The sequence below is a fragment of the Zhihengliuella salsuginis genome (assembly GCF_014651715.1).
Classification (GTDB): Bacteria; Actinomycetota; Actinomycetes; order Actinomycetales; family Micrococcaceae; genus Zhihengliuella; species Zhihengliuella salsuginis.
In genome coordinates this window covers 1-56287 of the sequence record NZ_BMXK01000013.1, presented here as the reverse complement: position 1 = coordinate 56287, position 56287 = coordinate 1, and the positions used below count along the sequence as shown (strand labels likewise).

Below are 56287 nucleotides of genomic sequence, written 5' to 3'. Positions count from 1 at the left end.
CGATCTGCCCGTTGAGCGTGCCCGTCGCCTTCCACTGGTGCTTGAAGAGCTTCTGCGAACGCACGCCGATGATGCCGGCGGCGACCGCGGAGAGCGGCAGGGCGACCAGCGCGATGAGGGCGAGCTGCCACGACACCACGAACATCATGATGACGATGCCGATCACGGTCAGCGCGGACTGCACCAGCTGCGCGAAGGCCTGCTGCAGGGCGGTCTGGATGTTGTCGACGTCGTTCGTCACGCGGGAGAGCACGTCGCCGCGCTGGCGCGTGTCGAAGTAGTTCAGCGGGAGCCGGTTGAGCTTGTCCTCGACCGCCTTGCGCAGGTTGTAGACGACCCGCATGACGAGCTTGTTCAGCAGGTAGCCCTGCCCCCACATGAACGCGTTGGCGACGAAGTACATGGCGAGCACGATCGCGATGATCAGGCCGAGCTGCTGGAAGTCGACCCCGGCACCGGGGACGAGCTCCATGCCGGAGATCATCTCGGCGAGATCGTCCTGGCCGTCGGCCCGCAGGCCGGCGACCATCTGGTCCTGGGGGACCCCCTCGGGCATCTGTGCACCCACGAACCCGGCGAAGATGACGTCCATCGCCATGCCGAGGATCTTGGGCGCGATCACGTTCAGCACGACGGCGACCGCCACGAAGCCGAACACGACCGACAGCAGCACCTTCTCGGGCGCCAGCAGGGACAGCAGGCGCTTGGCCGAGGGCCAGAAGTGCTGGGCTTTGCGGGGCGGGGCCATGTCGCCGAAGCCGTCGTCCAGCTTCATGTTGAGCTCGTCCTCGGTCAGCTCGACCTCGGGCTCCTGCTCCTTCTTGGTCTTGAACGCCATCTAGGCCACCTCCTCCGCTGCCATCTGCGATTCCACGATCTGCTGGTAGGTCTCGTTGCCCTCGAGCAGCTGCTCATGGGTGCCGCGGCCGATGATCTCGCCGTCGTCGAGCACGAGGATCTGGTCGGCCTCCGTGATGGTGGCGACGCGCTGGGCGACCAGGATGATCGTCGCGTCGGCGATGTTCTCGGCCAGGGCCGTGCGCAGGTTGGCGTCGGTCGTGACGTCGAGCGCGGAGAACGAGTCGTCGAACAGGTAGACGGACGGACGGGCCACGAGCGCGCGGGCGATGCAGAGCCGCTGGCGCTGTCCGCCGGAGACGTTCGTGCCGCCCTGGGAGATGGGCATGTCGAGGGCGCCGTCCGTGTCGCGGACGAAGTCGGCGGCCTGGGCGATCGCGAGGGCGTCCCACAACTCCGCGTCGCTCGCCTCGTCCTTGCCGTAGCGGAGGTTCGAGGCGACCGTCCCGGAGAACAGGTAGGGCTTCTGGGGAACGGCGACCGCGGCCTTCGACAGGGTGTTCCGGTCGAGCGCCTGGACGTTCACGCCGTCGATCAGCACCTCGCCGCCGCCGGCGTCGTACAGGCGCGGGATGAGGTTCAGCAGGGTCGATTTGCCGGCGCCGGTGGAGCCGATGATGGCCGTCGTCTTGCCCGGCTCGGCCGTGAAGGAGAGTCCCTTGAGCACGGGCTCCTCGGCGCCCGGGTACCCGAAGGTGACGTTCTTGAACTCGACCTTCCCGCGGGGCGCACCGTCCTCGCCGGTGGGCAGCTCGGGGCCGGCCGCGGGTTCGTGCAGCGACGGTTCGACGTCGAGTACCTCGGAGATGCGGTCCGCGCACACCATGGCCCGCGGAACCATCATGGCCATGAACGTGCCCATCATGACGGCCATGAGGATCTGCAGCAGGTACTGCAGGAACGCGGTGAGCGCGCCCGGCTGCATCTCGCCGGCGTCGACGCGCTGGCCGCCGAACCACATCACGGCGGCCGTGGCCAGGTGCAGGATGAGGCCGATCACGGGGAACATGAGGACGAACAGCTGGCCGACCTTCACGCCCGTTTCCGTCAGCTTCTCGTTGGCCTCGCGGAAGCGCTCGGTCTCGTAGGGCTCGCGGACGAACGCCCGGATGACCCGGATGCCCGTGATCTGCTCGCGGAGCACCGAATTGATGCCGTCGATCCGGTCCTGCATGGTGCGGAAGAGCGGCATCAGCTTCACCACGAGGAAGCCGACGACGACGAGGAGGATCGGCACGGACACCCACACGAGCCAGGACAGCCCCGCGTCCTCCTGGAGCGCCATGATGACGCCGCCGACGCACATGATCGGGGCGGTCACCATGAAGTTCAGGCCCATCAGTGCGAGCATCTGGACCTGCTGGACGTCGTTGGTGCCGCGCGTGATCAGCGTCGGCGCACCGAACTGGTTGACCTCGCGGGCGGAGAAGCCGGCGACCGAATGGAAGACGGACCGGCGGATGTCGCGGCCGATCGCCATGGAGGTGCGGGCGCCGAAGTAGACGGCGCCGACGGCGGTGACCACCTGGATCAGGGCGACGGCGAGCATGACGCCGCCGGTGCTCCAGATGTAGTCGATGTCCCCGTTGACCACGCCCTCGTCGATGATGCTCGCATTGAGGCTGGGCAGGTACAGCGTGGCCATCGTGGTGGCGAGCTGGAGGAGGAGAACAGCGGCGATCCACCATTTGTACGGTTTGGAATACTGCGCGAACAGACGCAAGAGCATGGGGGCGGTGATCCTTTGCGGGGCACCCCGAACGCCGGCTGCGAACGAGGCAGAATGCACCCTACTCCCCGCCACCCGCAAATAGATCCGCCTCAGGGATGATTCCGACCCTGAAAGTCGTCATTCCGTGAATGGCATCAGGAGCCGCAGACGGGCGGGGCGACCGCGCGGACTAGAGCTCCCTCGCAGCGTCGATGACGTCCTGGGGCGCCGGGGTCCCCTCGGACTCGTGCGCGCGGAGGACGCGGACGGCGCGCTCGTGCTTGAGCTTTTCGATGGGGTTCAGGTGCGGCTGCACGTCCGCCGGCCCGAAGAACGTGTAGCCCACATATTTGGACCACCACCGGAATCGGTAGCCTGGACTCAGCCCGGTGGTGTCCCGGACGATGGGTCGTTTCTGGTCGTCGTTCATCGCACCCCCGTGATTCACGTCACACAAGGAGAACGGTCGCGTGGCCGTACTTATTCCGCGCAGGTCGGGTGCCGGCGGGCGGTGCCACTCTCAGCGCACCGCACGGGTGACCCGGGGCCGGGGCGGCAGCGGCGCGAATCGCCACTAGACTCGCCGCCTCCGTCCCGCCCCCGGGAATCTAGAGGGCCCTCAGGCCTCCCCGCGGCGGATGAGCTCCCCGCGAGGCGTCTCGAAGTCCACCGGCTCGCCGCGCACCCAGGCGCCGGCGACGACGCCGGTGAGCTCGCGCCCGTCGTAGGGGGTCACCGGGTTGCGGTGGTGCAGGTGTGCGGCGTCGACCCGCAGCGCGGTCTCCGGCTCGAAGACCGCGAAGTCGGCGTCGGCGCCGACGGCGATCCGCCCCTTGCGCTCCAGCCCCACGAGGCGCGACGTGTTGGTCGCCATCCAGTCGACGACACGCTCGAGCGCGATGCCGCGCCGCTTCGCCTCGTCCCAGATGAGCGAGAGCCCCAGTTGCAGGGAGGACACGCCGCCCCAGGCCTCGCCGAAGTCTCCGCCGCCGGCGAGCTTGAGCTCCACGGTCGACGGCGAGTGGTCGGAGACGATGCAGTCGATCGTCCCGTCGAGCAGCGCCTCCCAGAGCAGGTCGCGGTTGGCGCGCTCGCGGATCGGCGGGCAGCACTTGTAGGCGGTGGCGCCGTCCGGGATCGCCTCGGCCTCCAGCGTCAGGTAGTGCGGGCAGGTCTCCACGGTGATCCGGACGCCGTTGGCCTTCGCGGCGCGGATCGCGTCCAGGGCGTCCGACGACGACAGGTGCAGGATGTGCGCCCGCGCGCCGGTGCGCCGGGCGGCCTCGATGACGGCCTGGATGGCCGCGTTCTCCGCGGCCCGGGGGCGCGAGGCGAGGAATCCGGCGTAGCCGGGGCCGGCCGGGACGGGCGCCGACTCGATGGTCGTCGCGTCCTCGGCGTGCACGATCATGAGCGAGTCGAACTCCGCCAGCTCACCCATGTCCGCCTCCATCGCCTCCGGCGTCAGCGGCGCGAACTCGTCCACGCCCGAGTGCAGCAGAAAGCACTTGAAGCCGAACACGCCGGCGTCGTGCAGCGGCTTCAGGTCGGACTCGTTGCCGGGCACGGCCCCGCCCCAGAAGCCGACGTCGATGTGCGCCTTGGCGGCCGCGACGGCCTGCTTCTCCTCGAGCGCGGCGACGTCGACGGTCGGCGGGATGGAGTTCAGCGGCATGTCGATCAGGGTGGTCACGCCGCCGGCGGCGGCCGCGCGGGTCGCCGAGTCGAACCCCTCCCACTCGGTGCGTCCCGGCTCGTTCACGTGCACGTGCGTGTCGACCAGTCCCGGCAGCAGCACCTGCTGGTCGCCGAGCTCCACGGTCCGGGCGCCTTCCAGCGGCTCGTCGTAGGGCACGACGGCGGCCACACGGCCATCCCTGACGCCCACCTGGCGGGGGGCGGTGGTGCCGTCGACGAGGACGCGGGGCCCGCGCAGCACGAGGTCGTAGGCGACGGACTCCGCCGCGGTGGTGGTGCCGGGTGCGTTCTCGGCGCTGGTGGTGGTCATGGCGTGAGCTCCTTCGCTCGTCTCGGTGAGCCGATGGTACCGCCGCCTCCGGCGGGGCGCTCGGCGAGGTGCTGTGCGATCTCGCGCCCGGCACGCCGGGCGAGGCCGGCGGCGTCGCGCATGCAGACCGCCGGGTCGGGTTCGTAGTCGGTCAGGGCCACCACGGAGGCGAACCCGGCGGCGGCGCGGGCGCCGTCGTCCAGCAGGCTGCGCCCGCAGACCGCGTGGGCGGGCACGCCCGCGTCGGTTGCGGCGGCGGCCACCCCGGCCGGCGTCTTGCCGCCGAGCGTCTGCTCGTCGAGGCTGCCCTCCCCCGTGATGGCGGCGTCCGCACCGGCGAGCGCCGCGTCGAGGCCCACGAGCTCGGCCACGACCTGGAAGCCGCTGCGGCGGCGCGCCCCGAGCAGGGCGAGGGCCGCGAAGCCGACGCCGCCGGCCGCGCCGGCCCCGGGCTGACCGGCGAGGCCGGAGCAGTCGGCGCCGGCGACCCGGTCGAGGACCTCGACGAACCGCGCGAGGGCCGCGTCGAGCTGGGAGACCTGCGCCGGCGTCGCACCCTTCTGGGGCCCGAACACGGCGGCCGCCCCGCGGACGCCGAGCAGCGGGTTGTCGACGTCGGCGGCGAGGGTGAAGCGGGTGGTGACCAGGCGCGGGTCGAGTCCGGACAGGTCCACGCAGGCCAGCCGCGCCAGGGAGGCGCCGCCGTCGGGCAGCCCCGCCCCGGACTCGTCCAGCAGGCGGGCGCCGAGCCCGACCAGCAGGCCGGCGCCGCCGTCGGTCGAGGCGCTGCCGCCGAGCCCGAGCACGATCTCGCGCGCCCCGGCGTCGAGGGCGGCGCGGATCGCGTCGCCGGTGCCGCGGCTCGTCGCGCCCAGCGGGTCGGGACCGCCCGGCAGTGCGTCGAGTCCGGACGCGGAGGCCAGCTCGACCACGGCCGTGCTCCCCCGCAGCGCGAACGCCGCCTGGTGATCGGCGCCCGTGGGCCCGGCGACCGCGGCCGTGCGCAGCTCGAAGCCCGCCGCCACGGCCGCGGCGACCGTCCCCTCCCCGCCGTCGGCGACGGGGACTTCGACGATCTCGGCGTCGGCGAGGACGTCGCGCACGCCGGCGGCGATCGCGTCGGCCGCCTGGGCGCCCGTGAGCGAGCCCTTGAACTTGTCGGGTGCCACCACCACCTTCATGGCGGCCCTAGACTCCCGCGCCCGCCGGCTCCGCCGCGCGAGCGGTGGCCAGGGGGGTCAGCGCGGTCGGCGCGTCCTCGGGGGTCGCGGCCAGCTCCTCGAACTCGTTGACCGCGCCCAGCGAGGCGCCCATGGAGATGTTGGTGACGCGCTCCAGGATCACCTCGACCACCACGGGCACCTGGTGCTCGGCGGCCAGGCGGCCGGCCTCGGCGAACGCGTCGCCGAGGCGCTCCGGGTCCTCGACGCGGACGGCCTTGCAGCCCAGGCCCTCGGCGACCTTGACGTGGTCGACGCCGTAGCCGTTCGTCTCCGGGGAGTTGATGTTCTCGAAGCCCAGGGACACGTGGTAATCCATGTCGAACCCGCGCTGCGCCTGGCGAATCAGGCCCAGGTAGGAGTTGTTCACCACCACGTGGATGTACGGGAGCTTGAACTGCGCGCCGACGGCGAGCTCCTCGATCATGAACTGGAAGTCGTAGTCGCCGGAGAGGGCGACGACGCGCTCCCCCGGCTTGCCGCGGACGACGCCGAGCGCGGCCGGGCCGGTCCAGCCCAGGGGGCCGGCCTGACCGGCGTTGATCCACCGGCGCGGGCCGAAGACGTGCAGCATCTGCGCCCCGGCGATCTGCGAGAGGCCGATCGTGGAGACGTACGTGGTGTCCTGGCCGAACGCCGCGTTCATCTCCTGGTAGACGCGCTGCGGCTTGACCGGGATGTTGGCGAAGTTCGTCTTGCGGTGGCCGGTCCCCTTGCGGGCGGTGCACTCGTCCGCCCAGGCGGAGTAGTCGGGGAGCGTCGCGGCCGCCTTGCGGGCACGGGCCGCGGCGATCAGCTGCTCGAGGGCGGCGCCGGCGTCGGAGGTGATGCCCAGGTCCGGGCTGAACACGCGCCCGATCTGCGTCGCCTCGATGTCGATGTGGACGAACGTGCGCCCGTCCCGGTACGTGTCGAGGTCGCCGGTGTGGCGGTTGGCCCAGCGGTTGCCGAGCCCCAGGACGAAGTCGGAGGCCAGGAAGGTCTCGTTGCCGTACCGGGTGTGCGTCTGGATGCCGATCATGCCGGCCTGCAGGCGGTGGTCGTCGGGGATCGCGCCCCAGCCCATGAGCGTGGGCGAGACCGGGATGTTCAGCAGCTCGGCCAGCTCGACCAGCTGCTCGGAGGCCTCGGCGTTGATGACGCCGCCGCCGGCGATGATCAGCGGGTTCTCGGAGGCGACGAGCAGGTCCAGGACCTTCTCGGCCTGGGCGCGCGTGGCGGCCGGGCGGTCCGCGGGCAGCGGCTCGTAGGCGTCGATGTCGAACTCGATCTCGGCCATCTGCACGTTGATCGGCAGGTCCAGCAGCACGGGGCCCGGGCGGGCCGAGCGCATGATCTGGAAGGCCTTCGCGAACGTGCCCGGCACCTGGCCCGGCTCGAGGATCGTGGAGGCGAACTTGGTGACCGGCTTGGCGATCGACTCGATGTCGACGGCCTGGAAGTCCTCCTTGTGCAGCACGTGCGTCGGCGCCTGGCCGGTGATGCACAGCATCGGGATCGAGTCGGCGATCGCGGCGTAGAGGCCGGTGATCATGTCCGTGCCGGCCGGCCCGGAGGTGCCGATGCAGATGCCGATCCCGCCGGTCGCCCGGGAGTAGCCGTCGGCGGCGTGGGAGGCGCCCTCGACGTGGCGGTGCAGGGTGTGGCGGATGCCGCCGTGGGCCTTCATCGCCGAGTACAGGGGGTTGATGGCGGCGCCGGGCAGGCCGAAGGCCTCCGTGGCGCCTTCCTTCTCGAGGATCAACGCGATCGCGTCGACCGTGCGCATGCGGGTCATGATTGCTCCTTCGAAGTCATGGTGGGGCGGGGATCCGCCCGTGGCCGTCAGGCCGAGGTGGGTGCGGTGGACTCCGCGGCCTGCTCGGCGCCGCTGAGGCGCTCCACGCCGCGGAACAGGCCCGAGTGGTCCAGGCCGCCGTCGCCCGTGGCGACGGTCGAGGCGACGAGCTGCGCGACGAGCCCGCCGAGCGGGAGCACGACGCCGGCCTCGCGGGCCGCCGCGGTCACGATGCCCATGTCCTTGTGGTGCAGGGCCAGGCGGAAGCCGGGGGCGAAGTCGCGGTCCAGCATCTTCTGCCCCTTCTGGTCCAGCACCTTCGAGCCGGCGAGGCCGCCGCCGAGGACCTCCAGCGCGGCGGTGGTGTCGACGCCGTAGGCCTCGAGGAAGGACACGCCCTCGGCCAGGGCCTGGATGTTGGCGGCCACGATGAGCTGGTTGGCGGCCTTGACGGTCTGGCCGGATCCGGCCGGTCCGACGTGCACGATGGTCTTGCCGACGGCGGCGAAGACGTCCGCTGCGGCGTCGAAATCGGCGGCGTCGCCGCCGACCATGATCGACAGGGCGCCGGCGACCGCACCGGCCTCGCCGCCGGAGACCGGGGCGTCGAGGGCGCGCAGCCCCGCGGCCCGCGCCTCCTCGGCGAGGGTGACGGCGACGTCGGGACGGATCGTGGAGTTGTCGATCCAGAGCGCGCCCTCCTTCGCCTGGGCGAAGGCGCCGTTCTCCCCCGTCACGACGCCCTCGACGTCCGGGGAGTCGGGAACCATCGTGATGATGACGTCGGCGTCGGCCACGGCCTCGCCGATGGTGCCGGCCGCGGTGCCGCCGGCGGCGACGAGGTCCGCCGTCTTCTGCGGGCTGCGGTTGTAGCCGGCGACGGAGAATCCGGCGGAGACGAGGTTCTTGGCCATGGGAAGGCCCATGATGCCGAGTCCGATGAAGGCGATTTTCTGCTGTGCCATGGTGGGTTCTCCTCAGTGGGGTTTCGGTGGAGGTGCTCTACGTCGTCGGTTCAGGCGGGCTGGCGGATGAGCCACGCGAAGGCGTCGTCGCGGGCCGCCTTGTACTCGAGGCCGACGGGGCCCGTGTAGCCGAGCTCGCGGGACCGGGTGACCCACTCGCCGAGCGGCAGCCCGCCCGTGCCGGGTGCGCCGCGGCCGGGGTTGTCGGCGATCTGGATGTGGCCGAAGTTCGCGGCGTGCGCCTCGATGACGGCGGCGACGTCGTCCCCGTTGACCGCCAGGTGGTAGAAGTCGGCCAGGAGCTTCACGTTCCCGGCGCCGGCCGCCGCGACGCGGTCGATGACGCCGAGCGCGTCGGCGGCGGTCTTCAGCGGGTAGGCGGGAGTTCCGGAGACCGGCTCGAGGAGGACCGTCCCGTCGATCCGCTCGACGCCCTTCGCGGCGGCGACGAGGTTCTCCACGGCCAGCTCGTCCTGCGCGGCCGGGGTCGAGGACTCCAGCCGGTTGCCGTAGAGGGCGTTGAAGTGGCGGCAGCCCGTGGCCTGGCCGATTCCGGCGACGACATCGACGTTGTCGCGGAACTCGGCCTCGCGGCCGGTCCAGGAGACCAGGCCGCGGTCGCCGGCCGGCATGTCGCCGGCGAGGAAGTTCAGCCCGGTCAGGGCCACGCCGGCGTCGTCCAGGGCGGCGACGAAGCGGTCGACGTCGGCATCGGCCGGCACGGCCTCCGCGAACGGCCACCAGAACTCCACCTTGTCGAAGCCGGCGGCCTTGGCGGCGGCCGGGCGCTCGAGCAGCGGCAGTTCCGTCAGGAGAATCGAGCAGTTCACTGTGTAGGACATCGGGTCCTCCTCGTCGATAGTTTCCACAATCTGGAAGTTAACTCTTGCTTTATGAGAACACTAGGTGCGCCGGGTCACACCTGTCAAGACGCTTTTCCGTTTTTCGGACGACAACTACCGCGATGCGAGATAGCCTCTTGACAGACCAGATTGTGATGGGCATTACTTAAGCGGACTGCTATGGAATCAAACTTCCGCTAAGTGGAATTTGCAGCTCCCCTTTCCGAGGCCCCCGGGCCACGAACGAAAGACTCCCTCATGAGCACAACCCACGAAACGACTGCTCCGCCCGTGATCGCCGAGGCCCCCGAACCCGTCCGCGGCACCGACGCGAGCAATCCCTACGACCTGAGCCCGACCCTCTACAACCAGGATCTCGCCCCGACGAAGAGGTCGGGCCGGCCCTGGCGGGCCTACAGCATCTTCACCCTGTGGGCCAACGACGTCCACAGCCTCGGCAACTACGCCTTCGCCATCGGCCTCTTCGCACTCGGGCTCGGCGGCTGGCAGATCCTGCTGGCCCTGGGACTCGGCGGCGCCCTCCTGTTCCTGCTCCTGAACCTCTCCGGGTTCATGGGCGAGAAGACGGGCATCCCGTTCCCGGTGATGAGCCGCATCGCCTTCGGCATCCGCGGCGCCCAGATCCCGGCCATCGTGCGCGGCGTCGTCGCCATCGCCTGGTTCGGCATCCAGACTTACCTGGCCTCCGTGGTCTTCCGGATCATGATCGTCGCCGTGATCCCCCCGGCCGCAGCGCTCGACGCGAACTCCTTCCTGGGGCTGTCGACGCTGGGCTGGATCTCCTTCCTGCTGCTCTGGGCCCTGCAGCTCGTCATCGTCAGCTACGGCATGGAGATGATCCGCAAGTACGAGGCGTTCGCCGGCCCTGTCATCCTCGTGACCATGGCCGCGCTGGCCGTGTGGATGTTCATCGAAGCCGGCGGCGCCATCGCCTGGACCACCCCCGATTCGAAGACGGGCCTGGACATGTGGCTCGCGATCCTCGGCGGAGCAGGCCTCTGGGTCACGATCTACGGCACGTTCGTGTTGAACTTCTGCGACTTCACCCGCGGCGCCCACTCGAAGCGCTCGATCGTGCGGGGGAACTTCTACGGCATCCCGATCAACATGCTCCTCTTCGGCGCCATCGTGATCGTCCTCGCCGGCTCCCAGTTCAAGATCAACGGCACCGTCATCGAATCGCCGGCCGACATCGTCCAGACCGTGCCCAACACGTTCTTCCTGGTCATGGCCTGCCTCGCCCTGCTGGTGCTGACGATCGCCGTGAACCTCATGGCGAACTTCGTCGCCCCGATCTACACCCTGTCCAACCTCTTCCCGAAGATCCTGGACTTCAAGCGCGCGGGCATCGTCTCCGGAATCCTCGGCCTGCTGATCCTGCCGTGGAACCTCTACAACTCCCCGGTCGTCATCACGTACTTCCTCGGCGGCCTCGGCGCCCTGCTCGGTCCGCTTTTCGGCATCATCATGGCCGACTACTGGCTGATCCGCCGGACCCGCATCAACGTCCCGGACCTCTACCGCAACCGGCCGGAGACCGACTACTACTACCGGCGGGGCGTCAACACCCGCGCGGTCGCGGCGTTCGCGCCGTCCGCCGCCGTCGCCCTGCTGCTCGCCTTCATCCCGGTCTTCGCCTCCGTCGCAGCCCTCTCCTGGTTCCTCGGGGCGGGTCTCGGCGCGGGCCTCTACCTGCTCGTGGCGGACCGCCGTCCGCAGTTCACCGACGTCTCCGGCGAGCCCATCGCCGTCGCCAGCACCCACTAGGAGCACTCCATGCGCATCCTCGTCGTCAACGTCAACACCACCGAATCCATGACCGCGGCCATCGCGGCCTCGGCGCGCGCGGTCGCCGCACCGGGAACCGAGATCGTCGGACTCACCCCGCGCTTCGGCGCCGACTCCTGCGAGGGGAACTTCGAGTCCTACCTCGCCGCCCTGGGCGTCATGGACGCCGTCACCTCCTACCCGGAGCCCTTCGACGCCGTGATCCAGGCCGGATACGGCGAGCACGGGCGCGAGGGCCTGCAGGAACTGCTCGACGTCCCGGTCGTGGACATCACCGAGGCCGCCGCGTCGACCGCGATGTACCTGGGCCACAAGTACTCCGTCGTCACCACCCTGGACCGCACCGTCCCGCTGATCGAGGACCGGCTCAAGGTCGCCGGCCTGCTCGACCGCTGCGCGTCGGTGCGGGCCAGCGGGCTCGGGGTCCTCGAGCTCGAATCCGAACCGGAGCGCGCCGTGGAGGCGATCGTCACCCAGGCGAGGGCCGCCGTCGAGCAGGACAAGGCGGAGGTCATCTGCCTGGGCTGCGGCGGCATGGCCGAGCTCGAAGAGGCCGTCTCGGCCGCAACGGGGGTCCCGATCGTCGACGGCGTGCGCGCGGCGGTGGCGGTCGCGGAGGGGCTCGTGCGCCTCGGCCTGTCGACCTCCAAGGTCCGCACGTACGCCCCGCCCCGCCCCAAGCGGATCACCGGCTGGCCCCTCCCCGAGAGCGCCGCGGCTCTCTCCACGGTCGCGGACTGAATACTGGCAGACGGTGTTCACGAATATCACAGCGTCCTCCCAGATTTGATGTCTAGTGTTGAAAGCACCTCATGAAGGTGCGAGTGATGAGGCGAAGGCCCCCGGCCCACGGTCGGGGGTTTTCGTTTGCCCTGGAGCCGGCCCGCCACGGCTAGTGCCCCGCAGACGACTTGATGGGGATCTCCCGGCCGTCGCCGTCGATCAGCTTGCCGCCCTCGAAGTGGTCGCCCTCGGTCAGGCAGGCGATGTCCCGCCGGGTGACCGAGCGGTCCGTACCGGCGACGAACACCGACTGGTTCTCCGAATTGCCCTTCTTCACGTGGTTGAACAGGACGTTCAGCAGGATCGCCGCGACCGCCGCCGAGCTGATGCCCGAGTGGAAGATCGTGGAGAACCAGGACGGGAAGCGGTCGTAGAAGTCCGGCGCAGCGATCGGGATCATGCCGAACCCGAGGGACGCTGCCACGATGATCAGGTTCATGTTGTTGCGGTACTCGACCTTCGCCAGGGTGCGGATGCCGCTGGCCGCCACCGTGCCGAAGAGGACGACGCCGGCACCGCCGAGCACGGGCGTCGGCACCGCGGCGACCACCCGGCCGAGCACGGGCAGCAGCCCCAGCACCACCAGGATCACGCCGCCGGCGCTGACCACGAAGCGGCTCCTGATGCCCGTGATGGCGACCAGGCCGACGTTCTGGGCGAAGGCGCTCTGCGTGAAGGAGTTGAAGACCGGCGAGATCGCGCTCGAGAGCATGTCCGCGCGCAGGCCGTCTCCGATTCGCCTCGAGTCCACCTTGGACCCGGTGATCTCGCCGACAGCGATGATGTCGGCGGAGGTCTCCGTCAGCGTCACGAGGATGACGATCAGCATCGAGATGATGGCGGCGACCTCGAAGGTGGGTGCGCCGAACGCCAGGGGCGTCGGGAAGGCGACGATGTCGCCCTCGCCGACCGCGGAGAAGTCGGCCATCCCGGCGAAGACGGCGATGACGGTGCCGGCCACCATCGCGAGCAGGATCGACAGGCGCGAAATCGCCGAGCTGCCGACCTTGCTCAGCAGCAGGACCACCGCGGTGGTGGCGGCCGCCAGTCCGATGTTGGCCACGCTTCCGTAGTCCTCGGCCTGAGAATTGCCGCCCATGGCCCAGTTCGCCGCGACCGGCATGAGCGTCAGGCCGATGGTGGTGATGACGGTCCCGGTGACGACCGGCGGGAAGAATTTGATGATCCTCGAGAACAGGGGCGTGATGGCCAGCCCGATCAGGGACGCGACCATCACCGAGCCGAAGACCGACTGGATGCCCCCGCCTCCGTGGACGATCGCCACCATGGTGGACACCCCGGCGAAGGAGACTCCCTGGACCAGCGGCAGCTGCGACCCGAAGAACGGGACGCCGACGGTCTGCAGGATGGTCGCGAGCCCGCCGACGAAGAGGCAGGCGGCGATCAGCAGCCCGATCTCCTGGGCGCTCATCCCGGCCGCAGCGCCGATGATGAGCGGCGGGGCGATGATGCCCCCGTACATCGTGAGGACGTGCTGGAACCCGTAGGCGAAGGTGCTGCCGAGGGGCAGGCGCTCGTCCTCGGGGCGGGATGCCGCGGGACGGTTCTTCTTCTTGGTGAACATGGCAGTCTTCCTGGTTCGTGGCGACGTGCGTCGGACGGCACAAAAAATGAGCCGGCATCGATCGATGCCAGCTCATTACGACCCTGCCCGCTGCTCCCAGGTTGCGTGATCTGCATCACGCGGTGAGGTCCACGCTAGACCACGTCCGCGGCGAATGGAACTCTTTTCGAGAATTTATTTCCGCTTTTCGGAATCGACCAGCCTCCGGGCGGCCGCCGAGTGCCGCGCCGCCAGCGCGGGGACGTCGAGCCCCGGGATGGCGCCGTCGACGACGCGCCACACCCCGCCGACCATCACCCGGTCGGCGCGGTCCGCCGCGCAGAGCAGGAGCGCGGCGAGGGGGTCGTGGCTGCCGGAGAACCGCAGCTCGTCGAGGGTGAACATCGCCAGGTCCGCCTGCAGCCCCGGGGCCAGCTGGCCGATGTCGGAGCGGCCCAGCACCGCGGCGGAGCCCCGGGTCGCCCAGCCGAGCGCCCGCTCCACGGGGACGCCCGCCCCGTAGCGCAGCCGCTGCAGGTAGAGCGCCTGCCGGGCCTCGAGGATCATGTTCGAGGCGTCGTTCGAGGCCGAGCCGTCGACCCCCAGCCCCACGGGGACGCCGGCATCCTCCAGCTCCAGGACGCGCGCCGTCCCCGACGCGAGCCGCATGTTCGACGTCGGGCAGTGGGCCACCGCCGTCCCCGCGGCCCCCAGCCGGGCGATCTCGCCGTCGTCGAAGTGGATGCCGTGGCCGAGCCACGTGCGGTCGCCGAGCCAGCCGACGCTCTCCAGGTAGTCGACCGTGCGCAGCCCGAAGCGCTCCCGGCAGAACTCCTCCTCGTCCAGCGTCTCCGCGAGGTGGGTGTGGAGCCGGACGCCGTGCCGCTCGGCGAGCCCCGCGCTCTCCACCATGATCTCGCTGGTGACGGAGAACGGGGAGCAGGGGGCCAGGGCGATCTGGACGACGGCGCCGTCGCCGGGCTCGTGGTACTGGCGGATGAGCCGCTCGCTGTCGGCGAGGATCTCCTCTGCCCCCTGGACGGTCGAGCGCGGCGGGAGGCCGCCGTCGTCCTCGCCCAGCGACATGGATCCCCGGGTGAGCGTGGCGCGCATCCCCATCCGCTGCACGACGGCGGCCTCGATGTCGACGGCCTCCCGCAGGCCGTCCGGGAACAGGTAGTGGTGGTCGGCGGCCGTGGTGCAACCGGAGAGCAGGAGCTCGGCGAGCGCCACTTCGACGGCCGCCTCCAGGGCCTCGGGGGTCAGCCGGGCCCAGACCGGGTAGAGCTTCTGCAGCCAGGGGAACAGGGGTGCGTCGGCCACCGGCCCCCAGGCCCGGGTGAGCGTCTGGTAGAAGTGGTGGTGCGTGTTGACCAGGCCCGGCAGCAGGACGTGGCCGCCGGCGTCGTAGGTCGCGTCGCACGGCTCGGAGGGGCGCCCGCCGGTGGGGACGAGCTCGGCGATCCTGCCGCCGGCGACCACGAGGCCGCCTCCCGCGTCGAGGTCGTTGGCGGTGAAGACGGCGAGCGGGTTCTTGATCCAGAGCCTGGACGGGGCGGGGGTCATGCGGGCCTCCTGCGGCGGTTCGACGATCGACGATCCAGCTCAGTTAGACCCTGTCTGCTGATCCAGGGGGCACCTGTCGGGTGCGGGCCGGTCGCGCCTCGAGGGCGCCTCCGGTGGGCTCAGCCTAGGGTGCGGGACGGCGCGCTGCCAAGGGGTGGGGCGAGGGTGCCCGGTCCCCCGCCGCGAGCTCCGCGGAAAACCGCGAGTTTCACATCGCGAGAAGCGACTTCCAAAAAACTATGGCGCATCTCACATTCCGGTGCTAATCTCAAAAATGCCCACGGCGGGCTCCCGCATCGCGGGGCGCTATCTACCAGGCAACTCAACGTCCATCCCAAAAGCTGAAGCCTGGTAGCCGCAGCAGAGTTCCACTCCCGCGAACACCGTTCCGGCGGCCAGGGCTTCCTCAGCACTAAGGAAGTCGCACAATGAGTACCACCGTCACGGCAGAAACCTTCCTCACCACCGCCATCGAGCTGGCCACGGCCAACGTCCTGAAGCAGGGCGGCCCCTTCGGCGCCGTCGTCGTCACCGCCGACGGCCAGGCCTTCGAGGGCGTCAACCGGGTCACCGCGAACCACGACCCCACCGCCCACGCGGAGGTCACCGCCATCCGCACCGCCTGCGCCGCGCTGGGCACCTTCGACCTTTCCGGCGCGACCCTCTACACGAGCTGCGAGCCGTGCCCGATGTGCCTGGCCTCGGCCCTGTGGGCCCGCGTCGGCGACGTGGTGTTCGCCGCGGACCACCACGACGCCGCCTCGGTCGGCTTCGACGACGCCGTCTTCTACGACTACTTCGAGAACGCCGACCGCGACCGCCTCATGCCGGTCCGGAAGCTGGAGCGACCGGCGACCGGCACGCTGGACGTCCTCCAGCCCTTCAACACCTGGAACTCGCTCGAGACGCGGATCGACTACTAGGAACCGGTGGCCGACATGACTCTCCTCGACAAATCCTCGGGAAAGAAAGCTGACGGAGGGAGCGCGGCGGCCGGTACGAAGGCCGCCGCCACGACGGGTGGCAGTACCACGGCGCCTCCGCCTCCCGGCCCGCTGCGCGTCCTGGACTCCTTCTTCGAGATCAGCAGGCGCGGATCCACGCTGACCCGCGAATTCCGCGGCGGCACCGTCACGTTCTTCACCATGGCGTACATCGTCATCCTCAACCCGCTCATCATGGGCGGCTTCTCCGCGGAGAACGCGCCCCTCGACGTCGCGGGCGGCTGGCTGCCCGCCGCGCAGGTGGGCGCGGTGACCGGCCTGACCGCCGGCGTGATGACCATCGCCTTCGGCGTGGTCGCCAACCTGCCGTTCGGCCTCGCGGCCGGCCTCGGCATCAACTCGTTCCTGGCGGTCTCCGTCATCCAGGACGTCACGTGGCCCGAAGCCATGGGCCTGGTGGTCATCAACGGCCTCCTGATCGTCCTGTTCGGCGCCACCGGCGCCCGCACCGCGATCTTCCGGGCCGTCCCCAAGGAGCTGAAGGCGGCGATCACGGTCGGGATCGGGCTCTTCATAGCCTTCATCGGCTTCGTGGACTCCGGGTTCGTCACCGCCACCACCGCCGGCCCGCCGGTGGTGCTCGGCACCAACGGATCCATCACGGCCGTGCCCACCCTCGTCTTCGTCGCCGGCCTGCTCCTCATGGGCGTGCTCGTGGCCCGGAAGGTCCAGGGCGGCCTGCTGATCGGGATCGTCGCCACCACCCTCCTGGCCGTCATGGTGGAGGCCGTCCTGCGCCTGGGCCCGGGCGGGGCGGACAACCCGGGCGGCTGGCACCTGAACACGCCGGTGCTCTCCGGGCAGGCGGTGTCCCTGCCCGACCTGACGCTGGTGGGCGAGTTCGACCTCCTCGGGTCGTTCTCCCGGATCGGCGGGCTGGCCGCGGTGATGCTGGTGTTCACGCTCGTGTTCACCAACTTCTTCGATGCCATGGGCACCATGACCGGGCTCGCCAAGAGCTCCGGCCTCGCCCACAAGGACGGCACGTTCCCGCGCCTGAAGCCGGCATTCGTCATCGAGGGCCTGGGGGCCGTGGCGGGCGGCGCGACGTCGGGCTCGTCGAACACCGTCTACATCGACTCGGCGGCCGGGATCGGCGAGGGCGCCCGGACCGGGCTCGCGTCCGTGGTCACGGGCGTCCTCTTCCTCGGCTCGATGTTCTTCACGCCGCTGACCTCGGTGGTCCCGATCGAGGTGGCCGCCGCGGCCCTCGTGGTGGTGGGCGCGATGATGATGGCCCAGATCAAGGAGATCAGCTTCAAGAAGTTCTCCGTGGCCCTGCCGGCCTTCCTGACCATCATCACCATGCCGCTGAGCTACTCGATCGCCAACGGCATCGGCGTCGGCTTCATCTCCTTCGCCGTCATCAACGCCGCCTGCGGCCGGTCCCGCAAGGTCCACCCCCTGATGTGGGTGGTCGCCGCGGGCTTCGTGGTCTACTTCGCGCGCGGCCCGATCAACGCCCTGCTCGGCTCCTGAGCCCGCTCGGGAGAACACACAGGAGGTGTCTCCGATGCTCGACCTGTTGACCGCCCTCGGCGGCTGGCTTCCGGCACAGCGCGGACGGCGGTGCGCCGTCGCCACGATCGTCGCCTCCGGCGGCTCCGTGCCCCGGCCGCCGGGGACGTCCATGCTCGTCTCGGAGGACGGCGAGCTCCTCGGCAGCCTCTCCGGAGGCTGCGTCGAGGGCGCCGTCGTCGAGGCGGCCCTGGAGTCCCTGCACGACGGCGGCAGCCGCCTCGAGCACTTCGGCTACAGCGCCGACGACGCCTTCGCCGCGGGCCTGACCTGCGGCGGGGAGCTGGAGGTCCACATCGGGCCGGCCGCGGACGGCGAGCTCGCCGCCCTCGGCGGGCTCCCGGGGTCCGGGGACGCGGCGGCGCCGCTGGCCCTGATCCGCCGGCTCGACGCGCCCGGCGGGAGCGTCGTCGTGCGCGACCCGGCCGGGTTCCGCGCCGCCGGGTCGGCGGAGCTCGCCGGGCTCCTGGGCGGCGACGCGACCCTCGTGGACTCGGCCGCCGCGCAGCTCGAGTCGCTGCTGCGGGGCGGCCGGTCCGGCCTGCTCCGGCTCGCCTCCCCCGCCGGCTGCGCGGGTTCCGGGGCCGCGGAGCCGGCGGCCCTGTTCGTCGAGAGCCGGCTTCCGGCCCCGCGCCTGCTGGTCTTCGGCGCCAACGACTTCGGGGCCGCCCTGCTGCCGGCCGGGAAGCTGCTGGGGTACCACGTCACGCTCTGCGATGCCCGGGAGGCGTTCGCGGGGCAGGCCCGGTTCCGGGCGGCGGACCACGTGTCCACGGACTGGCCGCACCGCTACCTGGCCGCCGAGGCGGCCGCCGGGAGGATCGACCACCGGACCGCGGTCTGCGTGCTGGGCCACGACCCGAAATTCGACATCCCGCTGCTGCGCACCGCGCTGGCCCTGAAACTGGCCTACGTCGGGGCCATGGGCTCGCGGCGCAGCCACCGCCAGCGCATCGACGCGCTGCTGGCCGAGCAGACCGCTCCGGAATCCCTGCAGCGCCTGCACTCCCCGATCGGCCTGGACCTCGGCGCCGTCACCCCGGCCGAGGTGGCGGTCTCGATCGCGGCGGAGATCATCGCCGTCCGGACGGCCGCCCCGGCGACCGAGCTGCGGGCCGGTTCCGGGCCGATCCACGCGGGCGCCACCACCCCGGAAGCGCCCGGAACGCCGTCCCGGGCCCCGCTCCCGGCGGCGCCCGCTCCTCCGAACGCCCCCTCCACCCGCGGAGCCGACCGAGAGGCAGCACCATGGACCTGAACACGATCGAGGCGGTGGTCCCCACCGCGGATCCCGCGGACTTCCGCGACGGCGACGCCTGGCTCGCCGGCGGCACCGTCCTCTTCTCCTACGGCTCCTACGCCTTCGGGCCGCGCCCGCTCCGGCGCCTTCTGGACCTCTCCCGCGCCGGGTGGCCGGCGGTGACGGTGCACGACGACGGCCTCGAGCTGGCCGCGACCTGCACCATCGCCGAGCTCTACGCCCTGCCGGGCTCGCCGGCAGTCACGGGCCGCGGCTGGCCCGGGCTCGAGCTGATCCGGCCGTGCTGCGACTCGTTCGTCGCCTCGTTCAAGATCTGGAACGTGTCCACGGTGGGCGGGAACATCTGCACCTCGCTGCCGGCGGGCCCCATGACGTCGCTGTGCGCGGGGCTCGACGCCGTGGCCACCGTGATCGGCGCCGGCGGGGCCACGCGGACCGTGCCCGTCGCGGAGCTCGTCACCGGGGACGGAACCAACGCCCTGGCCCCGGGCGAGCTGCTGCGCAGCGTCCGGATCCCCGCGTCGGCACTCGCGTCGAGGGTCGCATTCCGGAGGCTCTCGCTGAGCAACCTGGGCCGCTCCGGCGTGCTCCTGATCGGCCGGCTCGATCCCCGGGACGGCCTGGCCCTCACGGTCACCGCGTCCACCAAGCGGCCGGTGCGGCTGAGCTTCCCCGCGGACTCCCCGCCCGACGCCGAGCGGCTCGCCGCCGCCGTCGGGCAGTCCATCCCCGCGGAGCTCTACCACGACGACCAGCACGGCCTGCCCGCGTGGCGGCGCGACATGACCGGCCGGCTCGCGGAGGAGATCCGCGCCGAGCTGCTCGGCGAGCGCCGCCCCGACGGGAGCGTGGCGGTCTCCGGCGACTTCTGGGACGGGGCGGGCCGCGGCCACGCGGTGTCCGCCCAGCCGAGCACCCAGCGCCCCGGCGCCTCCCGGGGCGCCGCCGATCCCTCCCAGCGGAAGGAGGCCTGACATGGCCATCGAGATCAACGGAACACCTGCCGCGGGAGAGCCCCGGCCGGGCCAGTGCCTGCGGACGTTCGTGCGCGAGCAGGGGAACTTCGGCGTCAAGAAGGGGTGCGACGCCGGCGACTGCGGCGCCTGCACCGTCCACGTCGACGGGACCCCGGTGCACAGCTGCCTCTTCCCTGCCGTCCGCGCCGACGGGACCGCCGTCACCACGATCGAGGGCCTGGGGGCCGCGACGGACAACGGCGACGGGCTCCACCCGGTGCAGGAGCAGTTCCTCGCCGAGCAGGGCTTCCAGTGCGGCTTCTGCACCGCCGGCATGATGATGACGGCGTCCGCGCTCGACGAGGAGCAGAAGGCCAACCTGCCGCGCAGCCTCAAGGGGAACCTCTGCCGCTGCACCGGCTACCGGTCCATCGCCGACGCCGTCGGGGCGGAGCCGCACGGCGCGGCGGACGAGGCCGCGGAATCCGTCCGGGACGGCTGCCCGGGCCGGCTGGGCGACGACGTCCCGGCGCCGGCCGGGAACGCCGTCGTTACGGGCGCCGCCCGCTACACCCTGGACGTCCCGCCCGAGGAGCTGCCCGGCCTCCTGCACCTGAAGGTGCTGCGCTCGGCGCACGCCCGCGCCCGGATCCGCTCGATCGACGCCTCGGCGGCCCTGGCGATCCCGGGCGTCGTGGCCGTTCTCACCCACGAGGACGCGCCGGCGCAGCTCTTCTCGACCGCCCAGCACGAGATCCACACCGACGACCCGGACGACACCCGGGTGCTGGACGACGTCGTGCGGTTCGCCGGCCAGCGGGTGGCCGCCGTCGTCGCCGAGTCCGTGGCCGCGGCGGAGGCCGGCGCGCGCGCCGTCGTCGTCGACTACGAACTGCTGGAGCCGGTCCTCACCCCCGGGGACGCGCTGCGCCCCGGCGCGCCCGCGATCCACGGGGACAAGGACGCGGAAGCCTCGCGCATCGCGCGGCCGGAGCGGAACGTGGTGGCCGAGGTGCACTCCGAGCTAGGTGACGTCGACGCGGGGCTCGCCGCAGCGGACGTGATCCACGAGAAGACCTACCGGACCCAGCGGGTCCAGCACGTGGCCCTGGAGACCCACGCCGCGATCGCCTGGCTCGAGCCCGCCTCCGGCGCAGGGCCCGACGGCGGCGACCGGCTGGTGGTGCGCAGCTCCACCCAGGTGCCCTTCCTGGCCAAACGCACCCTGGCCAGGATCTTCGGGCTGTCCGAGGAGCGCGTGCGCGTGCTCACCGGCCGCGTGGGCGGCGGGTTCGGCGGCAAGCAAGAGGTCCTGACGGAGGACCTCGTGGCCCTGGCCGCGCTCAAGCTGGGCCGCCCGGTGCAGCTGGAGCTGACCCGGACCGAGCAGTTCGCGGCCACCACCACGCGGCACCCTTTCGAGATCCGGCTCAAGGCCGGCGCGAGCCGCGACGGGTCGCTCACCGCGCTGCAGCTGGACGTCACCACGGACGCCGGCGCCTACGGCAACCACTCCCCCGGCGTCATGTTCCACGGCTGCGGGGAGTCGCTGGCCGTCTACAACTGCGCGAACAAGCGGGTTGACGCGCAGGCGGTCTACACGAACACCGTGCCGTCCGGCGCGTTCCGCGGGTACGGGCTGAGCCAGATGATCTTCGCGATCGAGTCGGCCGTCGACGAGCTCGCCGCCGGCATCGGCATGGACCCGCTGGAGTTCCGCGCCCGCAACATGGTCCGGCCCGGCGACGACATGCTCTCCACCCAGCCGGAGCCGGAGGAGGACGTCCGCTACGGCAGCTACGGCCTGGACCAGTGCATCTCCCTGGTCCGCGACGCGCTGGGCCGCGGCGCCGAGCGCCTCCGGGCCGCGGGGCTCGACGACCTCGGCCCCGAGTGGGTCGCCGGCACCGGCACGGCGCTGTCCATGATCGACACCGTCCCGCCGCGGGGGCACTACTCGCACACGCGGCTGCGGCTGCGGCCCGACGGCGGGTACGACGCCGCCGTCGGCACCGCCGAGTTCGGCAACGGCACCACCACGGTGCACGCCCAGCTCGCGGCGACGGCGCTCGGGACCGCCGCGTCGCGCGTCGCGGTGCGGCAGTCGGACACCGACCTGGTGGACCACGACACCGGCGCGTTCGGCTCCACCGGGACCGTCGTCGCGGGGCAGGCCACGCTGCTCGCCGCGCAGGAGCTGGCCCGCCGGATCCGTGCCGCGGCTGCCGCGGTGAACGGTGCCGCCGAGGAGGACTGCGTGCTCGAGGCCGACGCCGTCGTCTGCGCGGGGACCCGCCGCCTGCCGCTGGCCGAGGTGTACGACGCCGCCGCCCGGCTCGGCGTGGATCTCGCCGCCGAGGGGCGCTGGGGCGGGACGCCGCGCTCGGTCGCGTTCAACGTCCACGGCTTCCGGGTGGCCGTGAACACCGGGACCGGCGAGCTGCGCATCCTGCAGAGCGTGCAGGCCGCCGACGCCGGCGTGGTGGTGAACCCGCGCCAGTGCCGCGGCCAGATCGAGGGCGGGATCGCGCAGGCGCTCGGCGCCGCCCTCTACGAGGAGGTGCGGATCGACGACGCCGGGCGGGTCACCACGGACATCCTGCGGCAGTACCACGTCCCCTCCTTCGCGGACGTGCCGCGCAGCGAGGTGTGCTTCGCCGACACCAACGACGAGCTGGGTCCGCTGGGCGCCAAGTCCATGAGCGAGAGCCCGTTCAACCCGGTGGCCCCGGCGCTGGCCAACGCGATCCGCAACGCCACCGGCGTGCGGTTCGGCGAGCTGCCGATCGCCCGGGACCGGATCTACCTGGGCCTGAAGGAGAAGGCGGCCGCCGAAGCGCACGGGAACGCCGCAACGGAACCGGCACGGGCGGGTCAACCCAGCCGGTAGAGGTCGGCAGTGGTGAAGAGGCCGCCCTAGTCGGCCCTGAAGGCGCAGATGGCGGCACCGGTCAGCAGCGCGACGAACAGCACCAGAACCCAGGTCGTCCCGACCGCCCCCGCGAGTGCACCTCCAAGCAGGCTGCCCAAGAGAATCGAGGCCATGGTGACTGTTCGCCGCGTCGCAATGACGCGGCCAACGGCGGACTCGGGCACGGTCTCGACGACCAGAGCGGCCACCTGAACGTTGTTTGCGACGACGAAGACACCCCACAGGAAGAACTGCAGCGCCAGCACCGGCACGGCGACGCGGGGGTACATCAGAGGGACGAAGAGCAGTAGCGCGCACAGTATCGTGAAGATGAAGGTGACGCGGGTCAGTCGCAACCGTCCGAAGCGGCGGGCAAACGGGCCGGAAGCAACGCTGCCGATCAGGCCGCCGGCGGCACCTGCCGAGACGATCACGCCGAACTCGACGACGGCGACGCCGAGGTCTCGAAGAACATAGATCGCTTCGATCGCCGAGTATGCAGCGAGCCCGCCGCCGAGGAGAAACGAGGCCGCCGTCAGATATCGCAGGCGGCGGTTTTTCCAGATGACGGCAAACCCCTCTCCGGCCTCGCGAGCAAACGCCGCCACGCCGGTCATCGAGGGCTCGTCGACAGCCGCCTCCCCGCCGTGGGGCTTCGACTGCCAAGCGCGCGTCAACAGCGACAGTCCACCGACGAGCGCCAACGCTGCGGAGACAGCCAGCGCGGTCGGTGCACCCGCTTGCGTCAGCAGAATGCCCGCCCCCGCGGGAACGATGATGCCGGCAGCAGAGTCGCTGGCCTGAAGCACGCCGTAAGCCCCGCCAACATGACCGCGGGCAGACGCGCGCAAGACGGCTTTTGCCTGCCCCGCCTCCGCGAATGTCGCCAGCAGGCTCGACAGCAGAACGAACGCCGCAATCCACAACAGTGTGAGGGCATCAGCACTGGCGACGACTACCAGAACTGCGACGAGGATCGCCCTGAGCATCTGAGAACCGATGAGTGGACCGATTGTCGGTCGACGGTCGATCAGGACACCGATCGGCACCGCCAGCAACATCATGGGCAGCGTCTGCAGGATGTTCAGGGCACCCATCTGCATCGCAGTCGCCCCGAGTGCGGTGACTGCCACGACGTCGACGACGTAGTCAGCGAGCGACCTCCCGGCAATGTCCGCACCGTTGGAGAGGTAGAGACGCCTGCGAAGTGACGGGCCCGTTTGGCTGCCGGCCGCCGTATTCGCCGTGCTATCCAAGACGCACCGCCATCCTAGGTGGCGCAAGGAGCGAGGCCGCATAAGGGCGCGACAAACGAGCACTCTCCTGCTGATAGCCTCTGCGCACGACTTCGAACGCGATCTCGGCGAGGGCATCCAGTGCCCCGCTTCGGCCAGGACATGCCGACTCGCCGACACCAAAGGCCAAACCCCAATTCATCGGGAGTCTCCCCGACCCGTACTCGAAGGCTTTTGGGCTCGTGGGCACCACAAAGTCTGTCCCAGCAGGGAATACTTTGTTCGCGATAGTAGTTGTCGAAATACTGGTCCGGACTAAGCGCCAAGCTGTAGGATGTTCGCGAAGCGTCTCAGCTATGAGCCGCATCACGTCACCTTTCCCTCCACTCGGATAGCCATCGACCAATTTCCCCAGGGCCTCATGATGACAAATGAGAAGCCATTCGAGAGTAATTCCCGTAAATCCCACGAGAGATAGAATTAATCGAAGATAGAGTTCCCCGAGATCCTCTTCACTGACACACAAGCCACCCGTAGCTTGACAGACCAAATCAATAATATCTCGCGGAGATTCGGTCCACCCATCATCAAGAAGACGCAGAATTCTTCCCACTCGAGTTGCATAGTAGTTCATATTCAATTCGGCAGTCCGGAGCGGATATCTGCGGTTGACTGCATCCTCAATGACTACTACTCGAATGTACCCCCGCAGAAGTGCACGAAGGGCACCGACAGACGACTTCTCCTCACGCACTCCCGCACGCACCATTATTTCTGAAAAGTAACTTCCAACAACCTCAATCCCCCACCCTCTGGTTTCGGCCCTCATTGCGGAAAAGGACTCCAGCCACAAATCGGCGGGATCATACTTACGCAACAAAGAACGAATGCCCCCAGACAATTCCTCGCGCACGCCCTTGGGATACGGATTGAAATTTGCTGAACGGTAGAATCCAGATTGCTCTTCAATCGTCAATTCATTCTGGTTACGCAGGAATTTAACTGCCAAGTCAGCCGATCGAATCAGTATTACGTTGGGAGATATCTCGCGGAGGGGCTCACCCTTGGCATGTTCCCACTCTTGAATAACCCTATACAAATTTGGATGGAACCGCCTCAACGACTCACCTACTTCTAATACATGACAATGGGATCCGACACCAGTCGGACCCCATTGCGATTCTGAATGTCGCTACGCTGCGTACTGGTTCCTGTAGGCCCCGCGCGTCACATGCTTGTTCAACCTTGCAACGGTAAACTTGCGGATTAGTGACATTTGATTTCCTTCCGTTGGGGAAACTGGTGTTGTCACTCTACTGCGAAATACTTATTTCGCAAGTCTTGTTTTTCATTGCCTGGGATGGTAAAGACCTGCCCATCGACCTTGGCGGCGCTCCACACGGCCATCAGCGCACGAGACAGTAATTGAATGTCGCGCAGCGAAACGTCTAATGAGATCATGCAGCCGTGCAACCTGCAGGGATCGTTGGCTAATCCTTCAGTCCGGCATCGAAAGCGTTCGTTCCCCTTCCCACAGACAAAATAGGATTGTTCAACAGCTCGCCGTCACCGAGACGGTCAACGAAGGCAACTTTCAAGATGGCATCCACAGCTGCGTCTGTGTTGCTCTCAGGTCCAAAGTGGTCCATTTACAGCCGGTAGCACCCAGCGCCTGCCGAAGCGGCACCGACACATACGCACATACGTGGGAGGTGAAGTCCCACCGTGAACACAGGCACACTCGGATCAGAATCGCCGTCTTGGTCACCCAGCCGTTTCTCGCCTCTTGCCGTCGCTTCGCTGCTCACCGACCACAAGCCTCCGAGGCCATCTCTTCGAATCCACAGCCATCCCCGGAAGTACATAGGCAGACGTGGAACCGTTGCAACTTGCCACTGTTCGACACACAAGTCCGAGGTACTTCCTTCGCATCCTGACAATCGACATTCGGGTAACACGCGAGTCAGCGCGCCCGCCAGTGATCGACCCTGGTGTCGCGTCCGCCACCATCGCCCGCGAATCCAGCGCTACACCTGTCAGAGCGAGCTGGCACTAGACGAAACGGACAAGTCGATGACACGTTCGTGCCGTGCGGCGAAGATCCATGCGCCGGCAACGAACACGAAGCCTGCCAGTGGCAGAGCTGCCGCTCCCAGGTTGTCGAGGAGCGGTCCGCCGACGGCTGCGCCGATGCCCACGCCGCCGTAGAAGCCGCTGATGCCCAGGGCGGCCGAGAGCATGGCGCGCTTCGGGTCCACGGCGATGATGCTCGCCTGCATGGCCGGGCTCCGCGCCCAGGCGAACAGCGACCAGAGGCCGACCAAGAGGTAGAACCAGAGCCCGAGACCGCCGCCCGCCATGAGGTAGGCCCCGCCCACGAAGACGGCGGCGATGCCCATCACGCGGGACCAGATTTACCTGGCACTGCAGGCAGCGTCCTCGGACTAAATCAGTGCCGCTGGCTAAGAAGTTAGCCCAGGTCACGAGCCGTGCTTTAGCCTCGCCAAAGGTTCAGCTGAGACCAATTATCAGGACCGCCAATGGCTCGCTTGGACACGTACTCCGTTTCGGGAAAACACTCGACAAGCTCTACGACTCGCCTCTGCCACCCGCAATGAGGATCGATGGCCCGAATCAGATAGGCCATGACCGCCAGAGCGTTGTATAGACCGAACACTTCCTTCGCAGAATCCTCATCCCTTAGGTGATCAAGGAGCGGGACCTGTCCTTTGGGCGGGCGCTTGGGCGCGGTGACCAGTTTTCGGTTGAAAATTCGGGCATGGTGGGCGGCGACATTCCGGACGTAGTTAATGCTCGCAATCCAGCTGGTCATCAGACGTTTGGATGGAACTTCATAGGCATTCGCGATGTCGGTGGCGAGATTGTTGACTAGGCCGCCGTACAAGCGGTTGAGGTGTCCCAGCTCCATGATCTCCGTCAGCGCCCAGATCGGCATCTGGCCGTCATACTTGTCGCGGAAGTGAGCGACAAAGGCCTCATCCGAGCCGTCTTGGCGCTCACGGACCCGCGCAATCCATTGTTCGTGCTTGCTTGCCCTCGGCCCGCCCGAGTCGGGGTCGATTTGCGGATCGGTGAAGGTTTGAACGAAGGTGCCCGGATCGAGATGGGAATAGGCCGAACGGCGGCCCAGTAAGTAACCAACCTGCATGCGAAGCGAGATCTCAATCCGCTCGATTCCGTCAAGGATGAGCATCCTGAGTCGACGGTCGAACTCGATGAGCGCTCCAGCGTCACTTAGAGACGTACCACTGCGGTAGTCGCTGAGGACCCGCACTCGTACACGGCCGGAGTCGTCCTGGTAAGTCTCGGACTGACGGAAGGGATAAAGATATCCAGTCAAACGGTAGTACCCCACCGAACGAAGCAAACTGAGGGCGGCGCGCGAGTCAGCCACGTCGACACCCCGGGCTATGAGCTTGGCGAGCTGGTCGTCAACCGATAACCACTGCTTGGCGTACTCCGTCACGGGACCCCCAAGGGACTTAAAGAAAATCAGCCCGAGCCGTTAGGCGAGCGGGCTGATCGTGATACCCAAAATGTACCACGCCGAGCCAGCGGTATCCACTGCGCTGGCCGGAGGAGTCGGCTGAAGCGCGGCGGTAGGGCGATCGTTCATTCGAGCAGACGGAGGTCAGCGGCGGTGTCCACGTCGCCGCCGTCGCCCAGGTCGGAGCAGTCGACGAGGTCGATCAACTCCGGGTGGTCCCGCAGGAAGCCGCGCGCCCCGGCGTCGCCCGTCGCCGAATCGGCGGCCGCGCGCCGGAGGGCGGCGTCGATGATCAGCGGGTGTCCCCGGCGAGGCCCCGACGGTCCGGAGTATGCGGCCGCGGTGACCCGGCCGGCGCGGTGCTCGCGGATGAGACGGTCGACGACGTCGGCACTCATCCCGGGCTGGTCCACCAGGGCGACCATCACGTGGTGGCCCGCGAGAGCGGCGCCGAGTCCGGCCCGGAAGGAGCCCGCCATACCGTCCTGCCACTGCGGGTTCTCGACCACCGTGCACCCCGACAGTCCGGGCAGTGCGCGCGCGTCGTCCGCGCCGGCGCCGAGCACCACCGTCACCTCCGCGCAGCCGCCCGCCAGGAGCTCGCCGGCGAGGACCTCGACGAGCGTCCGGCCGCGGAACGGCAGGAGCGCCTTGGGCCCGCGCCCGAGCCGGGTGCCCGCGCCGGCGGAGAGCAGGACGGCGCTCGTCGGCGGCGGCGTCGTGGTGTTCATGCGCCCACCCTATCCGGGCCGGGACCGGGCGCCCGGGCCGGTTCGGACAGGAAACCGGCAGGGCGCGTCCAGCCCCGTCCCAGCCTCCATCGGTAGTGTCGTAGGCACCTCATCAAGGTGCGAGTGATCAGGCGGAGGCCCCCAGCCATTGGCTGGGGGCCTTCGTTCGCCTCTACCCATCTCCGACCAAGAGCCTGTCAGGCCCGCTGCCCTACCAGCCAGGGGACGATCACCGGATCCCAGATCAAGACCTGGATTCCCGTGGCGGTGAAGAAGACCACGGGCGGCACCACCATTCGGACAACCCAGTGGAGCGTCCCGGCACGCAACGCCACCACGATCATCGCCACGATCCCCGCCAGAACCGGCGAGACGTGGAGCAGCTGCTCCACAGCCAACGGCGTACAACTCTCCCCGCCGCAAGGGCTGCCCTCAGGGCTCCACCCCTCGACATTGACAGCCGACCAGAACCACAGGATGACCAGCAGGAACCCTGCTCCCGTCAACTGCCCCGCGCCGCGGAAGACCCTGTCATAAGCAGGGAGCACCGTCAACGCGAAAGCCAGCGGAACGATCAGAAGGTAGGGCCACCACTCCGGAGCATGGGCTGGGCTGAAACTGTCGAACCCTGCTGGCACGCCCTCCGGAATCGCCGCCGGCGGCGCACCGCCCAACCCTGCGCCGGCCCCTGCAACAAAAATCGCATAGCCTGCGGCCAGCGACTGGACGACCCACCACGTCTGCAGCAGCAGCCTCTTGGCGGTCTCCCGAGCCCGTTGCTCCTGCATGATCAGCCTCCCGCTGCGATCCTCTCCATCACGCTAGCAAGTGCCGGGCACCGCCTATCATGGGCATCAGCCTCCGTTCAGCCGAGGCCCGGTCTACTGGGCTTCCTCAGCAGCAAGGACGTCGCATCATGAATAGCGCCACCGCAGCCGCTTCGTTTCTCAGGACTGCCCTCGAACTGGCAACGTCCAACGTCTTGAATCACGGCGGCCCCTTCGGCGCCGTCGTCGTCACCGCGGACGGCCGGGTCTTCGAGGGCGTCAACCGGGTGACCGCCACCAACGACCCCACCGCCCATGCGGAAATCACCGCGATTCGGGCCGCCTGCGCGGCACGGGAGACGTTCCACCTCACCGGCGCCACGTTGTACACCAGTTGCGAGCCGTGTCCGATGTGCCTCGGCGCCGCCCTGTGGGCGCGCGTCGACCAGGTCTTCTACGCCGCGGACCGCCACGACGCCGCCTCGGTCGGCTTCGACGACGCCGCGTTCTACGAGTACTTCGAGAACCCGGGCCGCAACAGCGTCCTGCCCGCGCGGAAGCTGGCGCTTCCGCCGGCGGGCTCTCCGGATATCCTCCAGCCCTTCACCACGTGGAACGAACTGGAGACGCGGATCGACTACTAGCGACAGCGGACGCCGACAGGGAATCAGCAGGTGACGTTCACCGTGGTCCCAGCCTTCGTCTGTAGTGTCGTAGTCACCTCTTGAAGGTGCGAGTGATGAGGCGAAGGCCCCCAGCCAGTGGCTGGGGGCCTTCGTTTGTGCGGGTCTGCGGGGACCTACAGCGCGATCTGCCGGTTCACGTCCTTGTACAGCAGGTAGCGGAAGCGCGACGGGCCGCCGGCGTAGCAGGCCTGCGGGCAGAACGCCCTCAGCGCCATGTAGTCGCCGGCCTCGACCTCGACCCAGTCGTCGTTGAGGCGGTAGACCGCCTTGCCCTCGAGGACGTACAGGCCGTGCTCCATCACGTGCGTCTCGGCGAACGGGATCGACGCGCCGGGATCGAAGGTCACGACGTTCACGTGCATGTCGAACGCCAGGTCCTCCGGGTCCAGCATGCGCGTCGTGCGCCAGGCGCCGTCGGTCTCCGGCATCGGGGTCGGCTCGATGTCCCGTTCGTTGCCGACCACGACGCGCGGCGCGTGCCCGGCCAGCGGCGCGTAGCGCTTGCGCAGCCACTGGAACTGGGTCGGCTCGACCCCGTTGTTCGCGGCGCTCCAGTCGGTGCCCGCCGGCAGGAACGCGAACCCGCCCTCGGTGAGCACGTGCTCCGCGCCGTCGACCGTGACGCTGAGGGCGCCGGAGAGCACGAACACGAACCCCTCGACCTCGGCCTGCGGCTCAGGACGCTTGGCCCCTCCGCCCGGGGCGACCTCGACGATCGACTGGGCGAACGTCGTCGGACCACCGGAGACCGGACGGTTCAGCACCCAGGCGCGCGCGCCCTGCCACTCCGGGAAGACGGAGGTGACGATGTCCCGCAGCACACCGCGCGGGATGACGGTGTAGGCCTCGGTGACGACGGCGCGGTCGCTCAGCAGGTTCGACTGCGGCGGCAGGCCGCCGATCGCGCCCTGGTAGGCGGGCGCCGACGTGCGGGCGGTGGCTAGCTCAGACATGGGTACCTTCTTCTGCATTGATGGGTCGGTTGAGCGCGAGCGCGTCGAGGGTGGCCGCGTCGACGCCGGCGGCCTGCTCGATCTCGCCGGCCGTCAGCGCGCCGCACGTGCGGCCGCGGCGGATGAAGTCCGCCAGCGCGCGGGCCGTGGCCGGCTCGTCCATGACGGACGACTCGATCCGGTGCACGTAGTTCCGCAGCCGGGTCGCGGCGGCCGCGAACCCGTCCCGGTAGAACGCGTAGGTCGCGAGGAAGCGGGTGGGCAGCTGCGCCGCGTGCAGGTCCCACCCCTGGTAGATGCCGCGCTCCAGGTGCCGGCGGACCAGCCGCGCGTGCAGCCGCCAGGCCGCGTCGGCGTTCTCCGAGTCGCCCACGGGCAGGATGTTGGTCGAGCCGTCGGAGAGGTGCACCCCGGTGCCGGCCACGGCCACCTGCAGGACGTTCTTCGCGTGGTCGGCGGCCGGGTGCTCCATGGACTGGTACGCCGCGGCGATGCCGAGCGAGGCCGAGTAGTCGTACGTGCCGTAGTGCAGGCTCGTCACGCGGCCGCGGCCGGCGTGCAGCAGCCGGGCGCTCGGCACCGTGCCGTCGTCGGCCAGGATCAGCTGCGGGGTCTCCATCTGCACCTCGAAACCGAGGGTTCCCGGCGCCAGCGCGTGCGCCGTCTCGAGGCGTTCGACGACGTCGGCCATCGCCTCCACCTGGTCTACCGAGGTGACCTTGGGCAGCGTCAGCACCAGCTGCTGCGGCAGCGGACCGGACTCGAGCAGCGCGGCCAGGAACAGGTCCAGGGTGCGCAGCCCGCGGCGGCGGGTCGGCGCCTCGAGCGACTTGAAGCGGATCCCGATGAAGGGCGGCGCGGTGCCGGCGGCGACGTCGGCCGAGACGGCCTGCCCGGCGGCGACGGCCGCCGCGTCCTCGGCCTCGTCCCCGCGGTCCCCGAATCCGTCCTCGAAATCGATCCGGAGATCCTCGATCGGCTCGTCGCGCAGCTTCGCCTCGACCAGGCCGGCGAGCACCGCGGTGCGGGAGCCGCCGTCGTCGTGCTGGTCCCCGACGCCGATGCGGCGGGCCAGCGCCTCGAGCCCGCCCGCGGCGTCAGCGGCCTCGAGCGCGCTGCGGCCCCACTCGCCCGCGAGCGATGGGCGGTAGGCGTCCGCCGGCACGTAGACGGTGTGGACCGGCTGGCGGCGGCCGTCGTCGCCCGGGTAGCCGGCGGCCAGGAGCTCGTCGGCGGCGGCGAGCCGGCGGTCGCAGGCCGCGAGCGCGGCGGCGTCGAGGGCCGGCTGGACGGTCATGCCGTCACCGCCTCGCCGGTCAGCTGGCGGTAGGCCGGCAGCGTCAGGAAGTCCTCGAAGTCCTCGTCGCGCCCGGTGACCAGGCGGCCGATGAGCTCGGAGGCCGGCCGGTAGTAGGCCTCGAACCGCTCGTCGTCGGCGACCTCGCCACGCAGGCGCCCGGTCTCCTCGGCGAGGATCTCGGCCACCAGCTCGGCGGTGATCGTGTTGCCGGTGTCCGCGGCGACCACCCCCGTGCGGATCTGCTGCCAGACCTGCGAGCGGGAGATCTCCGCGGTGGCGGCGTCCTCCATGAGGTTGTGGATCGCCACCGCGCCGTTGCCCGAGAGCCACACGGCCGTGTAGGCGACGGCGACGTAGAGGTTCGCGTGCACGCCGGCCTCGGTCACGGACCCCGGCGCGGAGGCCACGTCGAGCAGCTGCGCGGGCGTCACGACGACGTCGTCGCGCCGGCGGTGGACCTGGTTCGGGTTCTCGCCGAGCGCGCCGTCGAAGACCTCGCGGCAGATGGGCACCAGGTCGGGGTGGGCCACCCAGGAGCCGTCGAAGCCGTCGCCGGCCTCGCGGGTCTTGTCGGCGCGGACCTTGTCGAACGCGGCCGCGGTGACGTCCGGCTCGCGCCGGTTCGGGATGACCGCGGCCATGCCGCCCATCGCGAACGCGCCGCGCCTGTGGCACGTGGCGACCAGCAGCTCCGTGTAGGCGCGCATCATCGGGGCGGTCATCGCGACGTCGGCGCGGTCCGGCATGACGAACGCCTCGCCGGCCGTGCGGAAGTACTTGATGATGCTGAACAGGTAGTCCCAGCGGCCCGCGTTGAGGCCGGAGGCGTGCTCGCGCAGCTCGTAGAGGATCTCGTCCATCTGGAACGCGGCCGGGATCGTCTCGATCAGCACGGTGGCGCGGACGGTGCCGTGCTCCAGGCCGAGCTCGGCCTCGGCGAACGTGAACACGTCGTTCCACAGGCGCGCCTCGAGGTAGGACTCGAGCTTCGGCAGGTAGTAGAACGGCCCCTGGCCGGTCTCGGCGAGGTGGCGGGCGTTGTGGAAGAAGTGCAGCCCGAAGTCCACGAGCGCGCCCACGGCGTCGGAACCGTCGACCTGCACGTGCGCCTCCGGCAGGTGCCAGCCGCGCGGGCGCATCACGACGACGGCCCGCTCGCCCTCGGGGGCGAGCGTGTACGTCTTGCCCCCGGGCGAGGTGAAGGACAGGGTGCCGCGGGCGGCGTCGGTGAGGTTCTTCAGGGCGTCGACCACGTTGTGCCACGTCGGCGTCGAGGCGTCCTCGAGGTCGGCGAGCCAGATCCTGGCCCCGGAGTTGAGGGCGTTGATGGCCATCTTGACGGGGCTGGCGGGGCCGGTGATCTCCACGCGGCGGTCGCGCAGGGCGGCGGGCGCCTCGGCGACCGTCCAGTCGCCGCTGCGGACGTCGGCCGTCTCGGCCGGGAAGTCGAGGGTTCCCGTCGCGGCCGCGGTGTCGCGGGCCGAGACGCGGGCGGCCAGCAGCTCGTCGCGGGTGCCGGCGAAGCGGGCGTGCAGCTTCTCGACGAACTCGAGGGCCTCCGGGGTGAGGATCTCCTCGGCACCGGGGACGGTGGGGGCGGGCTGGGCGGTGGTGGTCATGACGGGTGCTCCTTCGTCGACGGTGGGTTAGTTGGCTGGCGCGGTGACGGCGGCCGGAGCGACGGCGACGATCGCGGCGGCCACGTCGGCGGCGACCTTCGGGTCGAACACGCTCGGAATGATGAAGCCGGGGTTCAGTTCGGCGTCGCTGACGCGGGAGGCGATGGCCTCGGCGGCGGCGACCAGCATCTCGTCGGTGATGTCGGACGTCTGGGCGTCCAGCAGGCCGCGGAAGACGCCGGGGAACGCCAGGACGTTGTTGATCTGGTTCGGGAAGTCGGAGCGGCCCGTGGCGACGACCGCGGCGTGCCGGCCCGCGGCGACGGGGTCGACCTCCGGGTCCGGGTTCGCCATCGCGAAGACGATCGACTTCTCCGCCATGGAGGCCACGTGCTCCTCGCCCAGGATGTCAGGGCCGGAGACGCCGATGAAGACGTCCGCTCCGACCAGGGCCTCGTGCAGGCTGCCGGTGAAGCCGTCCGGGTTGGTGTTCTCGGCGATCCAGACGCGGTGCGCGTCGGTGTACTCCGTCCCGCGGGCGATCGCGCCGTTGCGGCCGCACGCGACGATGTTGGTTGCGCCGCTGGCCTGCAGCAGGCCGATGATGGCGTGGCCGGCTGCACCGACGCCGGAGACGACGATCTTCACGTCCTCGATCTTCTTCTCGACGACCTTGAGCGCGTTGACGAGGGCGGCGAGCGTGACGATCGCCGTGCCGTGCTGGTCGTCGTGGAATACGGGGATGTCGAGCTCGTCGCGGAGGCGGCGCTCGATCTCGAAGCAGCGCGGCGCGGCGATGTCCTCGAGGTTCACTCCCCCGTAGACGGGCGCGATCGCCTTGACGACGGCGATGATCTCCTCGGTGTCCTGGGTGTCGAGGCAGACGGGCCACGCGTCGACGTCGGCGAACTGCTTGAAGAGGGCGGCCTTGCCCTCCATGACCGGCAGCGAGGCCTCGGGGCCGATGTTGCCGAGCCCGAGCACGGCCGAGCCGTCGGAGACGACGGCGATGGTGTTGCGCTTGACGGTCAGGCGGCGCGCGTCGTCCTTGTTCGCGGCGATGGCCTGGCAGACGCGGGCGACGCCCGGCGTGTAGGCGCGGGAGAGGTCGTCGCGGTTGCGCAGCGCCACCTTGGGGTTGATCTCGAGCTTGCCGCCGAGGTGCATCAGGAAGGTGCGGTCGGAGACCTTGCGGACGGTGACGCCTTCGAGGTCGTCGAGGGCTCCGTGGATCTGCTCGGCATGGGAGGTGTCCGTGGTGTTGCAGCTGACGTCCACGACGACGTTCTCGTGGCCGGACTCGACGACGTCGAGGGCCGTGACCGAGCCGCCGGCGGCGCCGACTGCGGCCGCGAGCTCGCTCGTGGCGGTGATGGTGGCTGGGGCTTCGACGCGGATCGTCAGCGAGTAGCCGGGGCTGGGTGCTCCCATGTTCCGTACCTCCTTGTAGGCCTCGTCGTGCAAGGCGACGGGTGGCAATGCTTCGATTGCCGAGAAATTCTTTCCGTATAGTGGATACTATGATTTACATCATGGAAGTTCAAGGGCCTGCCCTCAATTTCCTGCGATTAAATTTCGTTGGGCGGAAAAACCGTTCGGCGATGCGATAGCCTGACGATGGGCCCACCGGCCCCGCGAGATCGAGAACGCCACCACCGCGCGAGGAGTGCACATGACCGCCAAGACCAGTTCCGGCGTCCAGTCCGTCGAGCGCGCCTTCGACCTGCTCGAGCTCATCGCGCGCGCCGGCGGCGAGTGCACGCTGAGCGAGCTGGCGGAGCAGACCCCGCTGCCGCTTCCGACGATCCACCGCCTGCTGCGCACGCTCGTCGGCATCGGCCACGTGCGCCAGCTGCCCAACCGCCGCTACGCGCTGGGCCCGCGGCTCATCCGCCTCGGCGAGGTCGCAAACCGCCAGCTCGGCGCCCTCGCGGGCCCCGTGCTGCGCTCGCTCGTCGAGGAGCTCGGGGAATCCGCGAACCTCGCGGTGCTCGACGGCGACATGGTCACCTACACGGGCCAGGTCCCCTCGCCGCACAGCATGCGCATGAACACGGAGGTCGGCCGCCGCGCCAACCTGCACGACTCCGGCGTCGGAAAGGCCATCCTCGCCGTCCTCGACGACGAGCGGATCACCCGCCTGGTCCTGCAGGCCGGGATGCCGGCCGCCACGGAGCACTCGATCGCCACGCTGCCCGACCTGATGGCGGAGGTGGAGCGCATCCGCGAGCAGGGCTACGCCGTGGACGAGGAGGAGCAGGAGATCGGCGTCCGCTGCTTCGCGATGTCGGTGCCCGGCGCCCCGACGCCCATGGCCCTCTCCATCTCCGGTCCGGTCTCCCGCGTCGGCGAGGACTTCGCCGTCCAGGCCGTCGCCGCGCTCAAGCGCGCCACGGGGACGATCTCCGAGGCCCTGACGGGCACTACCGCCTGACGCGTCCGGCTGCGCGCCGCCCGGCCCGCAGCGGACCGGCACCAGCCCGGCTGACGCACGGATGGCCCGGCCCTCCACGTGGAGGGCCGGGCCGTCCACCAACGGCACGGTCACCGTCTCAGCCGGTCACGCCCGCCGGCCGGGGGCCGGTCCGGCGTGGTCGTCGACTGCCTCGAGGACCTCGCGGCGGTCGACGCCCTCGGGCAGCTCCGGCTCGACCCCCGCCTTGTCGCAGGCCTTGAGGTGCTCGGCCAGCGCCACCGTGAACTGCTCGGCGGTTACCACCGGCACCTCGTCGCCCTTGGCGTCGATCAGCTTGCCGGCCTCGTAGTGGTCGCCCTCGCGCAGGCTGCGCACCTCCTCGGTCTTGACCATGCGCGGCGGTGCCGCGTGGAAAACCGATCCGCCCTTGGAGTTGCCGGCCTTGATCTCGTTGAAGACGATGTTCAGGGCCACGGCCATGACGGCCGCCGAACTGATGCCCGAGTGGAAGATCGTCCCGATCCACGCGGGGAAGTTCTCGTAGAAGCCCTCCGCCACCACGGGGATCATGCCGAAGGCGATGGACGCCGCGACGATGATCAGGTTCTGCCCGCTGTACTGGACCTTGGAGAGCGTCCGGATCCCGGAGGCGGCCACCGTGCCGAAGAGCACGATACCGGCACCGCCCAGGACGGGCAGCGGGATGGCCGCGACGACGCGGCCCAGGATCGGCAGCAGGCCGAGGACCAGCAGGATGCCGCCGCCGGCCGTGACCACGAACCGGCTCTTCACGCCCGTGATGGCCACGAGACCCACGTTCTGCGCGAACGCGCTCTGGGTGAACGTGTTGAAGACGGGCGCCGCGATCGAGGAGATCATGTCCGCGCGCAGGCCGTTGGCGATGCGCTTGGAGTCGACGCGGGTCTTGGCGATCTCGCCGACGGCCAGGATGTCCGCCGTCGTCTCCGTCAGGATGACCAGCACGACGATGACCATCGAGATGATCGCGCCGGCCTGGAAGGTCGGCGCCCCGAACGCGAACGGCTGCGGCAGGGCGAAGATCGCCCCGTCGCCCACCTGGGAGAAGTCCGCGATGCCGAGCGCCCACGCGACCAGCGTCCCGATGACGATCGCAAGCAGGATCGACAGGCGCGAGATCGCCGCGTTGCCGACCTTGCTCAGCGCGAGCACGATCACGAGCGTCATGGCGGCGAGCCCGATGTTCTCCAGGCTCGCGTAGTCCGCGGCCGACTCGTCGCCGCCCATGGACCAGTCCGCCGCCACGGGCGTCAGCGACAGGCCGATCATCGTGATCACCACGCCCGTCACGACGGGCGGGAAGAACCGGATGACGCGGGCGAAGAACGGGGCGATCAGGAAGCCGATGACGGCCGCCACCAGGACCGCGCCGAACACCGCCTGGATGCCCCCGCCGTCCTGGGAAATGGCCACGAGCGTGGCGACGGACGCGAAGGACGTTCCCTGCACGAGCGGCAGCTGGGCCCCGAAGAACGGGACGCCGACTGTCTGCAGGATCGTGGCCAGACCGCCGACGAACAGGCAGCAGGAGACCAGGACCGCCTGCTCGGCGACGCCCAGCCCGGCGGCCGCACCGATGATCAGCGGCGGCGCGATGATGCCGCCGTACATGGTGAGGACGTGCTGCAGCCCGTAGGCGAACGTCCGCCCGATCGGGAGGCGCTCGTCCTCCGGCCGCAGTGTTTTCGTGGTGCGTGGACCTGCCACAGCTGACCTCCTTGTCAGACTTTTTCCGGGGCGCATGCTCAGCAGAACCCGGACGAGTTCTCCCAGATCGGGTGCGTGTCCGGGACACCGTCCCGCTTGATGGCGGCCTCGATCAGCCCGTAGGGACGGTCGGCGGCGAAGAAGACCTCGTTGGGGTTGTCCTGCCCGAACGGCGCGAGGTCCACGAGGAAGTGGTGGTTGTTCGGCAGGCTCATGCGGATCTCGTCGATCTCCGGGTGGGCCTCGAGCACGGCCTGGCCCATCTGGAACATCGACTGCTGCAGCGCGAGCGAGTGGGTCGTCGCGAAGGCGCCGAGCAGCAGCCGCCGCGCCGAGGTGTAGACGGCGTCGAAGTCGATGCCCCCGGAGGCGATCGCGTCGGCGCTGTACCGCCAGCGGGCGGTGACGTCGGTGGCGAGGATCCGGTCGGTGGTCTCCTGCAGGGTGGTGTACTGATCGCGCGGAAAGCCGTGGAATTCGCTGCCCGTGGATTTGAGGACGGTGAGGCCCTCGATGCCGGCGACGATGCTCTTCTTCCCGTCGGCGATCTCCAGGATGGCCGTGCGGATCTCGGACTTGTTGGCCGAGAACGCGTGGTCGTGGTCCTCGATCCGGTCCCAGAAGTACTGCTGGCCGGCCCAGCGGCCGCCCGTGACCCAGTCGAAGTCGGAGGTGAAGTGGTCTCCGAGCCGGGCGAGGAAGCCCTCCAGGGTGCCGACGCCGTCGCGGGCGAACGAGTACACGGTGTTCTTCTGGGTGTCCGTGGCGACGACGGCGGCGTTGTCGCCGTCGGTGTGCGCGGCGGTGAAGTCGCCGTGCAGCTGCGAGGTGATGCTCAGGTCCTCGATCTGGTGGCGCGCGGTGTCGCGGGTGATCTTGACGAGGCGGACCTCGGCCTTGCCGTACTGGTTGCGGCCCAGCACGATCTTCGTGGCCTTGGCGGTCTCCGGTGCTGTCAGGGTCATGTCTAGCTCCCTCGGTAGGTTGAATAGGCGAATGGGCTGATGAGAAGGGGGACGTGGTAGTGGGATCCGGGGTCCGAGACGCGGAAGGCGATGACGACCTCCGGGAAGAAGGAGTCGCTCCCCTGCGCGGCGAAGTAGTCGCCGGTGGTGAAGGTGATGCGGTAGGTCCCGGGCTCCACGGCGGGCGGGCTCAGGTCGGAGATCCGGCCGTCGTCGTCGGTGGTGCCGGTGCCGATCTGCCGCCACCCGTCGGGCGCGTGCGCCTCGAGTGTCGCGGCGATCCCGGCGGCCGGCCGGCCGGCGGCGGTGTCGAGGACGTGGGTGGTGATGTGGCTGGTGTGTCCACTGGCGTTCATCGAATGTCTCCTCTGCGCTTCTGGTGGGGACCCCGTACTCGGGCGGGGGCTCTGGTGCGGGTACGACGACGGCGGCCGCCGCACCCGGTGCGGCCTGCGGTTCGTCAGGGGTGCTTGGCGGGGGCCGCGGCGGGCGCGGCGACGGCGTCGCGCAGGCGCAGCAGGGCGATCTGCCGGAGCTGGCCGGCGGTCTCGTCTGCCTCCCGGGCCGCGGTGTTCTCCAGGCGGCGGGTCGCCTCGGACAGGATCTCCTCGGCGCTGCGCCCGGCGGCGCGGATCAGGAAGACGCGCCCGAAGCGCTGCTCGTAGGCCCGGTTCGCGTCGACGAGCCGCGCGGCGGTGTCGGCGGCCGGGTCGAGGCCGGCCTGCTCGCCGCGGCTGAGTTCCGCTTCGGCTCCCGGCCCCTCGGCGCGTTCGCCGATCCTCGGATGGTGGGCCAGGGCGGCGGTGACCTCTGCGTTCGTGAAGGGGTTTGCGGCCGCCTCGGCGGCGGCGGTGAGCGCGGCCTGGTCGGCGTAGGGGCGGCCGGCCGTCAGGTCGTCGATCCAGCGGTCGATGTCGAGGCACGGGCGCAATGCCGTGCGTGCCTCGTCGGCCGGCAGCGAATTGAAGATGCTCAGATCCATCGGGGGTTCAGCTTCTTTCGTCGTCTAGACAACGTCCACCTCAGCGCTGAACACCCTTGACCATTGGCGGGGCCGGGACCCGGCGGGCGGACCCGCACCAACTTGATTCGATGTTTCTGTATGGTGGAACTTCTCTTCCGCCACTAATGTAACGCCGCTCACATCCGGCCTGTCAACCCCCTGGTGGAAATTCCGCGGAAGTCCTTCGATCCCACGCGACCCCTTGCCAGCATGGCCGCCGGGCCCGCATACTGTTTTCAAGATTCAGAAATCTAATTCCACATCATGGAATGCAGGAGCCGCTTTCGACCTCGAGGAGTCACCATGACCGCCAGCACCGGACCCCGCACCCCCGACCACTCCGCGCCCGGCACCGCGCACCCGGCGGCGAAGAGGGCGGGCGCCGGCGCGCCGACGTCGTTCTACGCGCCGGTGGGGCTGGACCCGGACTTCGTCCCGCGGGCGCACTCGGCCGGCGCGCCGCGCCGGTCGCTGTGGGGCCGTCTGACGGGCCTCCTCGCGCGCAGCTGACACCCTGCCGCACTACCGGCTGGTAACCCTTGCCACGCCCCAGCCGTGGTGCTGAACTGTGACCATGAGCACACCGGAAACGGCTACCGCCGACACCATGGTTCTGCTGGCGATCGGGACGAAGAAGGGCCTGTTCCTCGCGGCGAGCGAGGACCGCGTCAACTGGACCCTGTCCGATCCGCACTTCCTCATCCTCGAGGCCTCCTCCGTCGCGATCGACACCCGCAACGGCGCACCCCGCGTCCTCGCCGGCCTGCTGGACTGGCACTGGGGCCCGACCGTCGTGACGAGCGACGACCTCGGCGCCACCTGGTCCGACCCGGAGCAGGGCGCGATCAAGTTCCCGGAGGACACCGGCGCCGCGCTCGAGCGCGTCTGGCACCTGCGGCCCGACGCGGCCTCCCGGCCCGGCGTCGTGTGGGCGGGCGCCGAACCGCACTCGCTGTGGCGATCGGAGGACGGCGGCTCCACGTTCGAGCTCAACCGCGGCCTGTGGGACCACCCGCAGCGGAAGAGCTGGCAGCCCGGCGGCGGCGGGCCCTGCCTGCACACGGTCGACCCGGATCCGGACAGCGAGCAGATCCACATCGCCGCGTCCGCGGCGGGCGTCTACCGCTCCGACGACGGCGGCGCCACCTGGGAGGCCGCGAACCGCGGCATCTCGGCCGGCTTCCTGCCCGGCGAGGAGCCCGAGTACGGCCAGTGCGTGCACCGGATCGCCCGCGACGCGGAGCAGCCCGGACGCCTGTACGCGCAGAACCACGGGGGCGTGTACCGCTCGGACGACGCCGGCCGGAAGTGGGTCTCGATCGCCGACGGGCTGCCGGGCGACTTCGGCTTCACCTTCCTCACGCACCCGCGCATCGGCGGCACCGGCTGGGTCATCCCGATGATCGCCGACATCGAGCGCATCCCGTCCGGCGCGCGCGTCTCCGTCTACAAGACGGCCGACGGCGGCGACACCTGGACCGAGAACCACACCGGCCTGCCGGACCAGGACTTCAACACCATCCTGCGCGACGCCTCCGCGGTCGACGACCACCCGGACTCCACGGGCGTCTACTTCGGCACCCGCGCCGGCGAGGTCTACGCGAGCGCGGACGAGGGCGCGACCTTCACGCAGGTGGCGCAGCGGCTGCCGGACGTGCTGAGCGTACGCGCCGCCGTCGTGCCGAAGACGGACCTGCCGCAGGGCTCCGAGCAGTACGTCCCGCAGTTCCCCGAGGAGTAGGGCCGTGGCAGAGGTCCTCGTCGACATCCCGCAGGTGCTCGCGCCGTCCGTGGACGGTGCCCGCGAACTGCGCGTCGAGGTGCCCGGCGGGGGCGCCGCGGTGCGCGAGGTGCTCGACGTCCTCGCCCGGGACCACCCGCGGTTCGGCCGGAAGATCCGGAACGAGCTGGGCGAGGTGCGGCGGTACGCGAACGTGTTCGTCGGGCAGGACAACATCCGCGATCTGGCCGGCCAGGACACCCCGGTCCCCGACGGAGTGCGGGTCATGATCATGCAGTCGGTCGCCGGCGGCTGACACCCTCCTTGACACGCGCGCATGCCACGCCGCAGAGTTCAAGGTACGCAACGCCGCCACCTAGAGGCCGCGAGGGGCAGGAGGCCGCCGTGATCCATCCAGAACCGCATACCGAACCGGTGATCGTCCAGATCTCGGAGGCCCGCACGGCCGTCGTGCGGGGCCGGGACGTGCCGTTCGCCGACCTGTCCCCGTTCTACGACGCCGCCTTCGACGCCCTGTCCGAGGTTCTGGCGGACCAGAACCTGACGCCCGTCGGCCCGGCCTTCGGCCTGATGACGCGCCAGCCGACCGAGACCATGGACCTCGAGGTCGGGTTCGCGATCGACCACCCGCTGGACGGGAAGCGCACGGCGGGCTCCGGCGTCGTCGTCGAACCGTCCTCGCTGCCCGAGGGCACGACGGCGGCCGCCTCCCACCTGGGGGCCTACGACGCCCTCGGCGACGCGTGGGGAACATTCATGGCCTGGATCGAGTCGCAGGGCTACGCCCCGCAGCTGCCCTTCTGGGAGGTGTACGTGACCGAGCCCAGCCCTGACGCGGACCCGGACGCCATGCGGACGGACCTGTTCGTGCCCGTCGCCAAGAACGATCCGGCCGCATGAGCGCACTGCTGCGCCTGCTGCGCGAGGACCTGAAGGCGGCGCGCGCCCAGGACCCGGCCGCACGGAACGACCTCGAGGTGGCGCTGGCCTACTCGGGCGTGCACGCGATCTGGGCCTACCGGATCGCCCACGCGCTGTGGCAGCGGCCCCCGTTCCGGCCGGCCGCCCGCCTGCTCAGCCAGCTGGCCCGCTTCGTCACCGGGGTGGAGATCCACCCGGGTGCGAGGATCGGCCGGCGCCCGTTCATCGACCACGGCTCGGAGATCGTCATCGGCGAGACCACCGTGATGGGCGACGACATCATGATGTACCAGGGCACCACGGTCGGCGGGCGCACGCTGCAGGTCCCGTTCCACCGGGAGGAGCGGCGGCACGCGATCATCGGCGACCGGGTCATGCTCGGCGCCGGCTGCCGCATCATCGGGCCGCTGACGATCGGCGACGACACCGCGATCGGTGCGAACGCCGTCGTCGTGCGGGACGTGCCCGCGGACTCGATCGCGATCGGCATGCCCGCGGTCCACCGCCACAAGGACAGCGACTACCCGCTGGACCCGCGAACCGACCTGATCGACCCGGCCGTCCTGCTCTGAGCGGACCGGAGCGCCGGGCGCAGCTCGCGACTGAGCGCGGTCGGCGGCCGGTGCGCCGCGTCCTGCACGTCGACGCGGCGGGTCCCGCACTCGACGCAGACGACGTAGAGCACCCGTCCCGACGACGTCGCGTGGCTCGATTCGACGCGCCAGCCGTGCTCGTGCGCGGCAACGGCCGGGACTGGGGCTGGGGCTGGGGCTGGGGCTGGGGCTGGGGCTGGGGCTGGGCGGACGGTGCGCTGTTCTCTGGTTCTCATGCAACCACCATGATGTAATGCCCTTATGCATCTCAACCCTTACGGCGAGTACGCGGTACTGCTCGCGGCGTCGCTGGCGAACGACTGGCCCGCGGACCGGGCGGGCATCGAGGCGCGCGCCCGCGAGTTCGGGATGACCATGGAGTTCCCCGTCGGCGCCGACGACCATGCGCGCACTCTCGAGGTGATCGGCGCGTGGCTCGAGGTCGTCGACGCGCCGGACGACCCGACGCGGGCGCGGCTGCTCAACGCCCAGATGGCCGCCGCGACGGCGTACCCGCGGCTCACGGACCACGACGGCGAGGGCTGGCACCTGCACTACCGGGACGAGGAGCAGTCGCTGCCGCACGTGCTGCGCGCGGTGATCGGCGTCGGCACGGCCCTGCACCTGACGACGCGCGGGATGAACCGGCTCTCGCGCTGCGCGGCCGGCGAGACTCCGGGCGACGGGTGCGCGAACGTCGTCGTCGACGTCACCCGCAACGGCCGTCAGCGCTACTGCTCGGTGCGCTGCGCCAACCGGGCCGCGGTCCGCCGCCACCGGGCCCGCGGCGGGTAGCCGAGGCCTCCGGTCAGCCCAGCAGCCGCTCCAGCGTGCTGACCACGCCGTTCTCCGCGTTCGAGGGCGCCCAGTGCCGGGCGGCCGCCAGGATGTCCGGGTGGGCGTTGGCCATGGCGTAGGAGTGCTCCGCCCGGCTCATCATCTCGAGGTCGTTGAGGTAGTCGCCGAAGACCACGGTCTGGGCCGGCGTGACGCCGAGCGCGGCCTGCAGGTCGTCGAGAGCGAGACCCTTGTTCACGTCGGGCCGCATGATGTCGACCCACTGGGGACCGGAGACCACCACCCGGTTCCCGGGGGCGATCGCCTCCAGCGCGGGGGCCACGCGCTGGGCGTGACGCTTCAGGTCGAAGACGGCGATCTTCAGGATCTCGTCCTCGACCGCCAGCAGGTCGGGGACCTCGCTCAGCTGCGCGTAGTACGTGTTCGCCTGGTCGACGAAGACCGGCTCGATCCGCTCGATGTAGGCCGAGGACTTCCCGCACAGCACGATCCCGAGATCGTACTCCTCCGGCGGCAGGGCCCGGATCTGCCCGATGATGCCGCGGGCCGAGCCGGCGTCCAGCGTGCGGGAGGCGACCTCGACGCCGTCGCGCATGACCAGGCCCCCGTTCTCGGCGATGATCGCGAGCCCCTCGCCCGCGAAGTCGCGGGCCAGGGTCGCGTACTGGCGCCCCGAGGCCGGAACGAACGTCACGGAGGCGGCGCGCATCCGCTCCAGGACCGGCCAGAACGACGCCGGCACGGCGCCGTCCGCGTCCAGCAGCGTCCCATCCATGTCGGTGACGACGAGTCGGATGTCGCCCGCTCCCGGGGCGGGCACTACATCCCGCCTTCGGCGGCCATGTTCGAGAACCTCGAGTAGTGGCCCTGGAAGGCCACGGTGATGGTCTTGGTGGGACCGTTACGGTGTTTGGCGACGATGACGTCGGCCTCGCCGGCGCGCGGGGACTCCTTGTCGTAGATGTCCTCGCGGTGCAGGAGGATGACCATGTCGGCGTCCTGCTCGATCGAGCCGGACTCGCGGAGGTCCGAGACCATCGGCTTCTTGTCCGTGCGCTGCTCCGAGCCGCGGTTCAGCTGCGAGAGTGCGATCACGGGGACGTCGAGCTCCTTGGCGAGCAGCTTGAGGGCACGGGAGAACTCGGAGACCTCCTGCTGGCGGGACTCGACGCGCTTGCCGGAGCTCATCAGCTGCAGGTAGTCGAGGACCACCATCTTCAGGTCGTGCTTCTGCTTCAGGCGGCGGCACTTGGCGCGGATCTCCATGAGCGACATGTTCGGCGAATCGTCGATGTAGAGCGGCGCGTCGTTCAGGCGGCCCATCGTGGTGGCGATCTTTCCCCACTGGTCGTCCTTCACGGTTCCCTTGCGCAGGTCCTGCAGGCCGATCGACGCCTCGGCCGAGAGGAGGCGCATCGCGATCTCGTTGCGGCCCATTTCCAGGGAGAAGAAGACCGTGGTCATGTTGTTCGCGATCGCCGCTGACCGGGCGAAGTCCAGGGCGAACGTCGACTTGCCGACCGCGGGACGGGCGGCGATGACGACCATCTGGCCGCCGTGCAGGCCCTGCGTGAGCTCGTCGAACTCGTAGAAGCCGGTGGGGACGCCGATGATGCCCTCGCCGCGGCTGCCGGCCGACTCGATCTCGTCGACCGTGCCCTCGATGATGTCGCGCAGGGCCACGTAGTCCTCGCCGCCGCGGCGCTCGGCCACCGTCATGACCTCCGCCTGCGCGGTGTTGACGATGTCGTCGACCTCGCCGTCCTGCGAGTAGCCGAGCTGGACGATCTTGGTTCCGGCGTCCACGAGGCGGCGGAGCACGCCGCGCTCGCGCACGATCTCGGCGTAGAAGCCGGCGTTCGCGGCCGTCGGGACCGACTGGATCAGGGTGTGCAGGTAGGCGGGGCCGCCGACGCGGGAGATGTCGCCGCGCTTGGTCAGCAGGTCGGCCACCGTCACGGCGTCGGCGGGTTCGCCGCGGCCGTAGAGGTCGATGATCGCCTCGTAGACGAGCTCGTGCGACGGGCGGTAGAAGTCCGGACCGCGCAGGACCTCCACGCAGTCGGCGATGGCGTCCTTGGAGAGCATCATCCCGCCCAGGACGGACTGCTCGGCCACGACGTCCTGCGGCGGGGTGCGCCCCACGTCGGAGGAGCTGGACCGGTCGATATCCGAGTGAGTCAGAGTCACTGCATTCCTTTCGCCACCGAACGCCGTATGGCGCCGCCATCCACCCATGATCCGCCGTCGCACCCGCAGATTGGGCTTCGCGCGGCATGCGCGCGCGTACGGATCGCCACAGGGGGGATGTTGAAACCATAGACCCTGTTTATCCCCACTCCTATCAAGTTATCCACAGGTACTGTGGAGAAGTTGTGGGCGATTGTGCACATGCTGGGGACAGCGCTGTGGACGGGGGATTATTTTTGAGAGTTATTTGGCTCTGACTAGGAACGATATTGGTTCACGGGTGTGGACGAAAAGTTTTTTGCCCCCAACCTTCAACCACTCACTGCGGGTTCGGGGCAGCGGGCGCGGGGGTGAGGGGAAACTTATCCACAGGTTTGGGGCACTTACCCACAGACACGCCCGACATGGCCGGAGGACGCCTCCGCAAGGGGCGTCGCGACGTCCGAGGTCAGAGCCTGTCGAGACCACAGTTGAACTGTTAGAGTCCGCGTATGAATGCAGATAAGACGATTTGCGGACTGGACCCGTCGTCCGAGTTCGTCCACCTCGCCGCCGAGGTCTTCGGGATCCTCTCGGACCCGACGCGCATCCGGATCGTCCTGGCCCTGCGGGCCGCGTCCGAGCTCTCGGTCAACGCGATCGCGGACGCCGTGGGCAAGAGCCCGTCGGGGGTCTCCCAGCATCTGGCACGACTGCGCATGGCGCGCATGGTCACGACCCGCCAAGAGGGCACCCGGGTCCTCTACCGACTGGCCGACGAGCACGCGTCGGCCCTCGTTTCCGAGGCCATCAAGCAGGCCGAGCACTCGGTTGCCGGCGGGCAGACCCCTCGCCACCACCACGGGCCTCAAGGCTGACGCCATGCTCGCGGTCCTGGGCAACGGCGTCTACGCACGGCTCTTCGGCGCCCAGCTCATCGCGCTGCTCGGAACGGGCCTGCTGACGGTCGCCCTGGGCCTGCTGGCCTTCGACGTGGCCGGAGGGAGCGCCGGCGTCGTCCTGGGCACGGCCATGACGATCAAGATGGTCGCCTACGTCGCCGTCGCGCCCGTCATCGGCGCCCTGACCGCCCGGGTGGCCCGCAAACGCCTGCTGATCTGCGCCGACGTCGTCCGCGCGCTCATCGCGCTCTGCCTGCCGTTGGTGGGCGAGGCGTGGCAGATCTACGTCCTGATCTTCCTGCTGCAGTCGGCTTCGGCGACCTTCACCCCCGCGTTCCAGGCGGTCATCCCCTCCGTCCTGCCGGACGAACGCCACTACACGCGGGCGCTCTCGCTCTCCCGGCTCGCCTACGATCTGGAGTCCCTGCTCAGCCCCGTGATCGCAGCCCTCCTGTTGACGGTGACGAGCTACAACGACCTGTTCCTGGGCACCGTCGCGGGGTTCGCGGGCTCGGCCCTCCTTGTTGCGGCGACCCGGTTCCCGACTATCGCCCCGGCGGGCGGTTCGGGCTTCCTCGACCGCGTGAGCCGGGGTGCGCGCGAATTCGTCGCGCGCCGCGAGTTGCGGAGCCTCCTGGCCCTCGATCTGGTCGTCGCGAGCGGCACGGCCATGGTCGTGGTGAACACCGTGGTCCTCGTCCGGGGCGACCTCGACCGTTCACAACCCGACGTCGCGCTGCTGCTGGCCGCCACCGGAGCCGGGTCGATGGTCGTCGCCCTCGCCATGCCACGCCTGCTCGACTCCGTCCCGGACCGGTTCCCCATGCTCGCCGGTGCGACCGCCCTGCCGGTCGCACTCGCCGCCGCTGCGGCCGTCATCGCCTGGGGTTCCGGACCGGCTCAGTGGGCCGGGCTGCTGGGACTGTGGTTCGCCGCAGGCGCTGCAGCGTCGGCCGTCCTCACGCCGTCGGCCCGGCTACTGACGCGCAACAGCGGCCCGGACACGCGGGCGCCGGTCTTCGCCGCCCAGTTCTCCCTGTCCCACGCCTGCTTCCTGCTGACCTATCCGGCGGCCGGGGTGATCGGCGCAGTGCACGGCCTGGCGGCCGCCGCCGCGGCCCTGGCCGTGGTCGGGACCGTCGGCGCCGTGCTGGCGTTCGGGTCGTGGCGGATGCCGCTCCCGACAAAGCCCGCGTCCCGCCAACGTGATACCTCAGGCTGATGCGCCGGACCGTGTCCGGGACGTAGATTGGATGCACGGGCGCGGTGCGCGTCCGTGCACGGGCACGCGGAAGGGAACGGTTGGCATGTTCGGAATCACGGTCGTCGAAGCGATCATCTTCCTGGCCGTCGTCGGCATCGTCGTCGGCGTCCTCTGGGCCATCTTCGTCTCCCGCCCCAAGACGGCCGTCAGCGTCGAGGAGCAGTACATCGAGCGCCTCAACGCGCAGTGGGCGAAGCAGCGGCACGAGGAAACGCAGAAGGCCGAGCGGATCCGCCGCGAGACGGAGCAGCGCCTGCCCACGAGCGGCAGCACGCCGATCGCGACCGTCAGCGACCCCACGGCGTCCGCCGGCCCGTCGATGATGAACCCGTCCGGAACGGCGCGGGGCGCCGCGGAGGCCGATCCCGACTACCAGGCGGTCCTCGCCCTGGTGCAGCAGGGAAAGGTCGTCCAAGCGGTCCGGAAGGTCCGCCAGGACACGGGCATCGGGCTCGCCGACGCGAAGAAGTTCATCGACCAGATGGCCGGCCGGCGCTAGACGAGCTCCGGCGCCGAGAGCGTCGCGAACGTGGAGTTGTGGAAGACGAGCGGGTCGTTGGCCCCGCCGTGCGTCGCATGCGCGTGAACGCGCAGCAGCACCACGTAGTGGTCGCCGGCCTCGACCTCGTTCTCGACACTGGTCTCCAGCCACAGGGCGGCGTCCTGGAGGAACAGGGCCCCCGCATCGGTCGAGTCCAGGCGCAGCCCCGCGAAGCGGTCCCCGTCGCGCGAGGCGATCTGCCGGCACACGCTCTGGTGTGCCTCGGCGAGGATCGAGACGCCGATCCGCCCGCCCCGCTTCACCTTCGGCCAGGTCCGCGACGTCTTCTGCACGGCGAACATCACCAGGGGCGGGTCCAGGGAGACGCCCACCGTGAACGAGGACGCGACGATGCCCTCGGGCTGCCCGTCGACGATCGTGCACAGTGCCGCGAGTCCGGACGGATGCTGGGCGAAGGCCCCGCGGAGGGCGTCGGTCGAGAGGTCCCGGGAGAGTTGCGATTCCGATGCGGTCATGGCCACCACCTGTCTCAAGGGCGCCCGATTCGCCTGTTGGGGGCGGACCGCGCGCGGTACTTGTCCAGCCGGGTTGTCCGGCGGACCGAATCGTCACCTGGAGCACCCCACTACCGTGAGAGGGTTGCCGTTCAACGAGCCAGGGCTTCGCGTTGAATCTCTTGATTCCTTCTCCACGTTACGAACCGTGGCGTCCTCCGCACAAGGTGAGACGAAACATTTCGCAAGGTGGGAGCGCGCGGGCCGGCGCCGGCGTCGTGCCCGGTCTTCTGCTCGGCACGACGTCGGCGCGTGCGTTAACGACGCGAGGCCCCCACCCGTGCGGGTGGGGGCCTCGCTTCGCGCGAAGAATGCGTGCGGCTGACGCCGCGTACGACTACTTCTTCTTGGCGGCCGCGACGACCTGCAACGTGATGGTTGCGGAGACGTCCTCGTGCAGACGCACGGTGGCCTCGTAGTTGCCGGTGGTCTTGATGTGCTCCGGCAGTTCGACCTTGCGCTTGTCGACGGTGCCGAGGCCTGCGGCCTCGACGGACTTCGCGATGTCGTCGACCTTGACGGTGCCGAACAGGCGACCGGACTCACCGGTCTTCACCTGCACCTTCACCGGCTTGGAGGACAGCTTCGCAGCCAGTTCCTTGGCCTCTTCCAGCGAGGCGACGGCGCGTGCAGCACGCGCGGCCTGGATGGACTCGACCTGCTTCTCGCCACCCTTGGACCAGGTGATGGCGAATCCGCGGGGAAGAAGGTAGTTACGGGCGTAACCGTTCTTCACCTCGACGATGTCGCCAGCGGCACCGAGACCGGTCACTTCGTGGGTCAGAATGAGCTTTGCCATGTTGTTATTCCCTTCCCTTAACCGCGGCCAGCGCCGGAGTAGGGCAGCAGGGCAACTTCGCGCGCGTTCTTGATCGCGAGCGCGATCTTGCGCTGCTCCTGCACGGACACGCCGGTCACACGACGGGCGCGGATCTTTCCGCGGTCGGAGATGAACTTGCGCAGCAGGGCGACGTCCTTGTAGTCGATGACAGTGATGTCAGCGGCCTTCAAGGGGTTGGACTTTGGTTTGGGCTTGCGGATATCAGCCTTAGCCATCGTGGAGCTCCTTAGTCTTTGGAGCCCGCAGAATATTCTGCGGGATGGTGAATAGAAATATTGTTAGAAAGGCGGTTCGTCGTTCCCGGCTCCCCAGCCGCCACCGTTGTTGCCAGCGGTGGACGGAGTGGACCAGGGATCTGCGGCCGGGGCACCCCAGCCGCCGCCGGCGTTGTTGCCGCCGCCAGCGGGTGCAGCGTTGTTGCCGCCGCCGGCGGGTGCACCGGCGTTGCCGCCGCCGAAGCCGCCCTGATTGCCACCAGCGTTGTTGCGCTGGGTGCGGGTGACCTTCGCGGAGGCGTAGCGCAGGGAGGGGCCGACCTCGTCGACATCCAGCTCCATGACGGTACGCCGCTCGCCTTCCTTGGTATCAAACGAACGCGACTTCAACCGGCCCTGGGCGACGACGCGCATGCCCTTGGTCAGCGTCTCGGCGACGTTCTCGGCAGCGTCACGCCACACCGAGGAGCGCAGGAACAGCGTTTCGCCGTCCTTCCACTCGTTGGTCTGGCGATCAAACGTCCGCGGAGTCGAGGCGATGGTGAAGTTCGCCACCGCTGATCCCGACGGCGTGAAACGCAATTCCGGGTCGCCGGTAAGATTTCCGACGACCGTGATGACGGTCTCTCCTGCCATGTTCGTCTCCTGACGAGTCGGTTCGATTGATGTGCAAGCAGTTCGCGAGAACTACTTGTCGGAAACCTTCTGGTCCTCCGGGCGGGTGATCTTGGTGCGCAGGATCGTCTCGTTCAGAGACAGCTGGCGATCAAGCTCGGCAGAGGTAGCCGGGGTTGCAGTGAAGTTGACGACGGCGTAGATCGCCTCGGCCTTCTTCTGGATTTCGTAAGCCAGACGGCGGCGGCCCCAGATGTCGACGTTTTCGATGGTCCCGCCATCGTTGCGGACGACGTCCAGGAACTTGCCGAGAGTCGGCTCGACGGTACGCTCATCGACCTCGGGGTCGAGCAGCACCATGAGTTCGTAAGCACGCATGTGAACCCACCTCCTTTGGGCTAAGCGGTCACGGTCTTTCCGTAACAGGAGGTTCTTTGCGTTGGTCGTCACGCCGTCCCGGTTTTCGGGCAGGCTGAAGACAACCTCATCCATCCTACCCGATGCCCCCACCCGGTCTGCACACCCCCGGTGAGGCATCGCCCACCCTCACCGGCAGCGCAAAGAGGGTGCGCCGGGCGGGCGGATCACGGAGATCCGTACGCCCGGCGCACCCTCGATGGATGTTCCCGGTGGTGGCGCGGGGTCCGCGCCACCGGCCTACTTGACCGGCAGGTCGAGCTCCTCGCCGACGAAGATCAGGTTGGGATCGTCGACGACGTCCTGGTTGACGGCGAAGACCGCGCGCCAGTCGTCGATGCCGTGCTCCTCGGCGATGACGGCGAGCGTCTCGCCGGCGGCGACGGTGTGGTCCTCACCGGAATCCTCGGCGGCGACCTCGGCCACCTTCTGGCCGATTCCCTGCGACGCGTCGGCGGCCTTCGGAGCCTCCTGGGCCTGCGGCGCGGCCTGCTCGGCGGGAGCCTGCTCGGCCGCCCCGGTGGACTGCGTACTGGTCTCGGCAGGCGCCTCGACCTGGGCCTCGGCCTCGGCCGTGGCCTCCGTCTGCGGCGCCGGCTCCGCGTCGGCGGTGCCGGAGAGTCCCAGCTCGGCCGAGCAGGCGGGCCATGCGCCCCAGCCCTGCGTGGCCAGAACCTGCTCGGCGACGGCGATCTGCTGCGACTTGGAGGCGTCGGCCGGGTTGCCCGTGCCGCCGAAGCCCTGCCAGGTGCTCATGCTGAACTGCAGGCCGCCGTAGTAGCCGTTGCCCGTGTTGATCGACCAGTCTCCGCCGGACTCGCACTCGGCCAGCGCTTCCCAGGTGGAGGTCGAGGCGGCGCTTGCCGGTGCCGCGGCCACTCCGACTGCGGCGCCGGCGAGAACGAAGGCGGCTGCGGAACCGGCGATGCCGGCGCGGGTGAAGTGCTTGGTGTTCTTGTGCTTGCGGATCATGGATCTCCCGTGGTGCCATCCGAACGCTCAGGCCGTCCCCGACCTTCTTGCGCGCGACCGTCCGACATCGATTTCGAGTTCATGCCGGAGAGCCGCGCGGACGGTCGAAGGATGCGGGCTGCTCCGGAGTTCGGCACGGCCCATAACGGGTCGTTACCAAAACGTGACTTAATCACGATAAGGCAACGACCGGGTGCGGGCGCAACCCCGATCGGTGATTCACAGGACTTCGCCAGCACTTCGCCACCGGCGGCATAGCCTGCGCACAGGCGGGTGGGAACGGGCCGGGACGCCGCCCCGCGTCAACTGGCGAAGAGCTGGACGCCCACCCGGGCCAGGCGCCACGGGTCGGCCACGCCGCACATCTCGCGGGCGGAGTGCATCGACAGCAGCGGGATGCCCACATCGACCGTGCGCACGCCGAGCCGGGTCGCGGTCAGCGGGCCGATCGTCGAGCCGCAGGGCATGACGTTGTTGGAGACGAACTCCTGGTAGGGCACGCCGGCGCTCTCGCACAGCTGCGCCCACAGGGCCGCGCCCACGCCGTCGGTCGCGTAGCGCTGGTTCGCGTTGATCTTCAGCAGCGGACCCGCGCCGAGCAGCGGCTGGTTCGCCGGGTCGTGGCGCTCCGGGTAGTTCGGGTGGATCGCGTGCCCGGCATCCGCCGAGACGCACACCGAGTCCGCGTACGCGCGGTAGCGGTCCACGTCGCCCGCGCCGAGGCCGGCGGAGATCCGTTCGAGGACCTCCTGCAGGAACGGGCCCGCAGCGCCGGAGCGCGAGCCGGAGCCGACCTCCTCGTGGTCGAAGGCCGTCAGCATCGCGATGTGCTCGCCCCCGCCCGCGCCGGCGTGCTCGATCAGAGCCACCAGCGAGGCGTGCATCGAGGAGAGGTTGTCGAGGCGCCCCGAGGCGAAGAACGCGCCGTGGTGCCCGAACTCCGCCGGCGCCTGGGCGTCCGCGACGACGACGTCGTAGCCGCCGATCCGTCCCGCCTCCACGCCGGCCGCCTCGGCGAGCACGCCCAGCAGGTCCTCCTGCGCCGGCACCCCGGTGCCCCACACCGGGTTCATGTGGCGCTGCTTGTCCAGCGCCAGGCCCTCGTTCACCTGGCGGTCCAGGTGGATGGCCAGCTGCGGGAAGCGCAGCAGCGGGTCGGTGCGGGTGAGCACCTCGGTGCCGTCGCGCAGCACCAGGCGGCCGGCCAGCAGCAGTTCGCGGTCCAGCCACGAGTTCAGCAGCGGCCCGCCGTACACCTCGACGCCGGCCTGCAGCCAGCCGTGGGCGCCGGTGGTCGGCTTCGGCTTGAGCTTGAACGACGGCGAATCCGTGTGCGATCCGAGCATGTGGAACCCGGTCTGCGCGCCGGCGCCCTCCGGCACGACCCACGCGATGACCGCGCCGTCGCGGACCACGTAGTAGGCCCCGGGGCCCGACGCCCAGTCGGCACCCTCGTCGAGGCCGGTGAAGCCGGCCTCCTCCAGGCGGCGGGCGGCCTCCGCTGCGGCGTGGTAGCTCGACGGCGAGGCCGAGACGAACGCCCCCAGATCGCGCGCGTGCTCGCGCGCCTCGTCCGTGATCTCCTGCGCCGCACGCGAGGTGCTCATCTCTGCCAACCCGGCCTCCGTCGTCGTGGTGTCCGCCCGGTGCGGACGCTGTTGGTGTGCTTCGGTAACGATCCTAGCGGCGTTCAGGCACCCTGCCGATAGCGGGCGTACCCCATGAACGCGAGGCCCAGCACGATCGAACCCCAGCCGGGCACCGGCCACTGCGGCACGGCCAGCAGGAACGCGCCGGCGACGAGCAGCAGAACCGCGATCATGAACCACGGGCTGCGCAGGAATTCGATGTTCATCCGCACCATCCCATCAGTAGTCCAGCCCCTGGCTGGGGATGACGAGGCCCGTCTCGTACGCGTACACGACCGCCTGCACGCGGTCGCGCAGGTGCAGCTTCGTCAGGATGCGGCGCACGTGCGTCTTCACGGTCGCCTCGGACAGGAAGAACCTGTGCGCGATCTCCGCGTTCGAGAGCCCCTCGGCCATCGCGCCCAGCACCTCGCGCTCGCGCGGCGTCAGGTCCTGCAGCAGCGGATCCTCCGCCTTCTCGCCCCCGGACGACGGCGGCGCCCCGCCCGGCGCCGACGGCCCGCCGTCCCCGGTGCGCACGTAGGTCTCCAGGAGGCGCTGGGTGACGCGCGGTGCGACGACGGCGTCGCCGCTGGCCACCAGCTGCACGGCGTGCACGAGCTCCTCCGGCGCGACGTCCTTGAGCAGGAACGCGGAGGCGCCGGCGCGCAGGCCGTCGAACGCGTACTCGTCCAGGTCGAACGTGGTCAGGATGATCACGCGGGTGTCCGGGTGCTCCTCCGCGATCCGGCGGGTCGCCGCGATCCCGTCCATGCGCGGCATGCGCACGTCCATCAGCACGACGTCGGGCTGCAGCCGCTCGACCTGCTCGATCGCCTCGATCCCGTCGGACGCCTCGCCGGCGACCTCCATGGACTCCTCGGCCTCGAGGATCAGCGAGAACCCCATGCGCAGCAGCGGCTGGTCGTCCACCAGCAGTACGGATATCTTCCCGGTCATCCGGTCCCCTCCCCCGTCTCCTTCTCGATCTTCCCACTCCCGGCCGCCTCCGGCGCGGAGGACGCCGTTGCGCCGGCCTCCCCCGCCGGGCAGGTCCGGCCGTTGATGCTCAGCCGCGCGTCGACGACCCACCCGCCCGTCGGCAGGGGGCCGACGGAGAGCTCGCCGTCGTAGATCGCCACGCGCTCGGCGATGCCCTTGAGCCCCTGCCCGCTGCCCACCGGGGCTCCGGATGCCCCGGTGCCCCGGCCGTCGTCGGCGATGCGGACGGCGACCTCGCCGGCCGCGACCGTGCAGTCTACGTCCACCCGGCGCACCTCGCGCCCGTAGCGCAGCACGTTGGTCAGCGACTCCTGGATGATCCGGTAGACGGTCAGGCGCAGGCCGGCGTCCTCGGGCAGCGCCGCCCCCGTGTGGGTGTAGGTCAGGGGCAGGCCGGCGACCCGGAACCCCTCCAGCAGCTCGGTCAGCGACGAATGCGCCGGCTGGGGCGCCAGCGGCGCGTCCGATCCGTCGCGCAAGACGCCGATCACGCGCCGCATGTCGCGCAGGGCGGCCCGCCCGGTCGTCGAGAGCTCGCCCAGGACGCCCCGGGCGCGGTCCGGGTCCCGCTGCATGACGACGCCGGCGCCGTCGGACAGGGCGATCATGACGGAGAGGGAGTGCGCGACGACGTCGTGCATCTCGCGGGCGATCCGGTTGCGCTCCTCGGTCTGGGCCAGGCGCGAGACGCGCAGCCCCCAGTTCGCCAGTTCGGCCTGGTGCAGGCGGTTGCTGCGGACGGCCGAGCCGATGCCCGTGGAGATCAGGTTCGCGGCCAGCAGCAGGATGGACGCGACGACGATCGCGGCCGTCCCGTCGCCGACGCTGACGCCCGCGTGGGGCTCGTGGGGGACGCCCTGCAGGTGCGGGACCACCCAGAGCCCCATCATGAGCACCTGCGCGGCGCTCATCAGGACGGCCAGTGAGAGCATGCGGCGCGAGGAGTACTTGGTGGCCGCCGTGTAGAGCGCGAACCAGAGTCCGGTGCTCATCACCCCGTGGAAGGGGTCCACGATCATGAAGAGGAGCGTCGTGACGCCGATGATGGACAGGACCGCGAAGGGGGCCCGCCGGCGGAACCAGAGGACCACGGCGATGCCGAGGATCACGGCGACCGGCCAGGCCGAGTGGGAGTCGGCGACCATGACCAGCGCGATCGCGTTCGACAGCAGGTAGGCGGCCACGACCAGGCCGTCGCCGACACGCGGGTGCCGGTGCAGGTAGCGGCGGGCGGGCCCGCGCCGTCGTTCCGTCAGCTCGGCGAAGCTCACCCGCACCGATTCGGCGGTGCCGCGCGCGGGTTGGTGGTCCATGACACGAGCCTACCGTCAAAACACAGCGTGTTTGGAGTAAAAAGGGGCGTTTGCCGGGGCAGCCGTTCGTTTCTGCCCCGGCAAACGCGGTCTAGACGGTATGTAGTAGGGCCGGTCCATTTCGTAGGACTGGAACCTCGCGTTCAAAGGGTCTTCGT

Annotated in this window: 55 protein-coding genes and 1 riboswitch (1 of these 56 cut by a window edge); of the genes, 18 read left to right on the top strand and 37 right to left on the bottom strand. The window is 69.9% G+C overall.

What is annotated here, in order from left to right:
• The 8 genes from IE069_RS14110 to IE069_RS14075 form a co-directional block, all read right to left on the bottom strand.
• Positions 1-838, bottom strand: the 5' end (the start) of a protein-coding gene (locus IE069_RS14110) for an ABC transporter ATP-binding protein (RefSeq protein WP_189351237.1). The gene continues 1172 nt to the left of window position 1, outside the view; the window shows 838 of its 2010 coding nt (coding positions 1-838); the start codon lies at positions 836-838; the stop codon falls past the left edge of the window.
• The gene (locus tag IE069_RS14105; protein ID WP_189351235.1) at positions 839-2587 is read right to left on the bottom strand and encodes an ABC transporter ATP-binding protein; all 1749 of its coding nucleotides are present in this window, start codon (positions 2585-2587) and stop codon (positions 839-841) included.
• 172 nt (positions 2588-2759) lie between these two features.
• On the bottom strand, positions 2760-2999 hold the full coding sequence (locus IE069_RS14100; RefSeq protein ID WP_189351234.1) for a hypothetical protein: 240 nt from the start codon (positions 2997-2999) through the stop codon (positions 2760-2762).
• 189 nt (positions 3000-3188) lie between these two features.
• A complete protein-coding gene (gene allB / locus IE069_RS14095) occupies positions 3189-4577 on the bottom strand; it encodes an allantoinase AllB (protein ID WP_189351232.1) in 1389 nt (462 codons plus the stop codon).
• A complete protein-coding gene (locus tag IE069_RS14090) occupies positions 4574-5758 on the bottom strand; it encodes a glycerate kinase (RefSeq protein WP_189351230.1) in 1185 nt (394 codons plus the stop codon). The genes allB and IE069_RS14090 overlap by 4 nt, the downstream gene beginning before the upstream one ends.
• 7 nt (positions 5759-5765) lie before the next feature.
• Complete coding sequence (gene gcl, locus IE069_RS14085) at positions 5766-7574, bottom strand: glyoxylate carboligase (RefSeq protein WP_189351229.1); 1809 nt, start codon at positions 7572-7574, stop codon at positions 5766-5768.
• A gap of 47 nt (positions 7575-7621) precedes the next feature.
• A complete protein-coding gene (locus IE069_RS14080) occupies positions 7622-8539 on the bottom strand; it encodes a 2-hydroxy-3-oxopropionate reductase (RefSeq protein WP_189351227.1) in 918 nt (305 codons plus the stop codon).
• A 50-nt stretch (positions 8540-8589) separates the two neighbouring features.
• Positions 8590-9381, bottom strand: coding sequence for a hydroxypyruvate isomerase family protein (locus IE069_RS14075; protein ID WP_189351226.1), 792 nt, complete (start codon positions 9379-9381; stop codon positions 8590-8592).
• A 258-nt stretch (positions 9382-9639) separates the two neighbouring features.
• Between IE069_RS14075 and IE069_RS14070 the strand changes: the two genes are divergently transcribed.
• Both IE069_RS14070 and IE069_RS14065 read left to right on the top strand, forming a co-directional pair.
• Positions 9640-11169 carry an NCS1 family nucleobase:cation symporter-1 gene (locus tag IE069_RS14070; protein WP_189351223.1) on the top strand — a complete coding sequence of 510 codons (1530 nt, stop codon included), beginning with the start codon at positions 9640-9642 and terminating at the stop codon, positions 11167-11169.
• 9 nt (positions 11170-11178) lie between these two features.
• Positions 11179-11931 carry an aspartate/glutamate racemase family protein gene (locus IE069_RS14065; RefSeq protein WP_189351221.1) on the top strand — a complete coding sequence of 251 codons (753 nt, stop codon included), beginning with the start codon at positions 11179-11181 and terminating at the stop codon, positions 11929-11931.
• Positions 11932-12082: 151 nt separating this feature from the next.
• Here the strand turns inward: IE069_RS14065 and IE069_RS14060 are convergent, their stop codons facing one another.
• Both IE069_RS14060 and IE069_RS14055 read right to left on the bottom strand, forming a co-directional pair.
• On the bottom strand, positions 12083-13558 hold the full coding sequence (locus tag IE069_RS14060; RefSeq protein ID WP_189351219.1) for a nucleobase:cation symporter-2 family protein: 1476 nt from the start codon (positions 13556-13558) through the stop codon (positions 12083-12085).
• A 174-nt stretch (positions 13559-13732) separates the two neighbouring features.
• Entirely contained in the window at positions 13733-15103 is a 1371-nt protein-coding gene (locus tag IE069_RS14055) for an 8-oxoguanine deaminase (protein WP_189351217.1), read from the bottom strand.
• 428 nt (positions 15104-15531) lie between these two features.
• Between IE069_RS14055 and IE069_RS14050 the strand changes: the two genes are divergently transcribed.
• From IE069_RS14050 to IE069_RS14030, 5 genes are read left to right on the top strand one after another with little or no spacing between them, the layout of a single operon-like run.
• Positions 15532-16026, top strand: coding sequence for a nucleoside deaminase (locus tag IE069_RS14050; protein WP_189351216.1), 495 nt, complete (start codon positions 15532-15534; stop codon positions 16024-16026).
• 15 nt (positions 16027-16041) lie between these two features.
• Positions 16042-17586 (top strand): NCS2 family permease, encoded by a 1545-nt coding sequence (locus IE069_RS14045; protein WP_189351214.1) that lies wholly within the window; start codon positions 16042-16044, stop codon positions 17584-17586.
• Between the two features lie 34 nt (positions 17587-17620).
• A complete protein-coding gene (locus IE069_RS14040; protein WP_189351212.1) occupies positions 17621-18883 on the top strand; it encodes an XdhC family protein in 1263 nt (420 codons plus the stop codon).
• Positions 18874-19860: an FAD binding domain-containing protein gene (locus IE069_RS14035; RefSeq protein ID WP_189351210.1), complete on the top strand. Its 987-nt coding sequence runs from the start codon at positions 18874-18876 to the stop codon at positions 19858-19860. Before IE069_RS14040 ends, IE069_RS14035 begins: the two co-directional genes overlap by 10 nt.
• A gap of 1 nt (position 19861) precedes the next feature.
• Positions 19862-22732: a molybdopterin-dependent oxidoreductase gene (locus IE069_RS14030; RefSeq protein WP_189351209.1), complete on the top strand. Its 2871-nt coding sequence runs from the start codon at positions 19862-19864 to the stop codon at positions 22730-22732.
• Between the two features lie 26 nt (positions 22733-22758).
• Here IE069_RS14030 and IE069_RS14025 read toward each other — a convergent pair whose 3' ends face one another.
• The 7 genes from IE069_RS14025 to IE069_RS13995 all read right to left on the bottom strand — a co-directional run bounded on the left by IE069_RS14025 (position 22759) and on the right by IE069_RS13995 (position 29015).
• Positions 22759-24009, bottom strand: coding sequence for an MFS transporter (locus IE069_RS14025; RefSeq protein WP_189351207.1), 1251 nt, complete (start codon positions 24007-24009; stop codon positions 22759-22761).
• Positions 24002-24964, bottom strand: a complete 963-nt coding sequence (locus IE069_RS14020; RefSeq protein WP_189351206.1) for a cytochrome P450 family protein — start codon at positions 24962-24964, stop codon at positions 24002-24004. The genes IE069_RS14025 and IE069_RS14020 overlap by 8 nt, the downstream gene beginning before the upstream one ends.
• Positions 24965-25296: 332 nt before the next feature.
• Positions 25297-25449, bottom strand: a complete 153-nt coding sequence (locus IE069_RS14015; RefSeq protein ID WP_189351204.1) for a hypothetical protein — start codon at positions 25447-25449, stop codon at positions 25297-25299.
• Positions 25450-26024: 575 nt separating this feature from the next.
• Positions 26025-26390, bottom strand: a complete 366-nt coding sequence (locus IE069_RS14010; RefSeq protein ID WP_189351203.1) for a hypothetical protein — start codon at positions 26388-26390, stop codon at positions 26025-26027.
• Between the two features lie 92 nt (positions 26391-26482).
• The gene (locus IE069_RS14005; RefSeq protein WP_189351202.1) at positions 26483-27475 is read right to left on the bottom strand and encodes an Abi family protein; all 993 of its coding nucleotides are present in this window, start codon (positions 27473-27475) and stop codon (positions 26483-26485) included.
• 146 nt (positions 27476-27621) lie between these two features.
• Complete coding sequence (gene nboR, locus IE069_RS14000; protein WP_189351201.1) at positions 27622-28227, bottom strand: nicotine blue oxidoreductase; 606 nt, start codon at positions 28225-28227, stop codon at positions 27622-27624.
• A 197-nt stretch (positions 28228-28424) separates the two neighbouring features.
• Entirely contained in the window at positions 28425-29015 is a 591-nt protein-coding gene (locus IE069_RS13995; protein ID WP_189351199.1) for a hypothetical protein, read from the bottom strand.
• A gap of 128 nt (positions 29016-29143) precedes the next feature.
• Between IE069_RS13995 and IE069_RS13990 the strand changes: the two genes are divergently transcribed.
• Positions 29144-29638: a nucleoside deaminase gene (locus tag IE069_RS13990; RefSeq protein ID WP_189351198.1), complete on the top strand. Its 495-nt coding sequence runs from the start codon at positions 29144-29146 to the stop codon at positions 29636-29638.
• Positions 29639-29793: 155 nt separating this feature from the next.
• Here IE069_RS13990 and IE069_RS13985 read toward each other — a convergent pair whose 3' ends face one another.
• From IE069_RS13985 to IE069_RS13970, 4 genes are read right to left on the bottom strand one after another with little or no spacing between them, the layout of a single operon-like run.
• Positions 29794-30633, bottom strand: coding sequence for a bifunctional allantoicase/(S)-ureidoglycine aminohydrolase (locus IE069_RS13985; RefSeq protein ID WP_189351197.1), 840 nt, complete (start codon positions 30631-30633; stop codon positions 29794-29796).
• On the bottom strand, positions 30626-31930 hold the full coding sequence (locus IE069_RS13980; protein ID WP_189351196.1) for a DUF6986 family protein: 1305 nt from the start codon (positions 31928-31930) through the stop codon (positions 30626-30628). The genes IE069_RS13985 and IE069_RS13980 overlap by 8 nt, the downstream gene beginning before the upstream one ends.
• Complete coding sequence (gene aceB, locus IE069_RS13975; RefSeq protein WP_189351195.1) at positions 31927-33552, bottom strand: malate synthase A; 1626 nt, start codon at positions 33550-33552, stop codon at positions 31927-31929. Before aceB ends, IE069_RS13980 begins: the two co-directional genes overlap by 4 nt.
• A 27-nt stretch (positions 33553-33579) precedes the next feature.
• Entirely contained in the window at positions 33580-34983 is a 1404-nt protein-coding gene (locus IE069_RS13970; protein WP_189351194.1) for an NAD-dependent malic enzyme, read from the bottom strand.
• A gap of 241 nt (positions 34984-35224) precedes the next feature.
• Here IE069_RS13970 and IE069_RS13965 point away from each other — a divergent pair, with 241 nt between their 5' ends.
• Positions 35225-35986: an IclR family transcriptional regulator gene (locus IE069_RS13965; protein WP_189351192.1), complete on the top strand. Its 762-nt coding sequence runs from the start codon at positions 35225-35227 to the stop codon at positions 35984-35986.
• A 126-nt stretch (positions 35987-36112) separates the two neighbouring features.
• On the opposite strand, the gene IE069_RS13960 is transcribed toward IE069_RS13965, so the two are convergent.
• The 4 genes from IE069_RS13960 to uraD form a co-directional block, all read right to left on the bottom strand.
• Positions 36113-37750: a nucleobase:cation symporter-2 family protein gene (locus IE069_RS13960; RefSeq protein ID WP_189351191.1), complete on the bottom strand. Its 1638-nt coding sequence runs from the start codon at positions 37748-37750 to the stop codon at positions 36113-36115.
• Between the two features lie 2 nt (positions 37751-37752).
• Positions 37753-38679, bottom strand: a complete 927-nt coding sequence (gene pucL, locus IE069_RS13955) for a factor-independent urate hydroxylase (RefSeq protein ID WP_189351190.1) — start codon at positions 38677-38679, stop codon at positions 37753-37755.
• Positions 38680-38681: 2 nt separating this feature from the next.
• On the bottom strand, positions 38682-39035 hold the full coding sequence (gene uraH, locus IE069_RS13950) for a hydroxyisourate hydrolase (RefSeq protein ID WP_189351189.1): 354 nt from the start codon (positions 39033-39035) through the stop codon (positions 38682-38684).
• A 104-nt stretch (positions 39036-39139) separates the two neighbouring features.
• Positions 39140-39661, bottom strand: a complete 522-nt coding sequence (gene uraD / locus IE069_RS13945; RefSeq protein ID WP_189351188.1) for a 2-oxo-4-hydroxy-4-carboxy-5-ureidoimidazoline decarboxylase — start codon at positions 39659-39661, stop codon at positions 39140-39142.
• A 324-nt stretch (positions 39662-39985) separates the two neighbouring features.
• On the opposite strand from uraD, the gene IE069_RS13940 reads away from it, so the two are divergent.
• The 6 genes from IE069_RS13940 to IE069_RS13915 all read left to right on the top strand — a co-directional run bounded on the left by IE069_RS13940 (position 39986) and on the right by IE069_RS13915 (position 43732).
• Positions 39986-40192, top strand: coding sequence for a hypothetical protein (locus IE069_RS13940; RefSeq protein WP_189351186.1), 207 nt, complete (start codon positions 39986-39988; stop codon positions 40190-40192).
• Between the two features lie 64 nt (positions 40193-40256).
• A complete protein-coding gene (locus IE069_RS13935; protein WP_189351185.1) occupies positions 40257-41423 on the top strand; it encodes a WD40/YVTN/BNR-like repeat-containing protein in 1167 nt (388 codons plus the stop codon).
• Between the two features lie 4 nt (positions 41424-41427).
• Positions 41428-41718, top strand: coding sequence for a MoaD/ThiS family protein (locus IE069_RS13930; protein WP_189351184.1), 291 nt, complete (start codon positions 41428-41430; stop codon positions 41716-41718).
• Between the two features lie 89 nt (positions 41719-41807).
• Positions 41808-42323, top strand: coding sequence for a GyrI-like domain-containing protein (locus IE069_RS13925; protein ID WP_189351182.1), 516 nt, complete (start codon positions 41808-41810; stop codon positions 42321-42323).
• The gene (epsC, locus tag IE069_RS13920) at positions 42320-42916 is read left to right on the top strand and encodes a serine O-acetyltransferase EpsC (protein ID WP_189351181.1); all 597 of its coding nucleotides are present in this window, start codon (positions 42320-42322) and stop codon (positions 42914-42916) included. Before IE069_RS13925 ends, epsC begins: the two co-directional genes overlap by 4 nt.
• Positions 42917-43198: 282 nt before the next feature.
• On the top strand, positions 43199-43732 hold the full coding sequence (locus IE069_RS13915; RefSeq protein WP_189351180.1) for a CGNR zinc finger domain-containing protein: 534 nt from the start codon (positions 43199-43201) through the stop codon (positions 43730-43732).
• Between the two features lie 13 nt (positions 43733-43745).
• Here IE069_RS13915 and IE069_RS13910 read toward each other — a convergent pair whose 3' ends face one another.
• Both IE069_RS13910 and dnaB read right to left on the bottom strand, forming a co-directional pair.
• Positions 43746-44555: a Cof-type HAD-IIB family hydrolase gene (locus IE069_RS13910; RefSeq protein ID WP_229791172.1), complete on the bottom strand. Its 810-nt coding sequence runs from the start codon at positions 44553-44555 to the stop codon at positions 43746-43748.
• The gene (gene dnaB, locus IE069_RS13905; RefSeq protein ID WP_229791171.1) at positions 44555-45925 is read right to left on the bottom strand and encodes a replicative DNA helicase; all 1371 of its coding nucleotides are present in this window, start codon (positions 45923-45925) and stop codon (positions 44555-44557) included. The genes IE069_RS13910 and dnaB overlap by 1 nt, the downstream gene beginning before the upstream one ends.
• 491 nt (positions 45926-46416) lie before the next feature.
• Here dnaB and IE069_RS13900 point away from each other — a divergent pair, with 491 nt between their 5' ends.
• The 3 genes from IE069_RS13900 (at position 46417) to IE069_RS13890 (ending at position 48569) form a co-directional block, all read left to right on the top strand.
• Positions 46417-46782: an ArsR/SmtB family transcription factor gene (locus IE069_RS13900; protein ID WP_189351178.1), complete on the top strand. Its 366-nt coding sequence runs from the start codon at positions 46417-46419 to the stop codon at positions 46780-46782.
• A 4-nt stretch (positions 46783-46786) separates the two neighbouring features.
• Positions 46787-48028 carry an MFS transporter gene (locus tag IE069_RS13895; RefSeq protein WP_189351177.1) on the top strand — a complete coding sequence of 414 codons (1242 nt, stop codon included), beginning with the start codon at positions 46787-46789 and terminating at the stop codon, positions 48026-48028.
• Between the two features lie 85 nt (positions 48029-48113).
• Positions 48114-48569 carry a hypothetical protein gene (locus tag IE069_RS13890; RefSeq protein ID WP_189351176.1) on the top strand — a complete coding sequence of 152 codons (456 nt, stop codon included), beginning with the start codon at positions 48114-48116 and terminating at the stop codon, positions 48567-48569.
• Here the strand turns inward: IE069_RS13890 and IE069_RS13885 are convergent.
• From IE069_RS13885 to IE069_RS13840, 10 genes are all read right to left on the bottom strand, one after another.
• The gene (locus tag IE069_RS13885; protein WP_189351175.1) at positions 48566-49087 is read right to left on the bottom strand and encodes a flavin reductase family protein; all 522 of its coding nucleotides are present in this window, start codon (positions 49085-49087) and stop codon (positions 48566-48568) included. The genes IE069_RS13890 and IE069_RS13885 overlap by 4 nt on opposite strands.
• A gap of 51 nt (positions 49088-49138) precedes the next feature.
• Positions 49139-49254: riboswitch (SAM riboswitch) on the bottom strand.
• A gap of 209 nt (positions 49255-49463) precedes the next feature.
• The gene (gene rplI, locus IE069_RS13880) at positions 49464-49925 is read right to left on the bottom strand and encodes a 50S ribosomal protein L9 (RefSeq protein ID WP_189351174.1); all 462 of its coding nucleotides are present in this window, start codon (positions 49923-49925) and stop codon (positions 49464-49466) included.
• 17 nt (positions 49926-49942) lie between these two features.
• Positions 49943-50182, bottom strand: a complete 240-nt coding sequence (rpsR, locus tag IE069_RS13875) for a 30S ribosomal protein S18 (protein WP_189351173.1) — start codon at positions 50180-50182, stop codon at positions 49943-49945.
• Between the two features lie 63 nt (positions 50183-50245).
• A complete protein-coding gene (locus tag IE069_RS13870) occupies positions 50246-50818 on the bottom strand; it encodes a single-stranded DNA-binding protein (protein WP_189351172.1) in 573 nt (190 codons plus the stop codon).
• Between the two features lie 51 nt (positions 50819-50869).
• The gene (gene rpsF / locus IE069_RS13865) at positions 50870-51175 is read right to left on the bottom strand and encodes a 30S ribosomal protein S6 (protein WP_189351171.1); all 306 of its coding nucleotides are present in this window, start codon (positions 51173-51175) and stop codon (positions 50870-50872) included.
• A 279-nt stretch (positions 51176-51454) separates the two neighbouring features.
• On the bottom strand, positions 51455-52186 hold the full coding sequence (locus IE069_RS15755; protein ID WP_189351170.1) for a LysM peptidoglycan-binding domain-containing protein: 732 nt from the start codon (positions 52184-52186) through the stop codon (positions 51455-51457).
• A 302-nt stretch (positions 52187-52488) separates the two neighbouring features.
• Entirely contained in the window at positions 52489-53793 is a 1305-nt protein-coding gene (locus IE069_RS13855) for a M18 family aminopeptidase (protein ID WP_189351169.1), read from the bottom strand.
• Between the two features lie 83 nt (positions 53794-53876).
• Positions 53877-54041: a hypothetical protein gene (locus tag IE069_RS13850; protein ID WP_189351168.1), complete on the bottom strand. Its 165-nt coding sequence runs from the start codon at positions 54039-54041 to the stop codon at positions 53877-53879.
• A 13-nt stretch (positions 54042-54054) separates the two neighbouring features.
• Positions 54055-54774, bottom strand: coding sequence for a response regulator (locus IE069_RS13845; protein ID WP_189351167.1), 720 nt, complete (start codon positions 54772-54774; stop codon positions 54055-54057).
• Positions 54771-56129, bottom strand: coding sequence for a sensor histidine kinase (locus IE069_RS13840; RefSeq protein WP_189351166.1), 1359 nt, complete (start codon positions 56127-56129; stop codon positions 54771-54773). The genes IE069_RS13845 and IE069_RS13840 overlap by 4 nt, the downstream gene beginning before the upstream one ends.
• Between the last annotated feature and the right edge of the window lie 158 nt (positions 56130-56287).

Coding starts and splice junctions, on each gene's coding strand:
- IE069_RS13890 (WP_189351176.1), top strand. CDS start 48,114: ATGTTCGGAATCACGGTCGTCGAAGCGATCATCTTCCTGGCCGTCGTC.
- IE069_RS14100 (WP_189351234.1), bottom strand. CDS start 2,999: ATGAACGACGACCAGAAACGACCCATCGTCCGGGACACCACCGGGCTG.
- IE069_RS14040 (WP_189351212.1), top strand. CDS start 17,621: ATGCTCGACCTGTTGACCGCCCTCGGCGGCTGGCTTCCGGCACAGCGC.
- allB (WP_189351232.1), bottom strand. CDS start 4,577: ATGACCACCACCAGCGCCGAGAACGCACCCGGCACCACCACCGCGGCG.
- pucL (WP_189351190.1), bottom strand. CDS start 38,679: ATGACCCTGACAGCACCGGAGACCGCCAAGGCCACGAAGATCGTGCTG.
- IE069_RS14030 (WP_189351209.1), top strand. CDS start 19,862: ATGGCCATCGAGATCAACGGAACACCTGCCGCGGGAGAGCCCCGGCCG.
- IE069_RS13980 (WP_189351196.1), bottom strand. CDS start 31,930: ATGACCGTCCAGCCGGCCCTCGACGCCGCCGCGCTCGCGGCCTGCGAC.
- IE069_RS13970 (WP_189351194.1), bottom strand. CDS start 34,983: ATGGGAGCACCCAGCCCCGGCTACTCGCTGACGATCCGCGTCGAAGCC.
- IE069_RS14075 (WP_189351226.1), bottom strand. CDS start 9,381: ATGTCCTACACAGTGAACTGCTCGATTCTCCTGACGGAACTGCCGCTG.
- IE069_RS13855 (WP_189351169.1), bottom strand. CDS start 53,793: ATGAGCACCTCGCGTGCGGCGCAGGAGATCACGGACGAGGCGCGCGAG.
- uraH (WP_189351189.1), bottom strand. CDS start 39,035: ATGAACGCCAGTGGACACACCAGCCACATCACCACCCACGTCCTCGAC.
- IE069_RS14090 (WP_189351230.1), bottom strand. CDS start 5,758: ATGAAGGTGGTGGTGGCACCCGACAAGTTCAAGGGCTCGCTCACGGGC.
- IE069_RS13900 (WP_189351178.1), top strand. CDS start 46,417: ATGAATGCAGATAAGACGATTTGCGGACTGGACCCGTCGTCCGAGTTC.
- gcl (WP_189351229.1), bottom strand. CDS start 7,574: ATGACCCGCATGCGCACGGTCGACGCGATCGCGTTGATCCTCGAGAAG.
- IE069_RS13995 (WP_189351199.1), bottom strand. CDS start 29,015: ATGCAGGAGCAACGGGCTCGGGAGACCGCCAAGAGGCTGCTGCTGCAG.
- IE069_RS14065 (WP_189351221.1), top strand. CDS start 11,179: ATGCGCATCCTCGTCGTCAACGTCAACACCACCGAATCCATGACCGCG.
- epsC (WP_189351181.1), top strand. CDS start 42,320: ATGAGCGCACTGCTGCGCCTGCTGCGCGAGGACCTGAAGGCGGCGCGC.
- IE069_RS13895 (WP_189351177.1), top strand. CDS start 46,787: ATGCTCGCGGTCCTGGGCAACGGCGTCTACGCACGGCTCTTCGGCGCC.
- IE069_RS13990 (WP_189351198.1), top strand. CDS start 29,144: ATGAATAGCGCCACCGCAGCCGCTTCGTTTCTCAGGACTGCCCTCGAA.
- IE069_RS14055 (WP_189351217.1), bottom strand. CDS start 15,103: ATGACCCCCGCCCCGTCCAGGCTCTGGATCAAGAACCCGCTCGCCGTC.
- nboR (WP_189351201.1), bottom strand. CDS start 28,227: ATGAACACCACGACGCCGCCGCCGACGAGCGCCGTCCTGCTCTCCGCC.
- rplI (WP_189351174.1), bottom strand. CDS start 49,925: ATGGCAAAGCTCATTCTGACCCACGAAGTGACCGGTCTCGGTGCCGCT.
- IE069_RS13850 (WP_189351168.1), bottom strand. CDS start 54,041: ATGAACATCGAATTCCTGCGCAGCCCGTGGTTCATGATCGCGGTTCTG.
- IE069_RS13885 (WP_189351175.1), bottom strand. CDS start 49,087: ATGACCGCATCGGAATCGCAACTCTCCCGGGACCTCTCGACCGACGCC.
- IE069_RS14015 (WP_189351204.1), bottom strand. CDS start 25,449: ATGATCTCATTAGACGTTTCGCTGCGCGACATTCAATTACTGTCTCGT.
- rpsF (WP_189351171.1), bottom strand. CDS start 51,175: ATGCGTGCTTACGAACTCATGGTGCTGCTCGACCCCGAGGTCGATGAG.
- IE069_RS15755 (WP_189351170.1), bottom strand. CDS start 52,186: ATGATCCGCAAGCACAAGAACACCAAGCACTTCACCCGCGCCGGCATC.
- IE069_RS13870 (WP_189351172.1), bottom strand. CDS start 50,818: ATGGCAGGAGAGACCGTCATCACGGTCGTCGGAAATCTTACCGGCGAC.
- uraD (WP_189351188.1), bottom strand. CDS start 39,661: ATGGATCTGAGCATCTTCAATTCGCTGCCGGCCGACGAGGCACGCACG.
- IE069_RS14045 (WP_189351214.1), top strand. CDS start 16,042: ATGACTCTCCTCGACAAATCCTCGGGAAAGAAAGCTGACGGAGGGAGC.
- rpsR (WP_189351173.1), bottom strand. CDS start 50,182: ATGGCTAAGGCTGATATCCGCAAGCCCAAACCAAAGTCCAACCCCTTG.
- IE069_RS13845 (WP_189351167.1), bottom strand. CDS start 54,774: ATGACCGGGAAGATATCCGTACTGCTGGTGGACGACCAGCCGCTGCTG.
- IE069_RS14060 (WP_189351219.1), bottom strand. CDS start 13,558: ATGTTCACCAAGAAGAAGAACCGTCCCGCGGCATCCCGCCCCGAGGAC.
- IE069_RS13940 (WP_189351186.1), top strand. CDS start 39,986: ATGACCGCCAGCACCGGACCCCGCACCCCCGACCACTCCGCGCCCGGC.
- IE069_RS13840 (WP_189351166.1), bottom strand. CDS start 56,129: ATGGACCACCAACCCGCGCGCGGCACCGCCGAATCGGTGCGGGTGAGC.
- IE069_RS14080 (WP_189351227.1), bottom strand. CDS start 8,539: ATGGCACAGCAGAAAATCGCCTTCATCGGACTCGGCATCATGGGCCTT.
- IE069_RS13985 (WP_189351197.1), bottom strand. CDS start 30,633: ATGTCTGAGCTAGCCACCGCCCGCACGTCGGCGCCCGCCTACCAGGGC.
- aceB (WP_189351195.1), bottom strand. CDS start 33,552: ATGACCACCACCGCCCAGCCCGCCCCCACCGTCCCCGGTGCCGAGGAG.
- IE069_RS14105 (WP_189351235.1), bottom strand. CDS start 2,587: ATGCTCTTGCGTCTGTTCGCGCAGTATTCCAAACCGTACAAATGGTGG.
- IE069_RS13960 (WP_189351191.1), bottom strand. CDS start 37,750: ATGCGCCCCGGAAAAAGTCTGACAAGGAGGTCAGCTGTGGCAGGTCCA.
- IE069_RS13935 (WP_189351185.1), top strand. CDS start 40,257: ATGAGCACACCGGAAACGGCTACCGCCGACACCATGGTTCTGCTGGCG.
- IE069_RS13965 (WP_189351192.1), top strand. CDS start 35,225: ATGACCGCCAAGACCAGTTCCGGCGTCCAGTCCGTCGAGCGCGCCTTC.
- IE069_RS14035 (WP_189351210.1), top strand. CDS start 18,874: ATGGACCTGAACACGATCGAGGCGGTGGTCCCCACCGCGGATCCCGCG.
- IE069_RS14050 (WP_189351216.1), top strand. CDS start 15,532: ATGAGTACCACCGTCACGGCAGAAACCTTCCTCACCACCGCCATCGAG.
- IE069_RS13915 (WP_189351180.1), top strand. CDS start 43,199: ATGCATCTCAACCCTTACGGCGAGTACGCGGTACTGCTCGCGGCGTCG.
- IE069_RS14070 (WP_189351223.1), top strand. CDS start 9,640: ATGAGCACAACCCACGAAACGACTGCTCCGCCCGTGATCGCCGAGGCC.